Genomic DNA, 54,229 nt, shown 5'->3' with positions numbered 1-54,229 from the left:
GGCGCCGCCGTCGGCCGGACCCACCGCGGCGGCCGGGCCGGCCACCGCGCCGGTGATGAGCAGGGCACCGACCAGCGCGCGGGCCAGTCGCTGGCTCGGCCCGGCGAGCGGCACGTGCGTCGGCAGGCCGACCCCGCGCACCGCGCTCACCAGCTCGACGAGCACGCAGACCGTGAACTGCAACCAGGCCAGCCAGACCACGACCACCAGGATCTGCAGCAGCCGCTCGAACGACAGCACCCGGCTGAGCACCTCGCGGTCGGGCAGCGACGTCGGCAGGTGCGGCGGCCCGTCGTTCAGCCACCACAGCAGCGCCGGCACCCCGACGACGACCAGCAGCAGCGCGAGGCCGGCCAGCACCGCCCGGCCGCGGCTGCGCTCGGGCTGCGGCCGGGCGGCCGCGATCTCGCGCTGGAACCGCTCCGGCCCGATCTCGCGCGGCGTGCCGTCGTCGGCCCCGTCGACCCCGTCGGCGCGGTCCGGTCCCCCGACCTGGAACTGCGTCTGGCTCATGTCTCCCCCTCGGTCCTGCTCAGCCGATGCCGGTGACGGCGCTCGCCGACGCCGTCGCCGTGATGTCGAAGTCGCGGATGCCGATCAGCGACAGCATCTTCGTCTCGACCGTGCTCCTGGATGCGACGTTCACCGTGAGACCGTCGGCCGACACGGTGACGACGGGCTGCGGGTAGCCGAGCCCGGTCAGGTACGTCGTGGCGCGCGCGGTCGCGGTGCCGCGGTTCAGCACCACCGTGCCCCCCACCCGCAGCGCCTCCTCGTCGATGGCGGTCGCTCCCGCGCGCGCCGCCTGCTCGGTGTCGTCGGCCAGCGTCATCTCGTCGTTCACCCGGTTGCCGCCGTCGATCACCAGCCCGCCCAGGGCGAGCAGCGTCACGGTGAGGCCGAGCACGAACACCGTGACCGCCCCGCGGTCGTCCGGCTCGGTGGCTCGGGCCGCCGCGAGCCGCCGCCGCAGCCCGGTCATCCGGTCGTCCTGCGGTAGACGTCGAGCGGCGCCGTGCTCGTCGCGCGCAGGTCGTGGCTGCCACCCAGGCCAGGGATGCCGAGGTCGCCGTAGCTCACCTTGCAGGTCAGCGTGACGCTCACGGTGCGCAGCTCGTCGGGCGCAACCGGGGCCCAGCTGCCGTTCACCGTCGGCTGCGAGCAGCGGGTGCGGGTCGGCGCGGCGTCGCGCACCGCCGCCTGGGCCGCCGCGACCGCCTCGCCCTGGCTGCGCGCGATGGACGCCGCACGCACCGCGTCGCGCGAGGTGGCCTGCAGCTCGCCGCGCACGTTCACGTACCGACCGCAGGCGACGACCACGAGCAGGAACAGCACCAGCACGGGCGTCATGAGCACCAGCTCGACGGACATCGAGCCGCCGTCGGACGACGTGCGCCGACGGGTCACGGGGTGTCCGCCCGAAACCGCTCGACCGGACCGGTCACCGTGTGGTCGATCCCGAAGGTGAACCGCGGGATCACCTGCTCGGCGTTCGCACGGACGACGAACTGCACGTCCTCGCCACCGTTCACCAGACGCGCCGTCGGCGGGCCGTCGAGCGTGCACAGGCCGTGGCCGATGGTGGCCACGATCGTGCGCGCCCGCGCCTCACCCGCCGCGAGCGACGCCGGCGTGCCGCCGCCGACACGGGCGATCCGCGATCCCTCGCGCGCCGCCGCGGCCGCCACCTGGTTGCCCAGGTACGCGAGGCCGAACTGGACGACGAGGAAGGTGATCAGCATCAGCAGCGGCGTGTACAGCACCAGCTCGACGGACGAGACCCCCTCGTCGTCCCGCGCCCGACCCCGTCCCGGCCAGCCGTGCTGCGGGCTCACGAGAACTCCCGTCAGGGGGTGGTGAGGTCGAGCGTGTTCGCCTTCGTGGTGATCTTGTTCTTGATCGTCAGGCCGATCGCGGCGACGATCCCGACCACGATGACGGTGATCAGCACCCACTCGATCGCGGAGGCGCCGGTGTCGTCGGCCGTCCGCAGCCGGGCCGTGCGGTCGCGCAGCATCATGACCATGAAGCCGAGCGGTGTCAGCGGGTTGAAGTTGTCGAGCATCGTGCGTCCCCTCCCAAGGCAGCATCAACGAAACACCCCTGCGTGCCCGACCTCACGAGGCCATGACGTTCGCGACAGCAGGGTACGTCAGAAACACCAGGAAGCCGACACAGAGCAGCAGCTGGGCCACCAGCATCGACTGCGAGTTCGACTCGGCCTGGCTCTCGAGCGCGGCAAGCTCCTTCGTGCGCATGCTGGTGGCGCGCGCAGCCAGCGAGTCGCGCACCTTCGCGCCGTCCTCGGCCACCAGGCCCAGTGCCGCGGCGAGGTCGCGCAGCTCGTCGACGTCGAGCTCGTCGCCGAGCTCGCCGAGCGCGGCCCAGGGCGTCATGCCCAGCAGCCTGGCCCGCTCGAGCGTGTCGCGGATGCGCAGCATCGCCCACATCGAGCTGATCGAGGACGCCGACTGCAGGGCCTCGGGCACACCGCGGCCGCCCGAGAGGTTCATCGCCACCAGGTCGAGGAACGACCCGAGCGCGTGGGCGAAGTCGCGGCGGCGGGCGGTCGCGCGGCTCTGCAGCTGCAGGGTGGGCAACAGCAGCCCCACGACCGCGCCCACCAGCGCCACGACCAGCGGCACCGTGGCGCTGTAGTCGACGACGAACGAGAGCAGACCGACCACCAGCAGCGGCAGCACGAAGCCGGCGGCGCCAGCCAGCACGCTCTGCGCGACGTGCGCCTCGAACGAGCGGCCGACCATCGCCAGGTCGGCCCGCACCCGCGCCAGCCGCACGTCGTGCTCGGTGAGCCATTTGGCCAGCGGCTGCCCGAGCTGGCGCAGCTGCAGGTTCTCGGTCTCGTGACGTCGGTCGGCCACCAGCGTCTGGTCTCGCCGCTGCCGGCGTCGGTCGGCGTCGAGCCGGGCGACCTGGGCGGCGGCGGCGACCGGGCGATCGACGAGCTGCAGCACGAGCAGCAGGATGCCCAGGCCGCAGAGGGCTCCGGCGAGCATCGCCCCGATCACGCGTCACGCCCCTGACCGACGGAGAGGAACCGTTGCGGCGCCTGCAGGTTGGACAGCCGTCGCAGCCAGAAGAAGCCGGCGGCGAACAGCAGCACGATGAGCGCCAGCACCAGCTGACCGACGAAGGTGCCGTACGGGCGCACGTACCCGGGGTTGAACACCCTGAGCCCGATGACGAAGAGCACCGAGACGGCGCTCACGATCTGCACGCTGCGCCGGGTGCTGGCCCGGCCGGAGGCGATGCGTCGGCGCATGTCGAGGTCGGCCCGCACCGAGTCGGCCAGCGAGCCGAGCACCTGACGCAGACCAGGCCCGCGCAGCCGCGAGTTCAGCACCAGCGCGGCGACGATGAGGTCGGCGCTCGGGTCGTCCATGTCGTCGGCGAACCGGCCCAGCGCGGTCGGCAGGGGCGTCCGCACCCGCAGCCGGTCGGCGAGTGCGATGAGCGGCGCCGAGACCGAGGGCGCCGCGGCGTAGGCGGTGGCGGGGATCGCCTGCTCGAGCCCGACGGCGCCGGCGATGGTGTCGCGCAACGACTCCGTCCACGTCGCCAGGCCCTCGAGCCGCTCCATCGCCCGCTTCTCGGCCCGCGCGCCGCCGAACAGCGCCGGCCAGAACAGCACCAGCAGACCCGACCCGATCGCCACCGCGATCCACCGGGTGACCAGGAGCACGACCAGCCCCACGCCGATGGCCGTCAACGTCAGCCGACCGATGCGGGTGGCGACCTCACGGAGGTCGACCTGCTGCGCCTTGGGTTCCGGAGCGGTCGGCGTGAGCGCACGCACCAGGAGCAGCAAGGCCGCACCCACCACGGCCCCGCAGAGGGTGATGAGGACGACGTCGACGGACGGCAGCACCAGCAGGTTCACGAGACCAGCCCCCCGGTGGCCAGGCCGACGGAGTACCCGACGCGCTCGAGGTCCTCGGCGCACGAGATCGGCGCGGCCGGGACCGCGACGCCGTCCGGCCCGGCGGCGAACACCTCGCTCGACAGCACCCGGCCGTCGACGCCGTTGATCTCGCGGATGCTCGACACGAACCGCCGCAGCCGGCCGCCCTGCGCGAAGTCGTTCTGCTTCTCGCAGAAGACGACGAAGTCGATGGCGCCGGCGATCAGCATCATCGTGGCCTCGACCGGCAGCCGCTCGACCGACTGGATGGCGTACGTCGAGATGCGGTTGAACACCTCCATCGAGCTGTTCGCGTGGATCGTCGACAGCGAGCCGTCGTTGCCCTGGCTCATCGCGTTCAGCATGGTGACGATCTCGTCGCCGAGCACCTCGCCGACGATGACCCGGCTCGGGTTCATGCGCAGCGAGCGGCGCACCAGGTCGGCCATCGAGATGTAGCCGAGGCCCTCGGAGTTCGGCAGCCGCTCCTCGAACGCCACGACGTTCGGGTGCAGGTCCTCGAACTCGCCCAGGCCCAGCTCGAGCGCCCGCTCGACGGTGATGATGCGCTCGTGCGACGGGATCTCGTTGGCCAGCGCGCGCAGCAGCGTCGTCTTCCCGGCGTTCGTGGCGCCGGCGATCATGATGTTCTTGCGGGCAGCGACCGCCGCCGACAGGAACGCCGCGATCTCCGGCGTCACCGAGCCGTAGCCCACCAGCTCGTCGAGGAACACCTTGCCGAGCCGCGCGCGGCGGATCGAGATCGACGGCCGCGACACCACGCCCATCACCGCCGACATGCGGCTGCCGTCGGGCAGGCGGATGTCGAGCTGCGGGTTGGCCGAGTCGAACGGGCGCGAGGTCAGGCCGCTGTACGAGCCGAGCACCTGCACCAGCTCGACCAGCTCGTCGTCGGTGTCGGCGATCGGCGCCACCATCTGCTCGCGGCCGTCGGCGTAGGAGACGAACACCCGGTCGCACCCGTTGATGTCGATGTTCTCGACCTCGGGGTCGTCGAGCAGCGGCTGCAGGCGGCCGACGCCGAAGAGCGCGGCGTGCACGCCCTCGGCGATGTCCTCCTCGTCCTCCGGCAGCAGCGGGCTGCGGCCGGCGGTGAGCTCCTCGCGGGCGACCGTCTCGAGCACCCGGCCGATGACGGCGCGGGCGAACTGCCGCTCGTCCTCGGCGGTCATCGGCGGCAGCGCGGCCGCGGCGTCCTCACGGCGCTGCTGGGCGAGGACGTCGGCGACCTCCTCGCGCACGCGGCGCACGAGCGACTGGTCCACCTGGTGGCTCCCTCTGGCTGGTCGGTGTCGGGTGCTGCGTCGTGGAAGGCGGTGCGGGACTAGGCGGCGCGGCGGTCGTGCACGAGGGCCTCGACGGCGGGCACCAGGCCGCGCACCGAGCGCACGAGCAGGCTGCGACCCGCGCGGTGGCTCCAGTTGCCGCCCAGGGCCTCGGCGCCCTTCTCGTCGTGCGCCACGGCGCCGAGCACCGAGACGCCGAGCCGCTCGGCCTCGAGCAGGCGCTGCAGGTCGGCGGCGCTGCGCGAGGCGTTCGGCGGCGCGACGACCACGACACCGGTCGGGACGGCGCCGGCCTCGCCCAGCCGCAGCACCGACGACAGCCCCCGCAGCCGCTCGCGCAGCTGCGCGAACTCGGCCGGGCCGGGGCGGGTCACGAGGAGCACCGCGTCGGCCTTCGCCAGCACCGGCATGGTCGGCGAGCCGGGCACGACGCGACCGCAGTCGGCCACCACGTCGTCCGGCCAGCGCGCGAAGGCGTCGGCGAGCGCGGGCCACACCGGCCCGAGGCCGGTCACCTGCTCGGGCCCGGCGAACCCGGCGACGACGGGCAGCCCGCCGAGCAGCACGTGCGAGTGCGCGTCGAGCCGGGCGCTCGAGCCGGCCCGGCGCACGGCGGCACCGAGCGACAGCACGCTCCGGTCGGGGTCGATCGGGTCGCCCTGCTCGTCGCGGTAGCGCCACAGCAGGTCGCTGCCCGCGGGGTCGACGTCGACCAGCACCGCGGTCGAGGGCCACAGCGCGGCCAGGCCCACCGAGAGGGTGGTGACGCCGGGCGACCCCTTCGCCGAGCAGAGCGCGATCAGCGCCATCAGCTGCCGGTCCCGGTGGTGGCGCCGCGCTCCACGAGCACCAGGGCGATCGCGTCCTGCGCTGCAGCCTGGGCCACGAGGGTCGCGGCGCTCGACGCGACCACGAGGGTCGCGGCCTGGTCGTTCGACGACGACGCCGGCGCACCGGTGAGCCCGCCCCCGCCGGCCTGCTGCTGGGTGGTGCTGCTGACGGTCGCGCGGGCGACGAGCACCTTGCTCGGACCCTGCGCGGGCACCGACAGCACCTGCACGACGTCGCCGGGCTGCAGGCCGCTCACCGGCACCCGCCCGGTCTTCAGCGGGACGCCGAGCGCGACCGTGCCGGTCTGCAGGAAGCCCTGCGTCGAGATCATGCTCGGGTCGAGCAGCTGCCCCTGCCGCACGCCCTCGCTGGCGTACTTGCCCACGAGCTGGCTGGCGTCGCGCGCCGGCAGCGTCTGGATGCCCTCGCTGGCGATGCGCGCCACCGCGAGGTCATCCTCGGTGAGCTGCTTGCCCACCGGGATGTCAGCCCGGGCGACGAGCACCGGCACCCGCGAGTCGACGCGCAGCGCCAGCAGGCCGGCGACGGCGGCGCCGCCGAGGATCAGCAGGACCGCGAGCGCCGCCATGACCGGACGCCGCTGGCGGGGCGGGGCCGGCAGGCGGTCGCCGGACTGCCGCGCGGGACGGGTCGCCCGGGCCTCCCGCTCGCGCTGGCGGTCGACCGGCGCGGTGTCGGGCTGCTTGCTCAGGCTGGTGCTCATCGGTCCTCGCTGGTCGTCCGGGTCGCTGGCGCTGTGCGCACGGCGCGAGGGGACGGTGGGAGCGCACCCCGGCTGGGGAGGCGCGCCGCCGGGTCCCCCCACGGCCGGTCACCTACGGCGGGAGTGTAGACCGTCGCGCCGACGACGAGGCAGGGCCGGACGCGTGCACCCCCCGGACGCCGGGCGACGCGCCGTCCGGCAGCGGTTGACGCTCCCCCGGCTCGGTGGCACGCTCGTGCCGTCACCGAGCCACGCGCCGTCCTCGTCAGAGGGGGCCGGGGTAGTGGTGGGGGGCAGGACCACATCGGGTACCACTAGGGGAGGAACACCATGGCTGGAGCCAACGGTTCGGGCGGCGTGCACGTCGAGCACGAGTCCCTCAGGACGCAGGCGACGAAGCTCGCCGAGACCAAGAACGAGATCGAGCAGGTGCTCGCGCGCTGCCAGGCGCAGATCCAGGAGCTCATCACGAGCGGCTTCGTCACCGACAGCGCGTCGGCCAGCTTCGGCGACGCCCACGACCGGTGGAACACCGCGGCGAAGAACTGCATCGCCGAGCTCGACACGATGGGCACCTACCTGGGCAAGGCCAGCGAGGCGTTCGCCAGCGTCGACTCGCAGTTCACCGTCAAGCTCTGACACCAGCGCTCGACACGGAGCCCCCGGCCACGCGGCCGGGGGCTTCGTCGTCCGGCCGTCGCACACCAGCAGGGGGACCCTCGTGACCACCACCCACCCGCGCCGCGCCGCCACGGCGTCCGCGCTGCTCCTGGCGCTCGGCGCCCTGGCCGCCTGCTCCGGCGGCGACGACGACGCCCCGACGACCGCCACGTCGTCGTCCGCGTCGCCCAGCGCGTCGAGCGCCGCGTCGGCCGGCGCCAGCCCGTCGCCCAGCGGCTCGGCCACTCCGAGCACGCCGGTCGACACGTCGAGCAACGGCGCGTCGCAGGCCGGCGTGAGCGTGCAGGACGCCAGCCAGGTCGTCGCCAGCACCACGAAGCCGTACGTCAGCCCGTACTCGCAGGGCAGCGTGAAGATCGGCCTGCTGCCGCTGCAGAAGCGCGGCAAGCTCATGGTGCTGACCATGGTGCTGACGCCGACCATCGAGCCCGGCGGCCAGCGGCAGACCGCCAGCCTGTTCGACGTGTTCAACCAGCACGTCATCACCCCGACGCTCGTCGACCCCGTGAACCTGAAGCAGTACCGCGTCGTCTCCGGCTACTCCGCCCTGCAGTCGGACCCCACCGGGGTGTCGGCCAGCAGCGGCCAGCCGATGTTCGCGTACGCCGTCTTCGCGGCGCCGCAGGACCCGATCGACGCGATCGACGTGCAGGTCGCCGACAGCCTGCCGCGCTTCACCGACGTGCCGATCCGATGAGCCGCTCCCCCGCCGCCGCGGCGCTCGCCGCCGTCGCCGCGCTGACCGCGGGCCTGTGCACCGCCGCGCCGGCCCGCGCCGCCGACGCCGGGCCCGACCTCCCCGTCGTCAGCGACCTCGCCGTCGCCGAGTCGGTCCGCTCGATCGCGGTCGACCAGGTGTACCCGATCCGCCTCGGCGAGGCCGTGAGCTCGCTGCAGCAGACGGTGCGCGAGGGCCCCGACACCGTGGTGCGGTTGAACTCCGACATCCTCTTCGCGTTCGGCAAGGCGACCATCGCCCCGGCGGCGAAGCAGCGCCTGGGCACCCTGCTCGCCCCGGTGCCGCGCAGGGCCCGGCTGACCGTGGCCGGGTACACCGACTCGATCGGCTCGACGTCGAGCAACCTGCGGTTGTCGCAGCAGCGCGCGAAGGCCGTCGCCGCCGTCGTCCGCGCCGCCCGGCCCGACCTGCGGCTGACCGTGCGCGGCTACGGCGAGGCCGATCCCGTCACCCCGAACACCAGCGGCGGCAAGGACGACCCCGGGGCGCGCGCGAAGAACCGCCGCGTCGAGCTGCAGTACCGCCGCTGAGCGCGGGTCGGACCGGCTAGAGCACCAGGGCGGGCTCCACCCAGGGCACCTGCACGAGCACCGGGTCGCCACCGGTGCCGGCGAGCAGACCGCGGCCCGGGACGACGCGCGGCGAGACCATGCTGCGGGTCAGCCGCACGCCGACCGTCTCGCCCTCGACGATGCTCTGCGGCGACAGCAGCAGCCCCTGCCGGCCGCGCCGCGCCTCGTACATCCAGCCGCTGAGCCCGGAGCCGAGGTCGGTGTTCAGCCCGGCGACGACCACGCCCCACGCCTTGTCGCGCGCCTGCCGCACCAGGGCCTGCATGCCGGGCGCGAGCTCGCCCTCGCGCAGCGTCTCGGCGTCGTCGACCAGCACCAGCGCGCCCTCGGGCAGCGCACGCAGCCGCTCGACCAGGGCGTCCAGCTGGCCGGTGACCCCGACGACCGCGTCGTCGCCGAGCTCGGTCGCGAGCACGGACGGGCGCGGGCAGACCGCCAGCAGCGGCTGCCCCCGGTGCTGCGCGGCGCGGGCGAGCCAGCGCAGCGCGACGGTGCGCCCCGACCGCGGCGGGCCGGACACCATGGCCACCGGTGAGGCCCCCAGGTCGAGGCCGAGCAGGTCGAGCTCGTCGCCGCCGATGCCGAACGGCGCGAACAGCTGCGGCTGCGTCGACAGGTCGGTGCCGTCGAGCGCGTCGGCGGCGTCGACCTGTGCCGGCAGCGCACCGAGCCGGAAGGGCCGCAGCGCACGCGGCAGGTCGCGGTCGCGCTCGGCGACCTCGGCCGCCACCCGTCGCACGGCGGCGCTCTGCCCGGCGCCCGACACGTCGGCGTCGAGCACCGCCACCTGCACCTCGGTGCCCGAGTCGCCCCACAGCGCGCGGCCGTCGGGCACGTGCTCGGGCACCTGCTTGCGGGTCAGCCCGCTGAGCATGTAGTCCTGCTTGTCGGGCAGCCGCATCACGAGCTTGCGGTCGACCAGCGTCGACATCCGGCCCGACAGCAGCGAGCGGTCGCCGGCCAGCACGATGTGCAGCCCGGCCGAGGCGCCCTCGCGCAGCAGCCGCTGCACGTCGTCCTCGAGCCGGCCGTTGTCGACCTCGCCCAGCGAGGAGGAGAAGCCCTCCCAGCGGTCGAGCACGAACAGCAGGTACGGCAGCCGGTCGTCGGGTGCGGACGCCGCCCGCTGCTCCCCGACGTCGGCGAACCCGCCCTGACCGAGCAGCTCCTGCCGGCGCGCCACCTCGTCCGACAGCCGCTGCAGCAGCCGGTCGGCGCGGTCGGGCTGCGTCCGTTGCACGACGGCACCGGTGTGCGGCAGCTCGGCGAGCGGCAGCAGCGCGCCGTTGCCGCAGTCGAGCGCGTAGACGTGCACGTCGCGCGCCGGCACCTGTCGCGCGACCTGCGTCACGAGGGTGCGCAGCATCGTCGAGCGTCCGACCCGGGGGCCGCCCACGACGTAGAGGTGGCTGTCGCGCCCGAGCTGGAACGTCGACGACAGCTGCGCCTGCCGGTCGGGGTGGTCCTCGACCGCCCAGCGGACGGCGGGCGGCCGGCCGTCGCCCACGAGGGCCTCGGCCACGACGGCCTCGGGCAGGTCGGCGGCGACCACCGACTCGGCGAGCGCCGGCAGCCACGGGCTGTGCTGGCGCGGCACCCCGGCCTTCGCGTTCGCCTCGGTGATCGCCTCGACGAGCACCGACAGGTCGGTGTCGCCGTCGTCGGTCTGGGTGCCCTGGGGGCGGGGACGGCCGGGCGCCGGCTGCCCCACGACCGACCACGGCAGCGGCCAGGCCAGCGGCGCGTCGCTCACCTGGACGTCGGTGCTGCCCGGCCGCGCGCCGCCGACCCGCCCGGCCTGGAACGGCATCAGGCTCGCGTGCCCGGTGCGGACGTACCCGCGGCCCGGCGTCGACTGCGAGATGTGCCCGGCGTCCGGGGCGTCGATGACGTCGCGCGACTCGCCCTCGTCGGTGACGCGCAGGGAGATCCGCAGGTTGGTGTTGGCGCGGATGTCGGCCGACACCACGCCGGACGGTCGCTGCGTGGCGAGGATCAGGTGGATGCCGAGCGAGCGGCCGCGCTGGGCGATCGAGACGAGCCCCTCGACGAAGTCGGGCACGTCGCGCACCATGCTCGCGAACTCGTCGATCACCAGCAGCAGGCGCGGCATCGCGGGCAGCGTGGCGTCGCGTGCCTGCATCGCCCAGTAGTCCTCGAGGTCCTTGGCGCCGGGCACCGCCAGCTGCCGCTCGCGCCGGTGCAGCTCGGCGCCGAGCGAGGTGAGGGCGCGGCCGACGAGGTGCTCGTCGAGGTCGGTGACCATGCCGACGGTGTGCGGCAGGTGGTTGCAGTCCTTGAAGGCCGAGCCGCCCTTGTAGTCGACCAGCACGAACGTCAGCTCGTCGGGCCGGTTGGCGATCGCCAGCGACGCCACGATCGTCTGCAGCAGCTCGGACTTGCCGGAGCCGGTGGTGCCGGCGATCAGCGCGTGCGGCCCGTCGCGGCGCAGGTCGAAGCGGAACACGCCGTCGTACCCGAGACCGATCGGCACGTCGGTGGTGCGCCCGTGCTCCCACCGCTCGAGCACCCCCTGCGGCGTCGGCGGCTCGAGACCGACGCAGTCCAGCAGCCGCGCGGACGTCGGGATGGCCGAGTCCTCGGCGTCCGGCGTGGTGTCGCGCAGCGGGGCGAGGGCGCGGGCGACCCGCTCGGCCCACGCCGGCTCGACCAGGTCGGGGCGCACGTCGGGGACGTCGTCGGCGAGCGTGCGCCGCAGGGTGACCCGGCCGTCGACGCAGTCGATCACCCCGCGGCACTCCTCGGGCAGCTGCCGCACCTCGTCGTCGAGGCAGAGCACGTGCACGCCGACGCCGGGCCCGTCGCGCAGCAGCTGCACGACCCCGGGCAGCGCGCGCAGCCGGCGGGCGCCGTCGAGCACCACCACGAGGTCGGGCGCGGGCGGGCGCCAGGTGGCCGCCGAGGCGGTGTTCGGTCGTTCCTCGAGCCGCCGCGCCACCAGCTGGGTGAGCTCGCCGAGCCGCCGGCCGACCGACTCCTGCTCGGTGCCGACCATCGCACCGACCCGCTCGCCGTCGACCCGCGCGTGCGGCAGCCAGCGCACCCAACCCCAGCGGTCCTCGGCGGCGGTGTCGGTGAGCAGCACGAGCTGCACGTCGCGCGGGCTCTGCAGCACCGCGGTCTGGGCGATGAGCCAGCGGGCCAGCGCGTCCCGCGTCTCGGGCAGCCCGGCGAGGCCGAGCACGCCCAGCTGCTTGAGGTCGAGCCCTGCCGGCACCTCGCGCAGCGTCCGCGGGGGTGGTGGCTCGTCGCTGCTGCCGAGCGACGCGGGCTGCTTGACGGTGAGCTGCGAGGGCAGGTCGGCCAGCCCGAGCCGCCACACGAGGTGGTCGGGGTCGGACCGGCGCCGCTCCCAGAGCCGCCGCCCGGGAGCCAGCGCGGTGAGCAGCACCTCGGCGGGGTCGGGGCCGAGCGCCCTGCGGTCGTCGCGCTCGGCGAGCAGCCCGCGCTCGATGCGCCCCTCGACGTCGGCCAGGTCCTGCTCGTACTGCGCCACCTTCTCTTTGTGGTCCCTCGCGCCCGACCGGCGCTGGCTCACGTAGTTGGCGACGGCCATCAGCGGCGTCATGAACGCCATGAACAGGAACCGCGGGTTCACCAGCAGCGCCATCGGGATCGCCATGGCCATCGGCGCAAGCACCATCACCCAGGGCATCGGGCGCTTCGCCAGCGCCCCGGGGTCCTTCGGCAGCGTGAACACGCGCTCGCGCGGTGGCGGCAGCAGCCGCGGCGGGCGGTTCACGTCGACGCCGAGGTCGGCGGCCGACGGCCCGGCGTCCGCGCCCTCGACGCCCGGGTCGACCACCTGCAGCACGGTGTCGCCGGCGACCAGCAGCTCACCGGCCGGCCAGCGGGTCGGCCCGTCGAGCTCGACGCCCTCGAGCCGGGCGGTCAGGCCGGGCGCCGCCGTGACCTCCACGCCGCCCTGCGGCTGCACGACGACCCGCAGCGCGTCCGGCGGCAGCAGCACGTCCGGCAGGCTCAGACCCGGTGCGCCGCAGCCGATCCAGGTCTCGCCGATGCCCACGCGGTGCACCCGCCCGGCGCCGAGACCGCCCACCACGCGCACCTCCGCGACACCCGAGGGCTCACCCGGCGGCACGGCCGGCGCGTGCAGCGACACCACGCTGCCCGGCCGCACGCCGGCGTCGCGCAGGTCGTCCGTCGGGTCGACCGGGCGCCCGTCGACGTAGACGCCGACGCGGGCGGCGAACGACGGGTGCAGCTGCTCGCCGAGCACCCCGAGCCAGGCCGGCACCAGCGCCTCGACGGCATCGGACGGCGCGGCGTCGACCAGCACCGGCACGGAGCGCCCGCTCCGACCGTCCGCCACCGTCACGCTGAAGCGCACGTCACCCTCCCCTGCTCGGTCCCCGGCACAGTATGGACCGCCCCACCGACACGGGTCCGGCGTCCGGCCGAGGTGCGAGCAGCGGTTGCTGCAGCGGCCCGATGATCGACCACTGCTCGCATCTCGGCAGGGGTCGCCCTAGAGTGTCGGGCGGGAGCTCGAGTCGACCGTGGGGGGACCACATGAGGCCAGACGAGCCGCAGCACGCCGAACCGCAGGCGCTCACCGCCGCCCGCGACCGGTTCGACGACCTCGCGGCGCAGTTCGACAACACCAAGCAGCCGCTGCAGCGGCACGAGCGGTCGATCGTCGACGGCGCCGGCCAGTTCAGCGGGGACGTCGGCGACGGGGCGCTGGCGTTCATGCTGTCGTGGCAGACGGTGTTCGACGTCGCGTCCGACTCGGCCGGCCTGATCGCCGGCAACATCGGGGCCTACACCCTCGACCTGGAGGCCGTCGACAAGGACCTGACGGTCACCATCCAGCTCTAGCACCAGCAGCCGGCTCTCGAGGTGGGGGGAACACCATGGGGCACTTCACGATCGACGTCGACGTCGACCAGCTCGCGTCCGCGCAGAGCGGGTTCACGACGCTCGGCCAGCACCTGACCACGCACTCCGAGCAGGTGTCGTCGACGCCCGGCGAGATCGGCACGGCCTGGACCGGTACCGCCGCCACGGCGGTGAAGTCGGAGATGACCGGGCTGGGCGACAAGACCAAGCAGTTCGCGCCGAAGTTCACCGAGGCGGCCGAGGCCATCGGCACGTTCGTCACCGCGGTGCACACGTGCCAGTCGACGATCGACACGCTGAACCGGCAGTGGGACCAGTACAACCAGGACTGCACCGACGCGATCAACCGCGCCAAGACCCAGCACGACACCACGGTCGGCGGGCTGGACGACGGCGACACCGCCGGCAAGCAGACCGCCGACTCCGACCTCGGGGTGGCCCGCGGCAGGGCCGCCGATGCGCTGCGCTACCAGCTGCAGGGCCTGCAGTACGGCTACACCGAGGCGGTCTCGACGCTGCGGACGGCGGCGAAGGCGCTCGGTGACGCGCTCGAGGGCGCCGTCGTGCTCGCCGTCCCCGACGAGACGGTGCGCGACTACAAGGCGGGCGGGGACGTGAGCGGCCTGCTGTCGAGCCTGCGCCGGGCCGGCGTCGACGCGCTCGGCGACGAGCTGCACCTGCCGCACGACAAGCAGTCGCAGGCCGACGGCGCCGACGCGGCCGAGGCGTTCAACGACTTCGCCGACACCGGGCCGCACACCGACGCCGAGCTGCAGGCGATGCTCGACCGGTTCCACATCAGCGACGAGGCGTTCCGTCAGGGGTTCCTCGACGACCTCGACCCGCAGGCGCTGGTGTTCCTGCAGCGCGTCGCCCACATGGGCGCGTCGAGCGAGGGCAACGCGAAGAAGTACGGCGAGGTCATCACCGCCATCTCGCAGATGATGGCGCAGGGCTCGAACGTCGCCACGCAGGGCACGTACCCGGTGCGGCACGACTTCTACGACGACTGGCAGCAGGCCGCCCAGGACATGGACGTGACGGACTCCGGCGAGGCCGAGCTGTTCATCGCCGAGGTGCTGCAGGCCGGGCAGGGCGACCCGGCCACCTGGGACTCCGCGCTCGCGACGCAGATCGCCCGCGACACGATCGCCTTCGAGCGCCGCAAGACCGAGGAGTCGGGTGGCACGTTCACCTGGGGCGACATCCTCCGCGGCGGGTACGACGTCATGCCCACGCAGGCCGCGCGCGACATCACGCCGAACGCGGGCCAGGCCGACGCGCTGCAGCTGGTCTTCGACGCGCTGGGCAAGGACCCCGTCGCCGCCCAGGACACGCTGCTCGACAGCGACGGCGGTGTCGACCACGACCTGCTGCACTACCTGTACGGCGGGCGCAGCGCGGGCGGCAACGCCTACACGTGGGGCGACGCGCTGGGCGGCACGCTCGAGGCGGCGACGTCGTACGTCGGGCCGGGCGGCGAGGGCACGCGCAACTACGACTCGGCCGACATCGTGCAGGACATGGTGCACTGGTACGGCACCCACCCCGATCGCTACCCGATCACGATGGACCAGCACGTCGTCGACATCCTGAGCCATCACATCCAGGCGGTGAACTACGCCGGCAGCGGCGCCGAGGGGCCGGTCAGCGGCAACCACGCGGACGGGCTGCTCGAGTACCAGCGGATCGCGCTGGCGAACCTGGACAAGGGCGATCTGGCGAACCTGCTGAAGAACGTGTTCGGCGAGGACTACTACGCGCAGCACGGCGAGCACGCCGACCCCAGCAAGGGCTTCCCGATGTACCAGCAGCTGTCCGCAGCCCAGCAGGCCGCGTTCCGCCGCGACTTCCTGGAGATCACCGGCGCCGACCCGTTCGACCAGGGCCGGCTCGAGGCGCTGGCGCACCAGCAGGGCTCGGCGCAGAACGACATGGCGCTGAACCTGCGCGACGCGTTGAAGGCCCAGGGCGCCAGCGCCGACCAGGCGGACGCCGACGCGAAGGCGGCCTTCGACTTCGTGCTCGGGCTCGGCATCGACCAGCTGCCGATGGACAAGCTCGGCGGGCCGGCAGGGTCGCTCGGTGGCGCCGCGATCGACGCCATCAAGGACGGCGCGCTGAACGCGATCTTCCCCGACCACGACTACGAGGGGCAGGCGAACAGCGAGGGCCTGTCGGTGCAGGAGTACCTGCGCCGGCTCACCCCGCTGCAGTACGTCGGCCAGCTCGAGGAGGCCGGGATGCTCGACGGGCCGAACAGCCCCGACGCGTGGGCGCAGGCGCACCCCGACGAGGCGTCGTTCATGCGCGACGGGCAGATGGTCGACCTCGCCGACCTCTACGCCCACCGCGCCGACCGGCCCGACCAGTGGAACGACTTCCTGTACTACTACCAGGAGCACGGGCAGTCGGCGCTGAACGACCTCGACCTCACCGAGCAGTTCGAGCTGGGCTTCCTCACCTCCGACGACACGCACTCCGGGAGCGGCGGCTGATGCGGCGGGGCGCGCGCCACGCCCGGGCCGCCGTCGTCGCCACGGCGCTGCTGCTGGGCGCGAGCGCCTGCACGGGTGACTCGCCGTCGCCGTCCGCGACCGACACCTCGTCGACCGCACCCGCGTCCGGGGCGCCGTCCGGCGACGCACCCGCGGACGCCGCGCCCGCCGTCACCGGCCCCGGTGGGCGCTGGACGGCGAGCGGCCCCGGGCGGTCGAGCGGCCCGAATTGCGTGTCGGTCACCCGGCGCGGCGAGTCGGTGCACGTGACGGTGCCCGCCGGGCTCACCCAGCAGGACGAGGGCCCGGTGCCGCTGGCCGCCCTGCGGTACCAGGCGATCGACCGCGGGGCGAGCCTGCGGCAGGTGGCGCTCTACGCCTGGACGCAGGACGACGACAGCGCCACCACGGTGACCCGGCGGATGGCCGTCTGGTTCGACGGCGAGACGCAGACCGGCATCGACGACATCGGCAGCACGACGGTGCAGGCGTCCGACGACGTGGCCGGCGCCAGCAGCCTGTACGCCGTGCAGCAGCAGGTCGCAGGGTCGGGCGGCCTGCCGCACGCGGTCTCCGTCGTCACCCTGCTGAGCGGGGCGGAGCGCTTCGGCGTCGCCACGCTCACCCGCCGCGACGCGGACGGTGAGGCAGCCCGGCACGCGATCGAGCGCTCGTTCGCCCCCGGCCCCTGCCCCTGATCCCTGCCGAGCCGTTGGGGTCAGTCGGCGGCGACGCGCTCGATCACGAGCGGCAGCAGGTCGGGCCGCGACCCCTCGGGTGCGATGAACACGCTCTCCTGCAACGCCTCCAGCGCCCGCTCGAAGCGGTCGGGCTCGTCGGTGTGCAGCGACATGAGCGGGTCGCCGCCGCGCACCGTCGCGCCGGGCTTGGCGTGCAGCTCGACGCCCGCGCCCGCCTGCACCGGCTCGCCCTGCCGCGCGCGACCCGCACCCAGCCGCCAGGCCGCCAGGCCCACGCCGTACGCGTCGAGCGAGGTGCGCACGCCGTCGGCCTCGGCGCGCACCACGTGCGTCTCGCGGGCGGTGGGCAGCGGCGCGTCGGGGTCGCCGCCCTGGGCCTGCAGCATGCGGCGCCAGGCGTCCATGGCCGAGCCGTCGCGCAGCCGGTCAGCGGGGTCGACGCCGGTGACGCCGGCCGCGGCGAGCATCTCGCGGGCCAGCGCCAGCGTGAGCTCGACGACGTCGGGCGGGCCGCCGCCGGCCAGCACCTCGACCGACTCGCGCACCTCCAGCGCGTTCCCGGCCGTCAGCCCGAGCGGCGTCTGCATGTTCGTCAGCAGGGCGACGGTGGTGACGCCCGAGTCGGTGCCGAGCTCGACCATCGTGCGGGCCAGCTCGCGGGCGTCGTCCTCGGTCTTCATGAACGCACCGGAGCCGACCTTCACGTCGAGCACCAGCGCGCCGGTGCCCTCGGCGATCTTCTTGCTCATGATCGAGCTGGCGATGAGCGGGATCGCCTCGACGGTGCCGGTGACGTCCCGCAGCGCGTAGAGCTTCTTGTCGGCCGGGGCCAGCCCCGAGCCCGCGGCGCAGATCACCGCGCCGACGTCGTCGAGCTGACGCAGCATCTCCTCGTTCGACAGCGCCGCCCGCCAGCCGCGCACCGACTCGAGCTTGTCGAGGGTGCCGCCGGTGTGCCCGAGCCCGCGCCCCGACAGCTGCGGGACGGCGACGCCGCAGGCCGCCACGAGCGGGGCGAGCGGCAGGGTGATCTTGTCGCCGACGCCGCCGGTGGAGTGCTTGTCGGCGGTCGGCCGCGACAGCCCGGAGAAGTCCATCCGCTCGCCGGTGCGGATCATCGCGTGCGTCCACCGGGCGATCTCGGCACGGTCCATGCCGTTCAGCAGGATCGCCATCGCCAGCGCCGACATCTGCTCGTCGGCGACGACGCCGCGCGTGTAGGCGTCGACCACCCAGTCGACCTGCGCGTCGCTCAGCCGCCCGCCGTCCCGCTTGGCACGGATCACGTCGACGGCGTCGTGGGGCTCGCTCATCCCCCGATCCTGGCCCACCGCAACGGATCGGCCAAACCCCGTTCGCCCCCGGCGCAACCGCGTGCTGGGGACCGCCGAGATGCGAGTAGCGGTTCACCGAGCAGCGCTCAGGTGAACCGCTACTCGCATCTCGGCAGTGTTCAGGCGGTGAGGTCGTCCGGGCCGAACGCGTCGGGCAGCAGCTCGCGCAGCGGCCGCACACCGGTCGTCGTGTCGATCGCGCAGTCGGGGCCACCGTGCTCCCACAGCAGCTGGCGGCAGCGGCCGCAGGCCATCAGCAGCCGGCCCTGCCCGTCGACGCACGAGACGGCGACCAGCCGGCCGCCGCCGGTGCGCACCAGGTCGCTCACCATGCCGCACTCGGCACACAGCGCGACGCCGTACGCCGCGTTCTCGACGTTGCAGCCGCTCACGACGCGGCCGTCGTCGACGAGGCCGGCGACGCCGACCGGGTAGCGGGAGTACGGCGCGTACGCCCGCCCCATCGCCTCGACGGCGAGCGCACGCAGCGCCTCCCAGTCGACGTCCTGGGCACCGGTGCCGTCGGTCATCAGTGGTCCTCACCGCGTCGGTAGACGACGCCGTCGGCCTTCGGCGGTCGCAGGTTCTGCGACGACACCACCAGCACCACGAGCGTCACGATGTACGGCGTGATGGTGGTGACCTCATTGGGCAGCGCGTCGAGGCCGAAGTAGCCCAGCAGCAGCGCGACGCCGGCCCCGAGGAAGACGGCGCCGGCCACCCGGCGTCCGCGCCACACCCAGTAGGCACCGAGCGCGAGCACCACGACGCCGGCCAGCAGGAACAGCGCCAGCACGGCGAGCGAGTCCTGCGAGCGCAGCCGGATCGCGTCGGCGTACCCGAACAGGGCCGCGCCGCCGAAGAGTCCGCCCGGCCGCCAGTTGCCGAAGATCATCGCGGCGAGACCGATGTAGCCGCGGCCGCCGGTCTGGCCCTCGCGGTACAGCCCGCCGAAGAGCACCAGGAACAACCCGCCCATGCCGGCGAGCGCACCGCTGCTGATCACCGCGGCGTACTTCATCCGCAGCACCGGCACGCCCAGCGACTCGGCGGCCCACGGGTTCTCGCCGGCCGAGCGCAGCCGCAGGCCGAACGCGGTGCGCCACAGCACGAACGCGACCAGCGGGAAGAGCAGCACGCCGATGATCTCGAAGACGTTGACGTCGAGGAGCAGGCCGCGCAGGAGCCCGGCGACGTCCGACAGCAGGACGACGTGGGTGCTCTCCAGCCTGCCGAGCAGGTCGGGGCCGCTGGCCAGCACCGGCACGTCGAACGACGGCACGCCGCCCTTCACGGCGGGCGACTGGGTGGGCCCGCCGCCCTTGACGCCGGCGTAGCTGAGCTCCGACAGGAACCGCGCGGCGCCGCTGGCCAGCAGGTTGATGGCCACCCCGCTGACGATGTGGTCGACGCCGAAGGTGACCGTCGCGACGGCGTGCAGCAGGCCGCCGAGCACGCCACCGGCCAGCGCACCGACGAGCGCGGCCCACGGACCCCACTGGTAGCCGGCGAACCCGGCGCCCCAGGTGCCGAGGATCATCATGCCCTCGAGGCCGATGTTCACCACGCCCGCCCGCTCGCAGACCAGCCCGCCGAGACCGGCCATGGCGATCGGCAGCATCAGGGCGAGCATCGCCCGCGCGGTACCCGAGTTCGTGAGCACCTGCTCCCCCGACACCTGCCGGGTGATCGCCAGCACGACGAGGCCGGCGAGCGCGATCAGCAGGTAGCGGCGCCAGTGCGAGGTGCGAGCGGTCTGCGCGGCGGGGGTGCTGGTCGCGGTGCTCACGCCGACACCCCCTGCGGCTCGGCGGCCGGCTTGACCGCGCGGGCCACCCGGCGGTCCTCGGCGCGCAGCAGCAGCCTGCGGGCGACCTCGTTCACGACGACGACGGAGAGCACGATCACGCCCTGGGTGATGACGACGACGGACGGCGGGATGTCCTGCCGCTGCAGCGACGGCCCGGCGCGGTCGAGGAACGCGAACAGGAGTGCGGCGATGCCGATGCCGAACGGCGAGTTGCGGCCGAGCAGCGCGACCGCGATGCCGCTGAAACCCAGCCCGCTGGTGAACGACTCGCCGAACTTGTAGTCCTCGCCCAGCACCTGCGGCAGCCCGACCAGCCCGGCCAGCGCCCCGGAGAGCAGCATCGCCTGGATGATCATGCGGCGCGCCGGGATGCCGCTCGCCTCGGCCGCGGAGCCGCTGCGACCGGAGGCCCGCAGCGCGAAGCCGAACCGGGTGCGGTTCACCACGAGCGCCACGACCACGCCGACCGCCAGCGCCACGAACAGGAACCCGTTGAGCGGGCGGCTCGGGGTGTCGAGACCGAGCCAGCCGAACGGGTCCTTGATCCCGGGGAACCGCCCCGACTCGGGCAGCTCGCGGGTCGCGGGGTTCGAGTTGGGGCCGATCTTCGGGTCGCGGAACGGCACCCGCAGCAGGTACGCCACCAGACCCACGGCGATGCTGTTCAGCATGATCGTGGTGATGACCTCGTTGACGCCGCGGGTCACCTTCAGGACGGCGGGCACCGCGGCGTAGGCGGCGCCGGCGGCCATCGCCACCACGACGATGAACGCGATGTGCAGCGGCAGCGGCAGGCCGACGGCGGCACCGGCCCACGCGGCGACCACGGCGGCGACGGTGTACTGCCCCTCGACGCCGATGTTGAAGAGGTTCATGCGGAAGCCGATGCTCACCGCGAGGCCGGACAGGAACAGCGGCACCGAGCGGTTGATCCAGCTGCGCGCCTGGTTCGCGGTGGCGCGGTCGGTGGCCCCGAAGTCGAACAGCGCCTTGACGGACTTCACCGGGTCGACGCCGAGCAGCGCCAGCACGATCCCGAGCACCACCAGCGAGACCAGCACCGCGATCACGGCGGGCAGCAGCCCGGTGACCAGCCCGCGACGGACCCGGATCATGCCGCACCTCCCTGAGCCGCCTGGGTGTCGGCGCCGGTCATGTACGCGCCCAGCACCTCCGGCGTGACGTGCGCCGGGTCGAGCTTGGCCACCAGCCGGCCGCGCAGGATCACGTAGAGCGTGTCCGACAGCCCGATGAGCTCGTCGAGGTCGGCCGAGACCAGCATGGTGGCCAGGCCGTCGCGCCGGGCCTGCCGGATGCGGTCCCAGATGGCCGACTGCGCCCCGACGTCCACCCCGCGCGTCGGGTGGGCGGCGACCAGCACGCCCGGACCCGACTCGAGCTCGCGGCCGATGATCAGCTTCTGCTGGTTGCCGCCGGACAGCGCCGAGGCGAGCGTGTCGGGGCCAGGTGCGCGCACGTCGTACTCGCGCATGATGCGGGCGGTGTCGGTGCGCGCGTGCCGCCGGCGCAGCCACCCGAACCGGAAGAAGTCGCGCGACCACTGCTCGCCCAGCACCCGGTTCTCCCACAGCGGTGCGGTGAGCAGCAGGGCCTGCCGGTGCCGGTCCTCGGGCACGAAGGCGATGCCCCGCTCGCGGCGCCGCTGCGTGGGCCACCGGGTGATGTCGTGCTCCACGTCGTCCGCGGTGCGCAGGTGCACCGAACCGGACGTCGGCTGCGCCAGTCCCAGCAGCAGCTCGACCAGCTCGGTCTGCCCGTTGCCCTCGACGCCGGCGAAGCCGACGACCTCGCCGCGGCGGACGTCGAACGCGACGTCGTCGAGCGCCGGCGCCCCCTCGTCGCCCAGCACGGTGACGCCGCGCACCGACAGCCGGACGTCGTCGGTGACGGTGTCGTCGCGGGTGCCCGGCTCGGGCAGCTCGGAGCCGACCATCAGCTCGGCGAGCTGGCGGGCGGTGACCTGGCTCGGGTCGGCGGTGCCGACGGTGGTGCCGCGCCGGATCACCGTGATGGTGTCGGCGACCTTGAGCACCTCGTCGAGCTTGTGCGAGATGAACAGCACCGACAGGCCCTCGGCGCGCAGGCCGGCGAGGTTCTCGAACAGCTCGTCGACCTCCTGCGGCACCAGGACGGCGGTGGGCTCGTCGAGGATCAGCACGCGGGCGCCGCGGTAGAGCACCTTGGCGATCTCGACGCGCTGGCGGTCGGCGACCGACAGGTGCTCGACCAGCGCGTCGGGCCGCAGCCGCAGGCCGTACCGGTCGCTCAGCGCCTGCAGGTCGGCGCGGGCGCTGCGGACGTCGAGCCGGCCACCCTTCGTCGGCTCGCTGCCGAGCACGACGTTCTCGAGCACGGTGAAGTTGTCGGCGAGCATGAAGTGCTGGTGCACCATGCCGATGCCGGCGGCGATGGCCGCAGCCGGCGAGCGGAAGGTCGTCTCGCGGCCGTCGACGAGGATCGTGCCCTCGTCCGGCTGGTGCATGCCGTAGAGCGTCTTCATCAGCGTCGACTTGCCGGCGCCGTTCTCGCCGACGAGCGCGTGCACCTCGCCGGCGCGCACCCGCAGGTCGATGTCGCGGTTCGCCACGACGCCGGGGAACCGCTTGGTGATGCCGCGCAGCTCGATCAGGGCGACGTCGTCGTCGCGGGTCGCGGGGGCTGTCATCGCATCGTCCTCACACGGCGGTGACGGGGCCCGGACGGCGTCGTGCGCCGTCCGGGCCCCGTCAGGTCAGGGGCCGGTCTCGTCAGCTGACGGTCTCGGACACCTTGATCTTGCCGTCGATGATCTGCTGGCGGTAGTCGTCCAGCTTGCTCTTGATGTCGTCGACCTTGCCGCCGCTGGTCGAGTAGCCGACGCCCTCGTCCTTCAGGCCGTAGGCGGTGCCGGAGGCCTTGCCGGTGTCCTTGAAGGACTTGATCGACAGGTAGACCGCGTTGTCGACGCGCTTGATCATCGAGGTGAGGATGATCTTCTGCAGCTTCGGGTCGCCGACCGTCTCGTACTGGTCGGAGTCGACGCCGATGGCCAGGTTGCCGGTCGAGGCGGCCACCGGGAACGAGCCGTTGAACGAGCCGCCGGCCGCGGTGTAGATGATGTCGGCGCCGTTGCCGTACATCGCCTGCGCGGCGACCTTGGCGCCGTCGATGTTGCCGAACCCGGCGCCGTCGTCGCCGGTGGCGAGGCGCTTGTCGTCGACCTTGATGTCGTTCTTGACGGCCTTCGCGCCCTGCACGTAGCCGGCGTAGAACTTCGTGATGAGCGCGCTCTCGTTGCCGCCGATGAAGCCGATGTGGTTCGACTTCGACTTCAGCGCGGCGGCCGCGCCGACGAGGTACGAGCCCTCCTGCTCGGCGAAGCTCTGCACCGCGACGTTCGGCACCTGCGACGGGTCGCCGTCGATGCGCACGAACTGCAGGTCGGGGTACTCCTTGGCGACGGTGTCCATCGCCTCGCCGTAGCTGAAGCCGACGCCCACGATGGGGTTGTAGCCGTCGTCCGCGAGCTGGCGCAGCAGGTCGGCGCGGTCGGAGCCGTCCTCCTTGGGGCTGAGCTCCTCGGTGGTGGCGCCGAACTCGGTCTTGGCCTTGTCGAGGCCCTTCACCGCGAGGTCGTTGAACGTGCCGTCGCCGCGGCCGCCGACGTCGAAGGCCATGCCGACCTTGAGCGCCTTCGCGCTGGTGGCGCTGCTGCTGCTCGACGAGCCGGAGCCGGCGGTGTCGTCGCTGCTGCTGCCGCACGCGCTGAGCGCGAGGGCGGCGGCGGCGGCCACCGCGAGGGTCGTGGTCACCCGACGCAAGGGGTGTCTCCTTCGGTCATGGGGCACCGAGGCTCGGCGCTCTTGGGAACCCGGCGAGACTACCTCCGCGGCGACCGCCCACCGCACCGTCCGCGGTGCAGGTTGACCGGATCGTTACGCGCAGCAGACCGGACGATCGACGGCGCTGGGACGCCTGTGACGCAAGGTGCGCGGCGCACCTGCACGCAGGCGGGTGATCCTGCTCGCCGGGCGCGCGGACGGTGCTAGACGACGCCGGTGTGCGGCTGGTCGGCGACCTGCAGCGCCTCGACGGCGACCCGGGCCAGCAGCTCGGCGCCGATCGGCACTGCCCGGTCGTCGACCCGCAGGTCGCCCTGGTGCAGGTCGTTCGTCGGGCCGCCCGGCGTCCGGGTGCCGAGGCGGGCCATCGCGCCCGGCGTCCGCTCGAGGTACCAGGCGAAGTCCTCGCCGCCGAGGCTCTGCTCGGTGGTGACGACGCCCGAGGCACCGACGACGCCGGTGGCGGCGCGGGCGAACGACCTGGCGGGACCGGCGGAGTTCACGACGGGCGGGACGCCGCGCACGTACTCGACCTCGGCCTGCACGCCGTACGGCGCGACGACGGCCGCGACCAGGTCGGTGACGAAGCCGCGCGCCAACTCCCACGCCCGCACGTCGAGGATGCGCAGCGTGCCGCCGGCCTCGCCCAGCGACGGCACGACGTTCTTGGCCGACCCGGCGCGCACGTACCCCCACACGAGACTGGCGCCGGCGCGCGGGTCGAGCCGGCGCGACAGGGCGGCGGGCACGTCGGTGACCACCTTGGCGAGCGCGAAGGTGAGGTCCTGCGTCAGGTGCGGCCGGGACGTGTGCCCGCCCTTGCCCCGCAGCCGCACCAGCACCTGGTCGCACGCCGACGTGATCGGCCCCTTGCGCAGCCCCACCTGCCCGACGTCGATCGACGGGTCGCAGTGCAGCGCGTAGATGCTCTCGATGCCGTCGGCCACCCCCGCGTCGAGCAGGTCGCGCGCGCCGCCGGGCATGACCTCCTCGGCGGGCTGGAACAGCAGCCGCACCCGGCCGGGCAGCGGGCTGCGCGCGTGCTGCTCGCGCAGCGCCAGGCCGGCCCCGAGCAGCGCCACGGTGTGGACGTCGTGCCCGCAGGCGTGGGCCAGGCCGTCGACGGTCGACCGCCACGGGTCGGCGGTCAGGTCGTCCATCCGCAGCGCGTCCATGTCGGCCCGCAGCCCCACGGTGCGCACGTCGCTCTCGCGGTCACCGGCGTCGCGCCCCACCTCGGCCACCAGCCCGGTGCCCGGCAGCCGCTGCACCGCGACGTCGGCCTTCTCGAGCCGCGCCGCCACCAGGTCGGTCGTGCGGTGCTCCTCGCGCGCCGGCTCCGGGTGCGCGTGCACGTCGCGCCGGACGTCGACGAGCTCGTCGCGCAGCTGCGCGACGATCTCGGTCAGCTCGGACGCCACGCTTCCCGACCCTACCGACCCCACCGCCGACGTGGCGGGTCGGGACGGCTCGGACGTCAGCGGCCGGCCGTCGCGATCGACTGGACCTCGGCCACCGGCAGGTCGAACGCCGGACCCTCGATCTGGTTGGGGTCGCCGATGTCCTCCCAGTTCGGCTGGCCCGTGCCGCGCCACTGCGCGGTCCACGTCGTCGACGCGTCCACCGGGTAGCCGTTCGCGTAGCCGACCGACGCCTTGTCGAAGCGGATGGTGCAGCCGGCCCGCGGGTCGCGTCCACTGGCCCACTCGTAGGTCGAGTGGGCGGTGTCGCAGTGCTGCAGCTCGTCACCCGCCTGCAGGTCGAGGCCGCCGCTGGTCGCCGCCACCTCGGCGTAGACGCCACCAGGGACCTCGGCGCGCACGGTCAGGACGCCGTCGTCGCCGCCCGCCGCCAGCTTGTTGCGCACCCAGAACCAGGTGTCGACGCCGACCAGCGAGCCGCCGTCCAGGTCGGCGGCATCCGGGTTGTGATCGACGATCGGCGCGGGGATGTCCATGAGCTCGAGGGCCTTCTCGGCGATGGCCCGGGGGTCGACCAAGGGCGGCGGCGGGTTGCCCTCCGGCCAGAACGCCACGGTCACCGACAGCCCGGTGCAGTCGGCGGTGCGGTGCCACCAGTCCGTCGGGGTCGTCGTGGAGACGAAGCCCTCCATCGGGCAGCCCTCGTCGGTGCGGCAGTGCGCCTGGTAGAACTGCAGCTTCGCGCCGCCCTTCGCAGCAGCGATCGCCTTGTCGTACAGGCTCTCGTCGCCGTACATGAGGCGACCGAAGGAGAACGACCCGTTGATGGTGGGCATCGTCTCCTCCCACCACTTCTTCACCGCCTCGGGGTCGGTGCCGTCGCCGGCTCCCTGGAACGGCGACCACCAGCAGGTGGGTGGGACAGCAGAGCTGACCCCGCCGCCGGACCTCATCCCCACCTCGCCGCTGACGAAGGTGATGTTCACGGCCTTGGCGCCGTAGGTGTCACCGTCCTGACTGCCGTCGCCCCATCCCGCCTGGGCCGGGAGCGCGCCGACCAGCACCACGATCGCCGCCCCGAGCACCCCGAGCACGGTCTTGAGCACACCACGTCGCACGATCCGGCTCCCCACCCGCTGCGTCAGCATCTGGACCCACCCCCCCGATGACACGGGAAGGGTAGCGAACGAGCCCGGCGACGCCCACCCGTGCAGCGTCAGGCGCAGGCCTTGTCGTCCACCCGCACGCCGCTGATCTTCCAGTAGGGGCCCTGCTTCACGGCGGCGCCGTAGAGCCCGATCGCCCCTGAGGGCGCCTCGACCGGCTTGCCGCTGGCGTCGACGTCGTAGGAGGTGCCGACGAGGCAGCTGCGCACCTGGCCCTCGGCCCCGTTCACCGCGACCTTGCTCACGTCGAGCCGCCCGGTGCCGATGCTGTGCCGGTTCTTCTTCTGCAGCTGCGCCACGTAGTTCTGCACGTCCCGTCGAGCCGAGGAGACCGCGACCCGCCCGAGGGCGTCGCCGTCGATCCGGGCGCGGTAGTACGCCACGACCCGGACGTCCCAGTACGCCTGCCAGGCGGACGCGACCGCCTTCTCCTGAGCGGTCCTGGCCGCCACCTCGCCGCGACGGAGCTGCGGGACGGGGTTCGTCGGGGTGCCGCTCGGCGTCGCGGTCGCCGTCGGGCTCGGGCTCGCGCTGGTCGTGGCCGACGGCGTCGCTCCCAGCGTCGGCAGGTTGCTGACGGCCTCCTCGTCACCCCCGCTGCAGGCGCTCAGCACCAGGGCGCCGCCCAGCAGCGCAGCCGTCGCCAGTGTCCGCGGACTCCCCCGTCGCATGGCCGCCACCCTAACCGGCGTCCCGCAGCGCGGGCAGAACCGCCGCCCGACCCCCGCGCCCGGCGTGACCGGGCACTTCTGCCCGCGCGTCGGGACAGCGCAGGCGGGTCAGAAGGCGTCGCGGGGCACGTAGGTGCCCCAGACGGCGCGCAGGGCGTGGCAGACCTCGCCGACGGTGGCGCGCAGGCGCAGCGCCTCCTTCATCGGATAGAGGACGTTGTCGGTGCCGCGGGCGGCGTCCTGCAGGGCGGCGAGGGCGGCGTCGACGGCGGGCTGGTCGCGCTCGGCGCGCAGCACCCGCAGGCGCTCGCGCTGCTCGGCCTCGATGGCGGGGTCGACGCGCAGCGGCTCGTAGGGCTCGTCGTCGTCGATCGTGAACCGGTTGAGGCCGACGACGACGCGCTCGCCGCCGTCGATCTGCTGGGCGATGCGGTAGGCCGAGCGCTCGATCTCGGCCTTCTGGAAGCCCTCCTCGATCGCCGCGACGGCACCGCCGCGGTCCTCGACGGCCTGCATGAGCTCGCGGATCGCCACCTCGAGGTCGTCGGTCATCGACTCGACGACGTACGAGCCGGCGAACGGGTCGACGGTCTTCGTCACGTCGGTCTCGTAGGCGATGACCTGCTGGGTGCGCAGGGCCAGCCGGGCGGCCTTCTGCGTCGGCAGGGCGATCGCCTCGTCGTAGCTGTTGGTGTGCAGCGACTGGGTGCCGCCGAGCACCGCGCCGAGCCCCTGCAGCGCGACGCGCACGAGGTTCACCTCGGGCTGCTGGGCGGTGAGCTGCACGCCGGCGGTCTGGGTGTGGAACCGCAGCATGAGCGACTTCGGGTCCTGGGCGCCGAACTCGTCGCGCACCACCTGCGCCCAGATGCGCCGGGCCGCCCGGAACTTCGCGACCTCCTCCAGCAGCGTGGTGCGCGCCACGAAGAAGAACGACAGCCGCGGCGCGACGTCGTCGACGGCGAGCCCGGCGTCGAGCGCGGCCCGCAGGTACGCCCGGGCGTTGGCGAGGGTGAAGGCGATCTCCTGCGCGGGCGTCGCGCCGGCCTCGGCCATGTGGTAGCCGCTGATCGAGATGGTGTTCCAGCGCGGCAGCTCGGTGCGGCAGTAGGCGAAGGTGTCGGCGACCAGGCGCAGCGACTCGCGCGGCGGGTAGATGTAGGTGCCGCGGGCGATGTACTCCTTCAGCACGTCGTTCTGGATCGTGCCGGTCAGCCGGCTCGCCTCGACGCCCTGGGCCTCGGCGGCCAGCTGGTAGAGCAGCAGCAGCACCGAGCCGGGCGCGTTGATGGTCATGGACGTCGACACCTCGCCGAGCGGCAGCCCGCCGAACAGCACCTCCATGTCGTCGATCGAGTCGATCGCGACCCCGACCTTGCCGACCTCGCCGCTCGCGATCGGCTCGTCGCTGTCGTAGCCCATCTGCGTCGGCAGGTCGAAGGCGACGCTCAGGCCGCCGGTGCCGGCCGCGACCAGCTGGTGGTAGCGCTCGTTCGACTCCTTCGCGGTGCCGAACCCGGCGTACTGCCGCATCGTCCAGGGCCGGCCGGTGTACATCGAGGGGTAGACGCCTCGCGTGTACGGGTAGCGGCCCGGCTCCCCCAGCCGATCCGCCGGGTCCCACGCGTCGAGCGCGTCCGGCCCGTACACCGTCTCGACAGGGAGCCCGGACTCGGTGCTGCGGGCGGGGTCGTCGGCAGGTGCGCGCCCCGGGACGGCGTCGTCGTCGGCCATGCCCGGACTGTATCCGCGGCGGCGGGCCGGGTCGGACCGGGTCAGACCAGGTCGCCGCGGCCCTGGTGCTTCAGCTCCTCGACGAGGTGCTTGACCTCCTGCGCCCGCGCGCGAGGGGCGACGAGCAGCGCGTCGGGGGTGTCGACCACGACGAGGTCGTCGACGCCGAGCAGGGCCACGAGCCGGCCGGACGACGGCACGACGATGCCGGTCGCGTCGCGGCTGAGCACCAGCCCGGTCTCGCCGAGCACCTGCAGGCCGCCCTCGCCGGCCGGCAGCACCGCGGCGAGCGAGTGGAAGTCGCCGACGTCGTCCCACCCGAACCGGCCCGGGACGACGGCGACCCGGCCGGCTGCGGCGGCGGGCTCGGCGACGGCGTAGTCGAACGCGATCTTCGGCAGCCGGGGCCACACCTGCTCCATGACCGTCGTGCGGTCGGGGGTGTCCCACGCGGCGCCGAGCCGGCGCAGCTGCCGGCCGAGCGCGGGCTGGTACTCGTCGAGCATGTCGAGCACGACCGCGGCGCGGGCCACGAACATGCCGGCGTTCCAGCGGTACTCGCCGCTCGCGACGTACTTGGCGGCGGTCTCGGCGTCGGGCTTCTCGCTGAACTCCTCCACGACCAGCGCGGACGGCGCGCCCTCGACGCTCAGCGCCGAGCCGGCCCGCACGTACCCGAAGCCGGTGGCCGGGTGGGTGGGTTCGATGCCGACCGTCACCAGCCGGCCGGTCTGCGCGGCCGCGACCGCCTCGTGCACCGCCTCGGCGAACACCGCGTCGTCCCCGATCACGTGGTCGGCCGCGAACGAGCCGAGCACGGCCTCCGGGTCGCGGGCGTGCAGCACCGCGGCGGCCAGCCCGATCGCGGCGGCGGACTCGCGCGGTGCGGGCTCGACCAGCAGGTCGCGCACCGACAGCCCCGGCAGCTGCTCGGCGACCGCGGCCTGGTGGGCGACGCCGGTGACGACGCAGACACCCTCGGCCAGCGGCGACAGCCGGTCCCAGGTGCCCTGCAGCAGCGAGCGGCCGGTGCCGGTGAGGTCGTGCAGGAACTTCGGCTGCCCCGAGCGTGACAGCGGCCACAGCCGGGTGCCGGCACCGCCCGCCGGGACCACGGCGTGGAAGCCGGACAGGGGGGCGGGGGCAGCGGGGGCCGTCATCCGTCGACGGTACCGGCGTGCAGAGCCCCCGGGGACCGCTCGACGGGCTGGTTGCACGCTGTTGCCCTGATCTTGACGAGTTCGTCACATGGCGCGGTTCCGGTACCTGATGACGCGGCGCCCGTCACTAGAGTGACCACGTCGTGGACGACGTCGTCCGCCTGGCCGCGACGCGCACCGGGCGGCCAGTGACGTCGCCCCCCGCCCGATGGTGAGAGGCAGTGATCGTGCCGCAGGCACCCGCAGGCACCCTGTACCGGGGCCGCGAGGGGATGTGGTCGTGGGTCGCGCACCGCGTGACCGGCGTCCTCATCTTCTTCTTCCTGTTCGCCCACGTCCTCGACACCGCGCTCGTGCGCGTCTCGCCGCAGGCGTACAACGACGTGATCGGCACCTACAAGAACCCCGTCGTGGGGCTCGGCGAGGCCGGTCTGGTCGCCGCGGTGATCTTTCACGCGTTCAACGGGGTCCGGCTGATCCTGGTCGACTTCTGGTCGCAGGGCCCGCGCTACCAGCGGCAGATGCTGTGGGCCGTCGTCGGCCTCTGGGTGGTCGTCTTCGCCCCGTTCGCCGTCCGCCACCTCATGCATGTCTTCTCGTAGGGGCTGCTCGTGACCACCATCGACGCACCGCGCACGCCCTACCGCCGCGACCGGTCGACCCGCAGCAACTTCGAGCTCTACTCGTGGCTGTTCATGCGCGGTTCCGGCGTCGTGCTCATCGCCCTCGTGTTCGGCCACCTGTTCGTGAACCTGGTGGCGGGCGAGGGCATCAAGGGCGTCGACTTCGCCTTCGTGGCCGGCAAGTGGGCCAGCCCGTTCTGGCAGGTCTGGGACCTGCTGATGCTGTGGCTCGCCGAGCTGCACGGCATGAACGGCGTCCGCACGATCATCAACGACTACGCCGAGAAGGACCGCACCCGCATCGTGCTCAAGACGCTGCTGGTGCTCAGCGGCGCCCTGGTGCTGGTGCTCGGCACGCTGGTCATCTTCACGTTCGACCCGTGCCCGGTCGGCGAGCCGGCCGACCTCCTGCCGTCGTTCTGCGCCCGCTGATCCGCTGAGGAGCTGACATGCAGACCCACACCTACGACGTCGTCATCGTCGGGGCCGGCGGCGCGGGCATGCGCGCGGCGCTCGAGTCCGGCCAGCGCGCTCGCACGGCCGTGCTGACGAAGCTGTACCCCACCCGGTCGCACACCGGCGCGGCGCAGGGCGGCATGTGCGCCGCCCTCGCCAACGTCGAGGAGGACAACTGGGAGTGGCACACCTTCGACACCGTCAAGGGCGGCGACTACCTCGTCGACCAGGACGCCGCCGAGGTCATGTGCAAGGAGGCGATCGACGCCGTCCTCGACCTCGAGAAGATGGGTCTGCCCTTCAACCGCACGCCCGAGGGGCGCATCGACCAGCGCCGGTTCGGCGGGCACACCCGCAACCACGGCGAGGCCGCCGTCCGCCGCTCGTGCTTCGCGGCCGACCGCACCGGTCACATGATCCTGCAGACGCTGTACCAGAACTGCATCAAGCACGAGGTCGAGTTCTTCAACGAGTACTACGTGCTCGACCTGCTGATGACCGGCGAGGGCGCCGAGCGGCGCACCGCCGGCGTCGTGGCCTACGAGCTGGCCAGCGGCGAGCTGCACGTGTTCCGCGCCAAGTCGGTCGTGCTGGCCACCGGCGGCGCCGGCAAGGTGTTCAAGACGACGTCGAACGCGCACACCCTGACCGGCGACGGCATGGGCATCGCGTTCCGCCGCGGCCTGCCGCTGGAGGACATGGAGTTCTTCCAGTTCCACCCGACGGGCCTGGCCGGGCTCGGCATCCTGCTGTCAGAGGCCGCCCGCGGCGAGGGCGCGATCCTGCGCAACAGCGAGGGCGAGCGCTTCATGGAGCGCTACGCCCCCACCATCAAGGACCTCGCGCCGCGCGACATCGTCGCCCGCTCGATGGCCAACGAGGTGCGCGAGGGCCGCGGCTGCGGCCCGAACAAGGACTACGTGCTGCTCGACCTGACCCACCTCGAGCCGGCGCACATCGACGCCAAGCTGCCCGACATCACCGAGTTCGCCCGCACCTACCTCGGCGTCGAGCCCTACACCGAGCCGGTGCCGGTCTACCCGACCGCGCACTACGCGATGGGCGGCGTGCCGACCAACGTGCAGGCCGAGGTGCTGAGCGACAACACCACCGTCGTGCCGGGGCTGTACGCCGCCGGCGAGGTCGCCTGCGTGTCGGTGCACGGCTCGAACCGGCTGGGCACCAACAGCCTGCTCGACATCAACGTGTTCGGCCGCCGGGCGGGCATCGCGGCCGCCGAGTTCGCCCGCACCGCACCGCTGGTCGACCTGCCCGAGGCGCCCGAGGCCGACACCGTCGCCCTGCTGCAGCGCATGCTCGACCGGCCGGACGGCGAGCGCGTGGCCGCCGTCCGCAAGGAGCTGCAGGAGACGATGGACCGCAACGCCCAGGTGTTCCGCACCGAGGCGTCGCTGAAGCAGGCCCTCGGCGACATCCAGGCGCTGCAGGAGCGCTACCTCACGGTCTCGGTGCAGGACAAGGGCAAGCGGTTCAACACCGACCTGCTCGAGGCCGTCGAGCTCGGCTTCCTGCTCGACCTCGCCGAGGTGATCGTGCTCGGCGCGCTGGAGCGCAAGGAGTCGCGCGGCGGGCACTTCCGCGAGGACTACCCGAACCGCGACGACGTGAACTACATGCGCCACACCATGGCCTACCGCGACTTCGCCGACGGCCAGCCGCTCGCCGTCCGGATGGACTTCAAGCCGGTGGTGCAGACCCGCTACGAGCCGATGGAGCGCAAGTACTGATGTCGCAGGAGAACCTGTCGTCCGACGGCGCGCCCAGCAACCCGCCGATCGACCCCGAGACCTCGCGCGGCCCCGACGGCAACCCGCTCCAGGCCCGCGAGCCCGCCGAGCCGACCGGCTCGCCCCGCGACGAGTCCGTCGGCAGCGGGACGGCGAGGACGTCGGAGCCCGCGCCGGCCGCGCAGCCCAGCGCCGACGAGGAGCGCCGCGCCGAGCAGCAGGTCAAGCAGGCCGAGCAGGGCGAGGGCGGCCCGGCCGACATCCCCAGCTTCGACGTCACGCTGCGGATCCGGCGCTACGACCCCGACCGCGACACCGAGGCGCACTGGGAGGACTACACCGTCTCGGTGCACTCCACCGACCGCATCCTCGACGCGCTGCACACGATCAAGTGGGAGCAGGACGGCTCGCTCACCTTCCGCCGCTCGTGCGCGCACGGCGTCTGCGGCTCGGACGCCATGCGCATCAACGGCAAGAACCGGCTGGCCTGCAAGACGCTGCTGAAGGACCTGAACCCCGACAAGCCCATCCTGGTCGAGCCGATCAAGGGGCTGGCGGTCGAGAAGGACCTCGTCGTCGACATGGACCCGTTCTTCGCGGCCTACCGCGAGGTCATGCCGTTCCTCATCACCAAGGGCAACGAGCCGAGCCGCGAGCGGCTGCAGACGCAGGAGCAGCGCGAGCGCTTCGACGACACCACCAAGTGCATCCTGTGCGCGGCCTGCACCACGTCGTGCCCGGTGTTCTGGGCCGACGGCCAGTACTTCGGCCCGGCGTCGATCGTGAACGCGCACCGCTTCATCTTCGACAGCCGCGACGAGGGCGGCGACCTGCGCCTCGAGGTGCTGAACGACAAGGAGGGCGTGTGGCGGTGCCGCACCACCTTCAACTGCACCGAGGCCTGCCCGCGCGGCATCCAGGTCACGAAGGCGATCCAGGAGGTCAAGCGCGCGCTCCTCACCCGCAAGGTGTGAGGCGCGCACTCGCGGCGTCGCTGACCGGGGCGCTCGCCGCGCTGCTGGCCGGCGTCGCCCCCGCCGTCGCGGCGCCCGCGGTCACGACGACCCCGCAGCCGACGCCGTCCGCGCCGGCGGTCCCCGTGCCAGGTGGCGCGGCCCTCGCCCGCGGCGGCGTCGTGACCGACCTGCCGGCCGGCGTCCCCGCACCGCCGGGGCTGGCGGCTGCCTCGTGGCTGGTGGCCGACCTCGGCACCGGTGACGTGCTCGCCGCGAAGGGGGCGCACGCGCAGCACCTGCCGGCCAGCACGCTGAAGTCGCTCACCGCGCTCACCCTGCTGCCGCAGCTCGACCCCTCGACGGTCGTGCAGGTGCAGCCGTCGGACGTCGTCGACGGCAGCCTCGTCGGCATCGCCCCGGGCTCGTCGTACACGGTGCAGCAGCTGTTCGAGGGCATGATGCTGGCGTCCGGCAACGACGCGGCCACCGCGCTGGCCCGTGCGGCGGGCGGCGTCGACCTCACGGCCGCCCGGATGCAGGCCGAGGCGACCGAGCTGGGCGCCCGCGACACGGTGGTGCGCAACCCCAGCGGGCTCGACGCGAAGGGGCAGGTGACCAGCGCGTACGACCTCGCGCTCGTCGCCCGCGCGGGCATGCGGCTGCCCGCGTTCCGGTCGCTGGTCGCCACCCGGCACGTCGACTTCCCCGGCAAGAAGGCCAAGCGCGGCAAGCGGCGTCCGACGTACCAGATCCAGAACCACAACCGGCTGCTCGCCAACTACGACGGCGCGATCGGCGTGAAGAACGGCTACACCGAGGCCGCGCGCTGGACCGTCGTCGGCGCCGCCACCCGCGGCGGCCGCACGTACGTCGTCACCGCCCTGCGCCGCACCGACGGCAGCTGGCGGCCCCAGGCGAAGCTGCTCGACTGGGCGTTCGCCCACGGCCGGCAGGCGCGGCCGGTCGGACGGCTCGTCGACCGCGGCGAGGTGGTCACGACGCCGGCCACGCTCTCGGCCACCCGCGTCGCCACCGCCACCCGCGCACCGGCCGCCGCCGTCTCGGCACCCACGACGTCGGTCGGCCGGGCCGGGCACACCGCCGCGGTGGTCATGGCCGTCGCCGGGGTCGTCGCCGTCGTCCTGTTCGCCCTGGCCCTGCTCAGCGCCCGGGCCCGCCGCCGTCAGCTGCGCGCCGCCGGCCGCCGCCTCCCCTGACCCCTTTCCGCGCCTCAGCCCGCTTTCCGCGCGTCATCCCGGTTCCGGACGCCGGAAAGCGGGTTGACGCGCGGAAGCAGTCGGGCGCAGGGTGCCGGCCATGCGGATCGTGCAGGCCACGACGAGCGCCGAGGTGGACGCCGCGGCCGACCTGTTCGACGCACCGCCGCTGCCCGACGCGACGGCCCGGTTCCTCGCCGACCCGGGCCACCACCTGCTGCTCGCGCACGACGGCGACCAGCCCGTCGGGTTCGTCAGCGGCGTCGAGATGGTCCACCCCGACAAGGGCACCGAGCTGCTGGTCTCCGAGCTCGGGGTGGCCGAGTCGCACCACCGGCGGGGCATCGGGACGGCGCTCGTCGAGGCGATCGTGCAGCTGGCCGCCGAGCGCGGCTGCCACGGCGTGTGGGTGGCCGTCGACCCCGAGAACGACGCCGCGCTCGCGACGTACCGCCGCGCGGGTGCCGACCGCAGCAGTTGCGCGACGATCCTGGACTGGGACCTGCCCCGCTGACCCGTGCGCGCCTCAGCCCGCACGCGCGCCCCCGACGAGCGGGCTGACGTGCGCAAACCGGGCTGACGCGCGGAAGGGGGGTCAGTCGTCGTCGTGGTGCCGACCGCGGCCGAGCACGGTGCGGACGCCGCCCCCGACGGCCCGCGCGGCGACGAGCGCGGTGGCGCCGAGCACGGCACCGGCGGCGATGCTGACCCGGTCGGTCGAGCGCTGCCCGAAGCTGGGCAGGGTCTGCTCGCGCGGGCCGAGCGGCAGGGCGTGCTGCGGTGCGGCGGCGCCGACGGCGAGGTGCCCGCGCTCGTCCGCCGTGGTGGCGGCCCACGCGGCGGCGAGCAGCATCACGCGGCTGACCAGGTTGATGAGCACCAGCAGGCCGACGATCACGGCGAACCCGGCGAGCAGCGGCTTGTTGGCGGCCGAGGCCAGCAGCCGGCCGGACAGCAGCTTCAGCACGCCGAGGCCGATCGCGCCGACCACCGCACCCTGCACGACGTCGGCCCGGGGCAGCGGCAGACCGCTCATGATGCGCAGCACCACCACCATGAGCAGGGCGTCGGCGAGGAACACCACGACGAACGAGACGATCGTGAGCACGACCGTGCCGAACGTCGAGCCCTCGAGGCCGACCTGCCGCAGCAGCCACGAGCCGGCCGACTGGGTCACGAGCGACAGCGCACCCGAGACGCCGAACGCGAGGCCGACGGTCGCCAGCATCACCAGGTCGCGCAGCTTGCCCTTGACCGGGTTGATCTGCATCGGCGGCTGCCCGAACACCGCGCGCACGCCCTCGCGCAGGGCGTCGACCCACCCGGTGCCCGACAGCAGCAGCGTGACGAAGCCGACGATGCCGGTGACCGTCAGCACGTCGATCGCCGGCGGGGACGTCGGGTCGATGAGGCCGTCGGGATGGGACGCGTCGACGACGATGCCGGGCAGCAGGTCGGACAGCTGGTCGGTCACCGACGTCAGCAGGTCGTTCTTGCCGCGGACGACGAGGCCGACGATCGCGAAGCCGAGCGCGAGCGCCGGGATGATCGAGAAGAAGCCGAGGTAGGTGACACCGCCGGCCAGCACGTTGCCGCGCGAGCCGTTGTAGCGGTCCCACGAGCGCCAGGCGTGGCTGGCGGTGACGCGGCCCCACAGGTCGCCGAGCGACATCAGCGCACCCCGTCGACGGCGGCGCTCTCGGCCCGCGCGCCGAACCCGAAGGCCCGGTCGGTGCGCCAGACGCCGTCGTCGCCGTGCTCGTAGAGGTGGAACGCGTCGACGGTGAAGCGGCACTCGAAGCCGGCGAGCGCCTCGAACGCGGTGTCGAGGGCGTCGTCGGGCAGGTGGTGCGCCACCGTCACGTGCGGGTGGTAGTAGAAGGCGAGGTCGCGCTCGAGCGGGCCGCGGCGCACCGCGCGCTCGAGCAGCTCGCACTCGCCGATGCCCTCGACGAGCTGCACGAACACCACCGGCGACACCGGCCGGAACGTCGCGGTGCCGCGCAGGTGGATGTCGAAGGGGCGCATGGTGCTCGCCACCTGCTCGAGGTGCTGCGCGACGTCGTCGACGAGCTCGTCGGCGACCGGGGTCGGCGGCAGCAGCGTCACGTGCGTGGGGATGCTGGCGGCCAGCGGGTCGCCGAACGAGGCGCGGTGCTCGCGCAGCCGCTCGCCCCACGGCTCGGGGACGGGGACGGCGACGCCGATGGTGCGGTGGCCGGCCGGCGACGTCGTCGTCGCGTCGGGGATCACCGCCGTGCACCCGCCGGGAGGAAGCCGACCCGGTCGTACACGCGCTCGAGCGTGCGCTGGGCCACCGTGCGGGCCTTGTCGGCACCGGTGGCGAGGACGTCGTCGAGCGCGGCCGGGTCGGCGAGCCAGCCGAGCGCCCGCTCGCGGAACGGCGTCAGCGTCTGCTCGACGAGCCCGGCGAGGTCGCCCTTCAGGTCGCCGTACCCCTTGCCCGCGTAGGTCTGCTCGAGCTCGGCGACCGGCGTGCCGCTCAGCGCGGAGTGGATGGAGAGCAGGTTCGACACCCCGGGCTTGGCCTCGACGTCGTACCGGATCTCGCGCTCGGTGTCGGTCACGGCCGAGCGGATCTTCTTCGCCGTCACCTTTGGCTCGTCGAGCAGGTCGATGACGCCGGCGAGCGACGCGGCCGACTTGCTCATCTTGGCCGCCGGGTTCTGCAGGTCCTGGATCTTCGCCGTCTCCTTGACGATGTGCGGCTCCGGCACGGTGAACGTGCGGCCGAACCGCGCGTTGAAGCGCTGCGCCAGGTCGCGGGTGAGCTCGAGGTGCTGGCGCTGGTCCTCACCGACCGGCACCTGGTCGGCCTGGTAGAGCAGGATGTCGGCGGCCATCAGCACCGGGTAGGTGAACAGCCCCACGGTGGTGCGGTCGGATCCCTCGCGGCTGGACTTGTCCTTGAACTGGGTCATCCGCGCGGCCTCGCCGTAGCCGGTGAGGCAGCCCAGCACCCACGCCAGCTCGGCGTGCTGCGGCACGTGGCTCTGCACGAACAGCGTGGACGTCGCGGGGTCGACGCCGCCGGCGAGGTACTGCGCGGCGGTGCGCCGGGTGCGCTCGCGCAGCAGCTTCGGGTCGACGTCGACGGTGATGGCGTGCAGGTCGACGACGCAGTAGAACGCGTCGTGCGTCTGCTGCAGCGCGACCCACTGCACCAGCGCCCCGAGGTAGTTGCCCAGGTGCAGCGAGTCGCTGGTGGGCTGCATCCCCGACAGCACGCGCGGCGGTCGGCCGGCGGGCGCGGTCGGCTCTGGGCGTGCTGACGCCTGCTCGGTGGGTGTCGCGGGCATGCGCGGCATTCTGTCAGGCCCGGCGGGCGCCCGTGCGCGGAGGCGTGCGGGTCAGCCGTTCGGGGTCGACTCGGTCACGTGCAGCAGCAGACCGGTCGCAGGCGGCAGCACCGGCACGGCCAGCCCGGTCACCGCGAGGACGGCGCCCGGCAGCACGACGCCGTCGGCGTGCGCGGTCCACGGCGGCGGGGTGTGCTGCAGCCCGTCGAGCAGCCCGGGGTCGTCCAGCTCGTGCCGCACGCGCACCCGGTAGGCGCGGTCGGGGTCGAGCCCGGGCAGCGTGATCGGCGCGTCCACGGTGACCGGCGCGGTCGCCGTCCGCACCCACGCGTAGACCCCCTCGGAGCGGTCGTGCGCGACGACGCCGTGCAGCAGCGCCCCGGGGTCGGGCAGGTCGGTGCGCACCGTGCGACCGCCGTGCAGCAGCGGGCGCATCTCCTTGTAGAGCGCCGTCCACGCCCGCAGCCGGTCGAGCTCGTCGGCCGAGCACCGCGTGACGTCCCACTCGAACCCGGCGTGCGCGAACAGCGAGGTGAGCAACCGGGTGCTGAGGTGCACGGAGCGCTCGGTGGTGTGCGCCTGCTCCGGACCAACGTGGCTGCCGATCAGCTCGGGCGGCAGGATCAGCCCGGTCCAGCGCTGGATCCCCTGCCGCTCGATCGCGTCGTTGGTGTCGGACGCCCACACCCGGTCGGTGTGCTCGAGCACGCCGAGGTCGATGCGGGCTCCGCCCGACGCGCACGACTCGATCTCGAGCCCGGGGTGCCGCTCGCGCAGCGCCGCGAGCAGCCGGTAGACCGCCGTGGTCTGGGCGTGGACGCCGGGCCGGTACCGCCCGTCGGGCCCCGGGTGCGCGGCCTCGTGCAGGTCGCGGTTCATGTCCCACTTGAGGAAGTCGATGCCGAGCTCGCTCACCAGCGCCGACAGCCGCTCGAGCAGGTGGGCGGAGGCCTCCGGGCGCGCGACGTCGAGCACGTGCTGGTTGCGCCAGACCAGGGGCAGCCGGTCCGGCGCGCTGAGCAGCCAGTCGGGGTGCGCGCGCACCAGGTCGCTGTCGAGGTTCACCATCTCCGGCTCGACCCAGAGGCCGACCTGCATGCCGAGGTCGCGCACCCGGTCGAACAGCGGGTTCAGCCCGTCGGGCCACATCTCGGGCGAGACGGTCCAGTCGCCGAGCCCGCTGGTGTCGTCGCGCCGCGAGCCGAACCACCCGTCGTCCAGCACGAAGCGCTCGACGCCGACGGACGCCGCGACCCGGGCCAGCTCGGTGAGCCGGTCGAGGTCGTGGTCGAAGTACACGGCCTCCCAGGTGTTCAGCACCACCGGCCGCGGGCTGCTCGGGTGGCCGGGCCGCGCGCGCAGCAGGTCGTGCACCCGCGCGCTCACGCCGTCGAGGCCCTCGTCCGACCAGACCAGCACCGTCCAGGGCGCGGTGTACGACTCCCCCTCGGCCAGCTGCACCTCGCCGGCGCGCAGCAGCTCGCCGCCGCCGAGCAGGGTGTGCCCCTCGGGCACCCGGTCGACCACGTGCACCTGGTCGCCGCTCCACGCGACGTGCGCGCCCCACACCTGGCCGGTGCGCCAGCCGAACCCCGCGGTGCCGGCCACCAGCATCGTCGTCGCGTCGTGCCCGGTGCGGCCGCGGCGGTTCTCCCGCGCGTGCTGCCCGTGCAGCAGCGGCCCGCGCTGGGGCGTGCGCTCGCGGGTCCACCGGCCGGTGCAGTCGAGCACCTCGGTCGCCAGCATCGGCACCGGCAGCATCGCCAGGGCGCCCTGCGGCGAGAAGCCGGCCGCCGACGTCGCCGTCACCACGTGCCGCAGCCGGACGACGCCGCTCGGCTCGAGCCGCAGCTGCTGGGTGACGCGCACGCCGACCTCGTCGTCCGCCAGCTCGACGTCGACGTCGGTGCCACCGTCCTCGCGGGCGGTGCGGGTGAACCCGGTGCGCCGCAGGCGCAGCGGCTGGTTGCCGCCGGGCGCCGCGCCGGTCAGCGCCGGACGCCCCGACCACCCGTCGGCCTCCGACGGCAGCAGGCTCGGCCGCATCGGCAGGTCGAGCTGGCTGCGCCCGACCGGCCGCACCAGCGCCTCCGCCATCCCGCGCAGCGCGACGTCGTCGAGATCGCCGGGGTCGGCACCCCAGTGCAGGACGACGGGTGCGCCGTCGAGGCTGGTGTCGAGCAGCAGGGCGGTGCCCGCCGCTCGCAGCAGGTGCAGGTCGGCGCTCAGGTCGGGCACGTCATCCCTTCGTGGCCCCGAGGGTGAGGCCGCTCACGAACTGCTTCTGCAGCACGAAGAACACGATCAGCGTCGGCAGCGCGGCCATCACCGAGCCGGCCGACAGCAGGTTGTAGTCGGTGAAGAACTGGCCGCGCAGGTTCTGCAGCGACGACGTCACGGGGTACTTGTCGCCCTCGCTCATGAAGGCGACCGCCCAGAAGAAGTCGTTGTAGATCCAGGTGACCTCGAGCGTGGCCAGGGCGGCCAGCGGCGGGCGGCACAGCGGCATGATGATCTGCCAGTACTGGCGCAGCACCCCCGCGCCGTCGACGATCGCGGCCTCGGTCAGCTCGGTGGGCAGCGTCTTCATGTAGTTGCTCAGCACGAAGGCGCAGAAGCCGGTCTGGAACGCGATGTGCGTGATGATGACGGACCAGTAGCTGTTGTAGAGCGTGCCCGACTCGCTGAACCAGAACGGCACCTCGATCGAGTTGTACAGCTTGAACAGCGGCACCAGCAGCGCCTGCTGCGGCAGCAGGTTCGCCGCCGTGAACAGGCCGAGCAGCACGATGTTCAGCTTGAACGAGTAGCGCGAGACGACGAACGCCACGGCGGACGCCAGGATCAGCGTCACCAGCACCGAGGGCACCGTGATGATCACGGAGTTCCAGAAGTGCCGGCCGAAGTCGCCCTGCTTCCAGGCGTTCGCGTAGTTCTTCAGCGTGAAGCCGCCGAACGACACGTACCCGTGCTGGGACGTGTAGTTGTAATCGCGGAGCGAGTTGAAGACGGCCCAGGCGAGCGGGAACACCCACGACAGGCTCATCACGATCAGGAAGACGTGCAGCAGCGTGCGCTTGGCGGTGCGCGGCCGGTGCTGCTGAGCCACCTCGGCGGTGCGCGTGCGACCGCGCCCCCGGTGGCCGACCGCCTGCGTCGCGGTGCTCACTTGTCCTCCTTCATCACGGCCGGGAGGTAGAAGATGATGAACACCACCGAGATCAGCAGCATGATCGTCGCCAGCGCGGACCCGAACGGGATGCGCTGCCCCTCACCCACGATGTTGCTGAACACCAGCGTGCCGATCAGCTCGAGGCCGTTGCGGCCCTTGTTGATGACCCACACCAGGTCGAACGCGCGCAGCGACTCGATGACGGTCACCACGATGACCACGATGTTGATCGGGCGCATCACCGGGAACACCACGCGGAAGAACGTCTTGGTCTGCGACGCGCCGTCCATCGCGGCGGCCTCGCGCAGCGCGGGGTCGACCCCCTTCAGGCCCGCCAGGTACAGCAGCATGATGTAGCCGGTGTGCTTCCAGGCGGCCGCGAACAGCACCGCCCACAGGTTGACGCTCGAGTCGCCGTACCAGTCGATCGCGTTCTCGCCGGTCTTGCCCAGCACCGCGTTCAGCAGGCCCTGGTCGCGGCTGTAGATGAGCTGCCAGATGAAGCCGGTGAGGGCGAGCGACAGCACGACGGGCATGAAGAACGCCGTCTGGTAGAGCCGCCCGCCGCGCAGCTCGCGGTCGAGCAGCACGGCCATGAAGATGCCCAGCACCGTGGGCACGAGGAACGTGAACCCGAGCCACACCAGGTTGTGCACCAGGGCCGGCTTGAACGGCGGGTAGTTCGTGACGACGTCCGTGTAGTTCTTGAACCCGACGCCCTTGGCCTCGCGCAGCGGCGTGAAGCCGTCCCAGTTGGTGAACGACACCAGCACCGTCATGACGGCCGGCACCCAGACCAGCCCGATGACGATGATCGCGGGCACGCCCGCCATGACGGTCAGCGCGATCTTGTCGCGGGTGCTGAGGCGGTGCACCTTGCGACCCCGACGGGGAGGCTTGCTCCCCGTCGGGGTCGCGGGCGCGGCCGGGGCCGTGGTGCTCATGTCAGCTGTCGCTCGCGTAGATCGACTTCTTCTGCTTCTCGATGCTGTTCGTCAGCCCGTCGACGTCGTTCGGGTTCTTGATGAACTGCTGGATCGCCGGGATCATCACGTTGCTGGCGAAGTCGGGCCGGGCGTCGCGGTCCATGAACTGCGCGATCTCCTTGGCGCTGCCCACGAACTCGACGGCCTTCTTCTGCAGCGCCGAGTAGCCGCTGGTGTCGGCCCCGCTGTTCACCGCGATGACCGTCGGGTCCGCCTTCACCGAGACGTTCTCGGCGGCCGGGGTCGCGAGGTACTTCAGCAGCGCCTTGGCGCCCGCCTCGTTCTTCGGCCGCTTCGACATCATGTACCCGTCGATCGGCGCCTCGATCGCGCCGGTGCCGATCGACGGGTCGATCTCCGGGAAGGTGAAGAAGTCCAGGTCGTCGCGCTCGCCCTCCGGGAACTGCTGGCCGACGAACATGCCGAGCACGTAGATGCCCGACTCCTTCTTCTGCAGCGACTGGGCCGCCTCCTGCCAGGTGCGGCCGAGCGAGTCGCTCTGGTGCAGGGGCAGCAGACCCCGCCAGGTGTCGAACACCTTCTTGACCTGCGGGCTGTTCCAGGCCTCCTTGCCGGCCATCAGGTCGACGTGGAACTGGTAGCCGTTGATGCGCAGGTTCAGCTGGTCGAACGTGCCCATCGCGGGCCAGCCGTCCTTGTCGCCGAACGCGATCGGCGTCAGACCGTCCTTCTTCATCTGGGCGCCCAGCGCGGTGAGGTCGTCGAGCGTCTTCGGCACCTCGTAGCCGTTCTTCTTCCACAGGCTCGGCCGGTAGTACATCGCCCACGGGTAGTTGGTGAACGGCACGAAGTACTGCTTGCCGTCGTCGCCTGTCGAGGCCGCCTTCAGCGCGTCGCTGAAGCCGGAGGTGCCCTGCCAGACGTCGCTGATGTCGCCGGCCAGGTTCTTCGAGGCGAAGAACCGCATGCGGAAGCCGGAGAACCAGGTGAAGACGTCGTCCGGGCTGCCCTGCAGGTAGCTGTTGATCTGCTCCTGGAAGGTGTTGTGGTCGACGGTGTTGATCTTCACCGTCGTGCCCGGCGTCGCCTTCTGGAAGTTCTGCATCACCTCGGCCGCGGCGGCCTTCGGCACGGCGTCGGAGCTGTTCGAGCCGAAGGTGATGGTGCCGCTCACCTTGCCACCGCCACCGCCACCGCCGCCGCTGCTGTCGCTGCCGCCGCAGGCGGCGAGGGTCGCCGCGGCCGACAGGCCCAGCGCGCCGCGGAACAGACCGCGGCGGGAGACCGAGGTCGCGCGGACCGAGTCCGGCACCAGACCTGCCAGGTACTCCGCCTGGTTGCGTGGACGGGACATCTCGCCTCCGGGACTGCTCGTCGTTGAGCTGATGAGTTCGGCCGACAGAATCGAACACGAACCATCAGGATGTGTCGCACACCATGCAGCGGCCGGATGCTGCTCGTCAAGCACCTGACCCACCTGTGAGCGGGTTGTGCCAACAGATGCAGGTCACGATAGGGACACGGTGACTGTCCCGGACCGAAGGGCCGATCGGACGGCGCGCCGTAGGTTTGTGTTCGTTTCCGTTGCCTTTTCGCCCGATCGACGCCAAGGTTGCCGTCGAGCCCGAGGACGTGCCGACGTGAGGGAGGTGCCCGTGCTCGCCAGGCAGCGCCAGGAGCGCATCCTCGAGGAGGTGCGCGCCCACGGCGGCGTGCGGGTGGCCGACCTGGTCGACCTGCTCGACGTCTCCGACATGACCGTGCGACGCGACATCGCCGCGCTCGACCGCCGCGGCCTGGTCGCCCGGGTGCACGGCGGCGCGACCTCGATCGGCAACCGCAGCGGCGTCGAGCCGCCCGCATCGGCGAAGGCCGCGCTGGCCCGCGCCGAGAAGGAGTCGATCGCGCGCGCGGTGGCGGCGCTCGTCGAGCCCGGGGAGTCGGTCGCGATCTCGGCCGGCACCACCACCCTGGCCGTCGCCCGAGAGCTGCTCGCCGTCGAGGACCTCACCGTGGTCACGAACTCGGTGCCGGTGGCCGACCTCATGCACGACCCGGCCCGCCACGACCGCACGGTGATCCTCGTGGGCGGGCAGCGGACGCCGTCCGACGCGCTGGTGGGGCCGGTGGCCGTCGCGGCGCTGCGCAGCCTGCACGTCGACACCCTCGTGCTGGGCTGCCACGGCATCGCGCCCGACGTCGGGCTCACGACGCCGAACGTCGAGGAGGCCGAGACCGACCGGGCGCTGCTGCAGTCGGCCCGCCGGCTCGTGGTGGCCGCCGACCACACCAAGTGGGGCGTCGTCGGGCTGGCCGGCTTCGCGGCGCTGGAGGAGATCGACGTGCTGGTGACCGACCGCGGCCTGGCCCGCAGCGCGCAGCGGGTGCTGTCGCGCAGCGTCGGGCGGCTCGTGGTCGCCGACGACGACGAGCTGGTGCCGGCCGCACCCGACCCCGACCCCCGCGACGACGTCGCCGCACCCGTGGAGGAGGTGGGATGACCACCGAGCACCGGGTCCGCCGCAGCGTCGGCACGCTGACCGACGGCCGCGAGATCATCTACTTCGACGACACCGAGCCGTACCTGTCGGGCGAGGCGACGCGCGTCGTCCCCGACCGGCGTCCGCTCGGACCGGCCGGCGCCGCCGGCGAGCGCCGGTACGACCCGCTGGCCGGCGAGTGGGTGGTGATCGCCGCGCACCGCATGGACCGCACCTTCCTGCCACCCGCCGACGAGTGCCCCCTGTGCCCCACCGGCCGCGGCAGCGTGCCGAGCGAGGTGCCGGCCGACGGGTACGACGTCGTGGTGTTCGAGAACCGCTTCCCGTCGCTGAGCACGCGCACGCTCGACGGCATCCCGAGCACCGTCGACGACGAGCCGCTGGTCCCCCGCGCCCCGGCGTTCGGCCGCTGCGAGGTCGTGTGCTTCACCGACGACCACGGCGGCACGTTCGCCGACCTCACCACGGACCGGGCACGCACCGTCGTCGAGGCCTGGGCCGACCGCACCCGCGAGCTGTCGGCCCTCGACGGCGTCGAGTCGGTGTTCCCCTTCGAGAACCGCGGCAAGGAGATCGGCGTCACGCTGGCGCACCCACACGGCCAGATCTACGCCTACCCGTTCGTGCCGCCGCGCACCGAGCAGCTGCTGCGGCTGGCCCGCGAGCACCGCGAGCGCACCGGCGGCGACCTCATGGGCGACGTGCTGGCCGCCGAGCGGCGCAGCGGCCGCCGGGTGCTGGTCGACGGCGAGCACTGGACGGCGTACGTGCCGGCCGCCGCGCGCTGGCCGGTCGAGGTGCACCTGACCCCGCACCGCGCCGTCCCCGACCTCGCCGCGCTGGAGGAGGACGAGCGGGCCGAGCTGGCCGCCGTCTACCTCGACGTGCTGCGCCGGCTCGACCGGTTCCACGTCACCGACGACGGCTCGGTGCGGCTGCCGTACATCGCCGGGTGGCACCAGGCCCCGGTGCACGCCGGCCGCGACCTCGTGCGGCTGCAGCTGCAGATCACCTCGGTGCTGCGGGCGCCGGGCAAGCTGAAGTACCTGGCCGGCAGCGAGTCGGGCATGGGCGCGTTCATCAACGACACCACGCCCGAGCGGATCGCCGACCGGCTGCGCGAGGTGGCCGGGTGAGCGGCCTGACCTGGCACGCGTGCGACGACGAGCACGAGCGGGCAGCCCGCCTGCAGACGGCCTTCCGCGATGCCTACGGCGTCGCGCCCGAGGGCGTGTGGGCCGCGCCGGGCCGGGTGAACCTGGTCGGCGAGCACGTCGACTACGTGGGCGGACTGTGCCTGCCGTTCGCCCTGCCGCACACCACGCTCGTGGCCGCCGGCGGCGTCGACGGAGCCGACGGCACGCCCCCGCAGCTCGAGGCCCGCTCGGTGCAGCGCGCCGGCGACGACGTCCGCGTCGCGCTGTCGGACGTCGCGGCGGGCACCCCCGGCGGGTGGGGCGCCTACGTGGCCGGCGCCGCCGCGGTGCTGGCCGAGCGGCGCCCCGAGGCGCTGTCGTCCGCGCGCCTGCTGCTCGACAGCCAGGTGCCGGTCGGCGCCGGCCTGTCGTCGTCGGCGGCGCTGTCGTGCGGCTCGGCCGTCGCGCTGGACGCGTTGTGGCGCACCGGGTTGCTCGACGCCGAGGGCGGACGCACCGAGCTGGCGGCCGTCGGGGTGCGGGCCGAGAACGAGGTCGCGCAGGCCCCCACCGGTGGCATGGACCAGGCCGCGGCGATGCGCTGCACGGCCGGCCACGCGCTGCTGCTCGACACCCGCGACGGTTCGGTGCGGCAGGTGCCGTTCGCGCCGGGTGACGACGGGCTCGCGCTGCTGGTGATCGACACCCGCGCGCACCACGAGCTGAACGACGGTCAGTACGGCGAGCGCCGGTCCGCCTGCGAGCGCGCCGCCGAGGTGCTGGGCGTGCCGAGCCTGCGGGACGTCGTCGACTCGCTCGACGACGGCCCGGACGGCGACCTCGACGCCGTGCTGGCCCGGCTCGACGACGCCGACCTGCACCCCGTCGTCCGGCACGTCGTCACCGAGATCCAGCGGGTGTCGGACGTCGTGGCGCTGCTCGACGCCGGGCGGGTGCGCGAGATCGGGCCGCTGCTCGACGCGTCGCACGCCTCGCTGCGCGACGACTACCGCGTGTCGTGCGACGAGCTCGACGTGGCCTGCGAGGCCGCGCTCACGGCGGGTGCGCTCGGTGCCCGGATGACCGGTGGCGGCTTCGGCGGCTCGGCGATCGCGCTGGTCGAGGCGGACGCCGTCGACGCGGTGGCGGGCGCCGTGCACGAGGCGTTCGGCCGCGCCGGGTTCGAGGCACCGGCGTTCCTGCTGGCCGAGCCCTCCCCCGCCGCCCACCGGGTGCTCTAGGCAGCGAGCGCCCGCGGCGGCACACTGACGCCGTGCCGTACGACGTGCGGGCCGCCTCCGGGTCGTTGCGCGAACCCGGCCTGCCCGTGCTGCCGCACCGCTGGACCGACGGCGGGGTGTCGGTGCGCACCGACTTCACCGGCGCGCACCTGCTGCACCTGTCGGTGGCCGGCTGCGTGCTGAACGACGTGCACCGCGAGGCGCCCGGGCTCGGCGTCGTGGTCGACGGGGTGCGGGTGACGGCGTCCGGCGACCTCGACCCGACGACGTGGGCCTCGACGGGCATCACCTACCTGGTCGACGTCGACGGCCCGAGCGGCCCCGAGCAGGTCGCCGCGCTGCTGACGCGGGTCGACGCGGTCGCCGAGATCCCGCGGGCCCTGCGGGTCGGGACCGTGGTGCAGCGGGCCGGCGCGGCGGACTGACCGTGGCGCACCCCCGGATGTTCACCGACGACGACCCGCACCTCGACGTCGTCCGCCGGGTCTGCCTGGCGCTGCCCGAGGCCGCGGAGGTCGAGGCGTGGGGCCGGCCGACGTTCCGGGCCGGCTCGCGCGGGAAGATCTTCGCGGTCTTCAGCGGCGTCGACGAGCACCCGTGGTCGCTGATCCTGCGCGCCGACCCCGACGAGCGGCCGGCGCTGCTGCAGGACCCCCGCTGCTTCCTGGCGCCCCACTACCGCACCGCCCCCTGGCTCTCGCTCGACCTCGACGCCGCGCCCCTCGACGAGACCGAGCTGCGCGAGCTGGTCGAGACGTCGTACCGCTCGGTGGCCCTGCAGCGGCAGCTGCGGCAGCTGGGCTAGCGGCTCGCGAGCACGACCGCGAGCGCCAGCACCGCGGGCACGGTCTGCACCAGCAGGATGCGCCGGCTCACGGTCAGCGCGCCGACCAGCCCCGCGACCGCGACGCAGGCCAGGAAGAACGTCTCGACCTGCCGCTGCAGGTCACCGGACGCGAGCAGCCCCCACACCAGCCCGGCGACGAGGAACCCGTTGTAGAGCCCCTGGTTCAGCGCGAGCGTGGCGGTGCTCTCGGCGAACTCGGGCGTGGTGCCGAACGCGGCGCGCCCGCGCGGGGTGCGCCAGAGCACCATCTCGAGCAGCACGACGTAGACGTGGATCAGCGCGACCAGCGCGACCAGGACCTGCCCGAGGGTGTGCACGGCCGGGAACCTACAGCGCGGGCGGGCGCACCGTCAGAGGTCGTAGTCGACGACGACGGCGGCGTGGTCGCTCCACCGCTCGGCGTACGTCGCGGCGCGTCCGACCTCGGCGCGGCGGGCCAGCGCGGCCAGCGGGCGGGTCGCGAGCTGGTGGTCGATCCGCCAGCCGGTGTCGTCGTCGAACGCCCGGCCGCGCCACGACCACCAGGTGTACGGGCCGGGCCGGTCGCCGGCGAGCGCGCGGGGCACGTCGACCCATCCGCCGCGCGGCCCGAGCCACCGGTCGAGCACCGCCCGCTCGGACGGCAGGAACCCGCTGCTGCGCAGGTTGCCGCGCCAGCTGCGCAGATCGGCCTCGCGGTGGGCGACGTTCAGGTCGCCGGTGACCAGCGCCAGCGCGGCCGGGTCGCGGCGCAGCTCGGTCATCCGGCGCGACATCGCCCGCAGGAAGCGCTCCTTCTCGTCCTGCCGGGGCGTGCCCGCCTCGCCGGTGGGGACGTACACCGAGACCACCGTCACCGTGCGACCGCGGACGTCGAGGTCGGCCTCTGCCCAGCGCCCGGCGTCCGCCGTCCGACGCGTGAGGCCGGTGCGGACGGCGAGCGGCGCGGCGCGGGTGACGACGGCGACGCCGGCCCGGCCCCGGGTGCGGCTCTCGGTGTGCACGACGTACCAGCGGGCGAAGCCGCCGGCGTCGAGCACCTCGCGCAGCTGCGCGTCGTCGGCCCGCACCTCCTGCAGGCACAGGACGTCGGGCTGCTGCGCGCTGAGCCAGGCGAGACCGCCGCGACGGGAGGCGGCGCGGACGCCGTTCACGTTGGCGGTGACGACGCGGAGCACCCGCAGATGGTGTCGTACGGCGGTGCCGGGCACCTCGCCGGGAGCAGCGCTCGACCTGGCGGCGGGGGGTGGGTGGTCCGTCGCGGCCCCCCGAGACCGGCTGAGCCGGCAGAGCGCGTGGACCCGTTCGTGGTGCGGGTGGTGGGGTCAGGCGGGCTTGATGAAGACGGTGACGGCGGTGTAGCGGCCCTTCGACCAGACGGTCGCGACGCCGACGCGGGTGACCTTCTTGTCGAGCAGGTTGGCCTTGTGGCCGGGCGAGTGCATCCAGAGCGAGACCATCTTCGCCGAGCTGACGTTGCCGCGGGCGATGTTCTCGGACGCGCGGACGGCGTGGCACTTGGCGAGGATGCGGCCGAGGTCCTGGTGCTGGATGCTGCGGTTGCTGATCTTGCGCGCCCACGCCTCGGCGTAGTGGTTGGCGCACTTGTCGGTCTTGAGCTTCTTGCGCTCGTGGTCGGATCGGGCGGCGTTCATGGCCTTCTGCACCTTGGCCTCGTAGCGGTTCTGCGCGGCTGCACTGGGTGCGGCCTCCGCGGAGGCCGCCGTGGTGACCGGCACCACGGCCGTCGCGGCGAGCGCGACGACGGCGGCCCAGCGGCCAGGTGTCGAGAGTCGGGAGAGCATCGGCGCACCGTAGTGGCCTTTGTCGCGAATGCGCCAGTCTCGTGTCACGGGCTGCTGTCGGCTGAACACGACAGGCAACGTACTTGCCGACTCAAGCCGTGTGAAGACCCTGTGACGAGCGATCCCCCGGCCGGCGCAGCGGGGCTGCGCCGACCGGGGGACGTCGGACGACGGGGTGCGGGCGTCAGGCCTGCGCGGCCGACAGGTTCTCGTCGAGGGCGCCGAGGAACTCCTCGGTGGTGAGCCACGACTGGTCGGGGCCGACCAGCTGGGCGAGGTCCTTGGTCATCTTGCCGCTCTCGACCGTCTCGATGCAGACCCGCTCGAGCGTCTCGGCGAACGCCGTCACCTCGGGGGTCGAGTCGAGCTTGCCGCGGTGCTTCAGCCCACCGGTCCAGGCGAAGATCGACGCGATCGGGTTGGTCGACGTCGGCTTGCCGGCCTGGTGCTGGCGGTAGTGGCGGGTGACCGTGCCGTGCGCCGCCTCGGCCTCGACGGTGCGGCCGTCGGGGGTCATCAGCACCGACGTCATGAGGCCGAGCGAGCCGAAGCCCTGGGCCACGGTGTCGGACTGCACGTCGCCGTCGTAGTTCTTGCAGGCCCAGACGTAGCCGCCCTCCCACTTCATCGCGGCGGCGACCATGTCGTCGATGAGACGGTGCTCGTAGGTCAGGCCGGCGGCGTCGAAGTCGGTCTTGAACTCGGCCTCGAAGATGCGCTCGAAGGTGTCCTTGAACTGGCCGTCGTAGGCCTTGAGGATCGTGTTCTTCGTCGACAGGTAGACCGGGTAGCCGCGCTGCAGGCCGTAGCTGAACGACGCGCGGGCGAAGTCCTCGATCGACTTGTTGAAGTTGTACATGCCCATCGCGACGCCACCGTCGGGGCCGTAGTTCGCGACCACGTGCTCGATCGGCGCCGAGCCGTCCTCGGGCGTGAACGTGACGGTGAGCCGGCCGGCGCCGGGCACCTTGAAGTTCGTCGCCTTGTACTGGTCGCCGTGGGCGTGCCGGCCGATGATGATCGGCTTCGTCCACCCCGGCACCAGCCGCGGGACGTTGCTGATGATGATCGGCTCGCGGAAGACGACGCCGCCCAGGATGTTGCGGATCGTGCCGTTCGGCGAGACCCACATCTTCTTCAGGCCGAACTCCTCGACGCGGGCCTCGTCGGGGGTGATGGTCGCGCACTTGACCCCGACGCCGTGCTCCTTGATGGCGTTCGCGGCGTCGACCGTCACCTGGTCGTCGGTGGCGTCGCGGTGCTTGACGCCGAGGTCGTAGTAGCGCAGGTCGACGTCGAGGTAGGGGTGGATCAGCCGGTCCTTGATGAACTGCCAGATGATCCGGGTCATCTCGTCGCCGTCGAGCTCGACGACCGGGCCAGCGACCTTGATCTTCGCCATGTGCTTCCAGCTCCTCTTCCACGACGACGGGTGACGTCTTGACGTCAAGATATCGGGCCACCCGGGACGAGGCCAGCCGCGCGCCGGGCTAGGGTCGTCGAGCACCCACCGCCCGTCGTCGAAGGAGCCGTCGTGAGCACCACCCCCGTCAAGGTCGCCGTCACCGGCGCGGCCGGCCAGATCGGCTACAGCCTGCTGTTCCGCATCGCCAGCGGCGCGCTGCTCGGCCCCGACGTACCCGTCGAGCTGCGCCTGCTCGAGATCACGCCGGCGCTGCCGACCCTCGAGGGCGTCGTGATGGAGCTCGACGACTGCGCGTTCCCGCTGCTGTCGAAGGTCGTCACCGGCGACGACGCCGCCACGGTGTTCGACGGCGTGAACGTGGCGCTGCTCGTCGGCGCCCGGCCGCGCAGCAAGGGCATGGAGCGCGGTGACCTGCTGGAGGCGAACGGCGCGATCTTCACCGCGCAGGGCCGCGCGCTGAACGACGTCGCGGCCGACGACGTCAAGGTGCTCGTCACCGGCAACCCGGCCAACACCAACGCCCTCATCGCGCAGCGCAACGCCCCCGACGTGCCGGCCGAGCGGTTCAGCGCGCTGACCCGCCTCGACCACAACCGGGCCATCGCGCAGCTCGCCGCCAAGACCGGCGCCGCCGTCACCGACGTGCAGCACATGACGATCTGGGGCAACCACTCCGCGACGCAGTACCCCGACCTGTTCCACGCCACCGTGCGCGGGCAGAACGCGGCCGAGCTGGTCGGCGACCAGGCGTGGCTCGAGGGCGACTTCATCCCGACCGTGCAGAAGCGCGGCGCGGCGATCATCGAGGCCCGCGGCTCGTCGTCCGCCGCGTCGGCCGCGTCGGCCACCGTCGACGCCGCCCGCGACTGGGTGCGCGGCACGCCCGAGGGCGACTGGACGTCGATGGCCGTGGTGTCGGACGGCTCCTACGGCGTGCCCGAGGGCCTCATCTCGTCGTTCCCGGTGACGGTCTCGGACGGCGCCTGGAACATCGTGCAGGGGCTGGAGATCGACGCGTTCTCGCGCGGGCGCATCGACGCCAGCACGGCCGAGCTGGCCGAGGAGCGCGACGCCGTGCAGCAGCTGGGCCTCATCGGCTGACCCGCTGACGCACCGACCGACCGCGAGCCGCTGGGCGCGGCCGCCCCGCTCAGGCGGGGTCGGCCGCGCCCAGCTGTGCGATGACGCCGTCGAGGTACTGGTGACGCACGGGCGCGTCGTCGTGCAGCTGGTCGGCCGTCACCAGGAAGCGGCCCGGCGGCAGGCGCTCGGCGTCGGCGACCGCGTCGCGGTAGCGCCGGGCCGCCTCACCGGCCGCGAGCGGCAGGCGCAGGTGCAGCGTCATCGTGCGCAGCCCGGCCGCCTCGGCCTCGATGGCCTGCGTGCGCACCTGGCCCATGCCGTCGGAGAACTCGTCGGCCGCCGCGATCAGCCGCCGGGCGAGGTGCACCTCCTCGCGGTCGGCCGGCACCTGCCCGCCGTTGGTGAAGCCGATGAGGGCCAGCTGCAGCTCGCGCAGCAGGTCCTCCATGTGCACCTTCGCGGCCACCAGCTCGGGCACCGGAAGGCCCTCGACCGTCACGCCGAACCGCTCGTCGCCACCGGCGTCGAGGTCGACGTCACCCGTCCACAGCTGCACCAGCTGCTCGGCACCGACCTCGGCCGGGTCGACCTCACCGCCCAGCTCGCACCAGACGAACTTGCCCCCCGCGGGCAGGTGCTCGACGCCCCAGCGCGAGGCGAGCGCCTGCACCATCATCAGGCCGCGGCCGCTCATCGCGGTGTCGGCGAGCGTGCCGGGCCGCAGCAGGGCCGACGAGCCGTCCTGCACCTCGAGCCGCACGACGCCGTCGCGACGCAGCAGCCGCACCTCGAAGTCGGTGCGGGCGTGCAGCACCACGTTCGTCACCAGCTCGGTGGCCGCCAGCTCGACGTCGAGCGAGGGCACGAGCGACGCGACGTCGGCGGTCTGCTCGGCCACGAACCGGCGCACGGCCGAGCCGACCCGCGGCTCGCAGGCGAACCGGCGCGACGCCACGAGGTGGGTCTCGGAGCGGTCGGCACCGAGGTCGCTTCGGGACGCACAGGGCATGCCGACGAGTATGCATCCCGACCGGGCACAGGGAGCATGTGGGAGGCAGTGGATCCTGTGCCGCAGAGCGAATGACACCGGTGACCTCGCACGATGCGGTGCCGGCTTGAGTTCCGGGGCCGCATCGACCACCGTCACGGTCGTGCCGACCGCCGCAGACGACGCTCCGCCGACCCCCGCCGGCGACGACCCGGCCGTGCGGTCCGCGGTGCGCCAGGGCGTCTCCGTCGGGGTCGCCACCGGCCTGTACGGCGTCAGCCTGGGCGCGCTCGCCGTCGCCAGCGGACTGTCGGTCTGGCAGGCCTGCGCGACGTCGCTGCTCGTCTTCAGCGGCGGCTCGCAGTTCGCGCTGGTCGGCGTGCTGGGCGGGGGCGGCAGCGCAGGGGCGGCGATCGCGGCGTCCAGCCTGCTGGGGGTGCGCAACGGGCTGTACGGCCTGCAGGTCGCCCCCACGCTCGGCGCCCGGGGGCTGCGCCGGCTGGCCGCGGCCCAGCTCACCATCGACGAGTCGACCGCCGTCTCGATCGCGCAGCCGACGGACGCCGCGCGCCGCCGCGGCTTCTGGGTGACCGGCGTCGCGGTGTTCGTCTGCTGGAACGCCACCACGCTGGCCGGCGCCCTGCTCGGCGACGCGCTCGGCGACCCCCGCCGGTACGGGCTGGACGCCGCCGCGGCGGGCGCGTTCCTGGCGCTGCTGTGGCCGCGGCTGCGCACCCGCCGTCCGGCCGTCGTGGCGCTGGTCGGCGCGGTCGTCGCGGCGGCGCTG

The 54,229-nt window shown here is 73.4% G+C and carries 52 protein-coding genes and 1 pseudogene; 19 read left to right on the top strand and 34 right to left on the bottom strand.

Features of this window, described 5'->3' with window-relative positions:
- The 10 genes and pseudogenes from ACYVI6_RS06340 to ACYVI6_RS06295 form a co-directional block, all read right to left on the bottom strand.
- Positions 1-513, bottom strand: a pseudogene (locus ACYVI6_RS06340) (hypothetical protein); the annotation flags it as partial.
- 19 nt (positions 514-532) lie between these two features.
- Positions 533-982, bottom strand: coding sequence for a pilus assembly protein TadG-related protein (locus ACYVI6_RS06335; protein WP_460445554.1), 450 nt, complete (start codon positions 980-982; stop codon positions 533-535).
- Positions 979-1,407, bottom strand: coding sequence for a TadE/TadG family type IV pilus assembly protein (locus tag ACYVI6_RS06330; protein ID WP_460445553.1), 429 nt, complete (start codon positions 1,405-1,407; stop codon positions 979-981). Before ACYVI6_RS06330 ends, ACYVI6_RS06335 begins: the two co-directional genes overlap by 4 nt.
- Complete coding sequence (locus ACYVI6_RS06325; RefSeq protein ID WP_460445552.1) at positions 1,404-1,835, bottom strand: TadE family protein; 432 nt, start codon at positions 1,833-1,835, stop codon at positions 1,404-1,406. Before ACYVI6_RS06325 ends, ACYVI6_RS06330 begins: the two co-directional genes overlap by 4 nt.
- A gap of 11 nt (positions 1,836-1,846) precedes the next feature.
- Positions 1,847-2,065, bottom strand: coding sequence for a hypothetical protein (locus ACYVI6_RS06320; protein ID WP_284289944.1), 219 nt, complete (start codon positions 2,063-2,065; stop codon positions 1,847-1,849).
- A 52-nt stretch (positions 2,066-2,117) separates the two neighbouring features.
- Positions 2,118-3,029, bottom strand: coding sequence for a type II secretion system F family protein (locus ACYVI6_RS06315; protein ID WP_460445551.1), 912 nt, complete (start codon positions 3,027-3,029; stop codon positions 2,118-2,120).
- Complete coding sequence (locus ACYVI6_RS06310; protein WP_460445550.1) at positions 3,026-3,901, bottom strand: type II secretion system F family protein; 876 nt, start codon at positions 3,899-3,901, stop codon at positions 3,026-3,028. Before ACYVI6_RS06310 ends, ACYVI6_RS06315 begins: the two co-directional genes overlap by 4 nt.
- Positions 3,898-5,208, bottom strand: coding sequence for a CpaF family protein (locus tag ACYVI6_RS06305; RefSeq protein WP_460445549.1), 1,311 nt, complete (start codon positions 5,206-5,208; stop codon positions 3,898-3,900). Before ACYVI6_RS06305 ends, ACYVI6_RS06310 begins: the two co-directional genes overlap by 4 nt.
- A 59-nt stretch (positions 5,209-5,267) precedes the next feature.
- Entirely contained in the window at positions 5,268-6,038 is a 771-nt protein-coding gene (locus ACYVI6_RS06300; protein ID WP_460445548.1) for a hypothetical protein, read from the bottom strand.
- Positions 6,038-6,784, bottom strand: coding sequence for an SAF domain-containing protein (locus ACYVI6_RS06295; RefSeq protein WP_460445547.1), 747 nt, complete (start codon positions 6,782-6,784; stop codon positions 6,038-6,040). Before ACYVI6_RS06295 ends, ACYVI6_RS06300 begins: the two co-directional genes overlap by 1 nt.
- Positions 6,785-7,114: 330 nt before the next feature.
- Between ACYVI6_RS06295 and ACYVI6_RS06290 the strand changes: the two genes are divergently transcribed.
- From ACYVI6_RS06290 to ACYVI6_RS06280, 3 genes are all read left to right on the top strand, one after another.
- Positions 7,115-7,423 carry a WXG100 family type VII secretion target gene (locus ACYVI6_RS06290; protein WP_460445546.1) on the top strand — a complete coding sequence of 103 codons (309 nt, stop codon included), beginning with the start codon at positions 7,115-7,117 and terminating at the stop codon, positions 7,421-7,423.
- Between the two features lie 82 nt (positions 7,424-7,505).
- Positions 7,506-8,162, top strand: a complete 657-nt coding sequence (locus tag ACYVI6_RS06285; RefSeq protein WP_460445545.1) for a hypothetical protein — start codon at positions 7,506-7,508, stop codon at positions 8,160-8,162.
- On the top strand, positions 8,159-8,734 hold the full coding sequence (locus ACYVI6_RS06280; protein WP_460445544.1) for an OmpA family protein: 576 nt from the start codon (positions 8,159-8,161) through the stop codon (positions 8,732-8,734). Before ACYVI6_RS06285 ends, ACYVI6_RS06280 begins: the two co-directional genes overlap by 4 nt.
- Before the next feature lie 16 nt (positions 8,735-8,750).
- Here ACYVI6_RS06280 and ACYVI6_RS06275 read toward each other — a convergent pair whose 3' ends face one another.
- Entirely contained in the window at positions 8,751-13,148 is a 4,398-nt protein-coding gene (locus tag ACYVI6_RS06275; RefSeq protein ID WP_460445543.1) for an FtsK/SpoIIIE domain-containing protein, read from the bottom strand.
- Positions 13,149-13,330: 182 nt separating this feature from the next.
- On the opposite strand from ACYVI6_RS06275, the gene ACYVI6_RS06270 reads away from it, so the two are divergent.
- The 3 genes from ACYVI6_RS06270 to ACYVI6_RS06260 are packed head-to-tail and all read left to right on the top strand — an operon-like array spanning position 13,331 to position 16,856.
- The gene (locus ACYVI6_RS06270; RefSeq protein WP_460445542.1) at positions 13,331-13,639 is read left to right on the top strand and encodes a hypothetical protein; all 309 of its coding nucleotides are present in this window, start codon (positions 13,331-13,333) and stop codon (positions 13,637-13,639) included.
- Positions 13,640-13,674: 35 nt separating this feature from the next.
- Entirely contained in the window at positions 13,675-16,158 is a 2,484-nt protein-coding gene (locus ACYVI6_RS06265; RefSeq protein ID WP_460445541.1) for a hypothetical protein, read from the top strand.
- Positions 16,158-16,856, top strand: a complete 699-nt coding sequence (locus ACYVI6_RS06260; RefSeq protein WP_460445540.1) for a hypothetical protein — start codon at positions 16,158-16,160, stop codon at positions 16,854-16,856. The genes ACYVI6_RS06265 and ACYVI6_RS06260 overlap by 1 nt, the downstream gene beginning before the upstream one ends.
- A gap of 20 nt (positions 16,857-16,876) precedes the next feature.
- Here the strand turns inward: ACYVI6_RS06260 and ACYVI6_RS06255 are convergent, their stop codons facing one another.
- The 11 genes from ACYVI6_RS06255 to ACYVI6_RS06205 form a co-directional block, all read right to left on the bottom strand.
- Positions 16,877-18,172 (bottom strand): thymidine phosphorylase, encoded by a 1,296-nt coding sequence (locus ACYVI6_RS06255; protein ID WP_460445539.1) that lies wholly within the window; start codon positions 18,170-18,172, stop codon positions 16,877-16,879.
- A 140-nt stretch (positions 18,173-18,312) separates the two neighbouring features.
- Positions 18,313-18,723: a cytidine deaminase gene (locus ACYVI6_RS06250; protein ID WP_460445538.1), complete on the bottom strand. Its 411-nt coding sequence runs from the start codon at positions 18,721-18,723 to the stop codon at positions 18,313-18,315.
- Entirely contained in the window at positions 18,723-19,982 is a 1,260-nt protein-coding gene (locus ACYVI6_RS06245; protein WP_460445537.1) for an ABC transporter permease, read from the bottom strand. Before ACYVI6_RS06245 ends, ACYVI6_RS06250 begins: the two co-directional genes overlap by 1 nt.
- Positions 19,979-21,118 (bottom strand): ABC transporter permease, encoded by a 1,140-nt coding sequence (locus ACYVI6_RS06240; protein ID WP_460445536.1) that lies wholly within the window; start codon positions 21,116-21,118, stop codon positions 19,979-19,981. Before ACYVI6_RS06240 ends, ACYVI6_RS06245 begins: the two co-directional genes overlap by 4 nt.
- Positions 21,115-22,689 carry an ABC transporter ATP-binding protein gene (locus ACYVI6_RS06235; protein ID WP_460445535.1) on the bottom strand — a complete coding sequence of 525 codons (1,575 nt, stop codon included), beginning with the start codon at positions 22,687-22,689 and terminating at the stop codon, positions 21,115-21,117. Before ACYVI6_RS06235 ends, ACYVI6_RS06240 begins: the two co-directional genes overlap by 4 nt.
- 82 nt (positions 22,690-22,771) lie before the next feature.
- Positions 22,772-23,815, bottom strand: coding sequence for a BMP family lipoprotein (locus ACYVI6_RS06230; protein WP_460445534.1), 1,044 nt, complete (start codon positions 23,813-23,815; stop codon positions 22,772-22,774).
- Between the two features lie 233 nt (positions 23,816-24,048).
- Positions 24,049-25,266, bottom strand: a complete 1,218-nt coding sequence (locus tag ACYVI6_RS06225) for an amidohydrolase (protein ID WP_460445533.1) — start codon at positions 25,264-25,266, stop codon at positions 24,049-24,051.
- Between the two features lie 56 nt (positions 25,267-25,322).
- Positions 25,323-26,384 carry a hypothetical protein gene (locus ACYVI6_RS06220; protein WP_460445532.1) on the bottom strand — a complete coding sequence of 354 codons (1,062 nt, stop codon included), beginning with the start codon at positions 26,382-26,384 and terminating at the stop codon, positions 25,323-25,325.
- A 98-nt stretch (positions 26,385-26,482) separates the two neighbouring features.
- The gene (locus ACYVI6_RS06215) at positions 26,483-27,103 is read right to left on the bottom strand and encodes a hypothetical protein (protein WP_460445531.1); all 621 of its coding nucleotides are present in this window, start codon (positions 27,101-27,103) and stop codon (positions 26,483-26,485) included.
- Between the two features lie 108 nt (positions 27,104-27,211).
- Complete coding sequence (locus ACYVI6_RS06210; RefSeq protein WP_460445530.1) at positions 27,212-28,837, bottom strand: acyl-CoA mutase large subunit family protein; 1,626 nt, start codon at positions 28,835-28,837, stop codon at positions 27,212-27,214.
- A 41-nt stretch (positions 28,838-28,878) separates the two neighbouring features.
- Complete coding sequence (locus tag ACYVI6_RS06205; protein WP_460445529.1) at positions 28,879-29,997, bottom strand: mannose-1-phosphate guanylyltransferase; 1,119 nt, start codon at positions 29,995-29,997, stop codon at positions 28,879-28,881.
- Positions 29,998-30,224: 227 nt separating this feature from the next.
- Here ACYVI6_RS06205 and sdhC point away from each other — a divergent pair, with 227 nt between their 5' ends.
- The 6 genes from sdhC to ACYVI6_RS06175 all read left to right on the top strand — a co-directional run bounded on the left by sdhC (position 30,225) and on the right by ACYVI6_RS06175 (position 35,511).
- Positions 30,225-30,599, top strand: a complete 375-nt coding sequence (gene sdhC, locus ACYVI6_RS06200; RefSeq protein WP_284289910.1) for a succinate dehydrogenase, cytochrome b556 subunit — start codon at positions 30,225-30,227, stop codon at positions 30,597-30,599.
- A gap of 3 nt (positions 30,600-30,602) precedes the next feature.
- Positions 30,603-31,052 carry a succinate dehydrogenase hydrophobic membrane anchor subunit gene (locus ACYVI6_RS06195; protein ID WP_460445557.1) on the top strand — a complete coding sequence of 150 codons (450 nt, stop codon included), beginning with the start codon at positions 30,603-30,605 and terminating at the stop codon, positions 31,050-31,052.
- 17 nt (positions 31,053-31,069) lie between these two features.
- Positions 31,070-32,824, top strand: coding sequence for a succinate dehydrogenase flavoprotein subunit (gene sdhA, locus ACYVI6_RS06190; RefSeq protein WP_460445528.1), 1,755 nt, complete (start codon positions 31,070-31,072; stop codon positions 32,822-32,824).
- 260 nt (positions 32,825-33,084) lie between these two features.
- Entirely contained in the window at positions 33,085-33,798 is a 714-nt protein-coding gene (locus ACYVI6_RS06185; RefSeq protein ID WP_460445556.1) for a succinate dehydrogenase iron-sulfur subunit, read from the top strand.
- Positions 33,795-34,997, top strand: a complete 1,203-nt coding sequence (locus ACYVI6_RS06180) for a D-alanyl-D-alanine carboxypeptidase family protein (protein WP_460445527.1) — start codon at positions 33,795-33,797, stop codon at positions 34,995-34,997. The genes ACYVI6_RS06185 and ACYVI6_RS06180 overlap by 4 nt, the downstream gene beginning before the upstream one ends.
- A gap of 100 nt (positions 34,998-35,097) precedes the next feature.
- Positions 35,098-35,511 carry a GNAT family N-acetyltransferase gene (locus ACYVI6_RS06175; RefSeq protein WP_460445526.1) on the top strand — a complete coding sequence of 138 codons (414 nt, stop codon included), beginning with the start codon at positions 35,098-35,100 and terminating at the stop codon, positions 35,509-35,511.
- 81 nt (positions 35,512-35,592) lie between these two features.
- Here ACYVI6_RS06175 and ACYVI6_RS06170 read toward each other — a convergent pair whose 3' ends face one another.
- Genes ACYVI6_RS06170 through ACYVI6_RS06140 form a run of 7 tightly spaced genes read right to left on the bottom strand, consistent with a single transcriptional unit; the run spans position 35,593 to position 43,790 of the window.
- The gene (locus ACYVI6_RS06170) at positions 35,593-36,669 is read right to left on the bottom strand and encodes a YihY/virulence factor BrkB family protein (protein ID WP_460445525.1); all 1,077 of its coding nucleotides are present in this window, start codon (positions 36,667-36,669) and stop codon (positions 35,593-35,595) included.
- Positions 36,669-37,250, bottom strand: coding sequence for a 2'-5' RNA ligase family protein (locus tag ACYVI6_RS06165; RefSeq protein WP_460445524.1), 582 nt, complete (start codon positions 37,248-37,250; stop codon positions 36,669-36,671). The genes ACYVI6_RS06170 and ACYVI6_RS06165 overlap by 1 nt, the downstream gene beginning before the upstream one ends.
- Positions 37,247-38,317 carry a tryptophan--tRNA ligase gene (trpS, locus tag ACYVI6_RS06160; RefSeq protein ID WP_460445523.1) on the bottom strand — a complete coding sequence of 357 codons (1,071 nt, stop codon included), beginning with the start codon at positions 38,315-38,317 and terminating at the stop codon, positions 37,247-37,249. The genes ACYVI6_RS06165 and trpS overlap by 4 nt, the downstream gene beginning before the upstream one ends.
- Positions 38,318-38,368: 51 nt before the next feature.
- The gene (locus ACYVI6_RS06155) at positions 38,369-40,555 is read right to left on the bottom strand and encodes an alpha-galactosidase (RefSeq protein WP_460445522.1); all 2,187 of its coding nucleotides are present in this window, start codon (positions 40,553-40,555) and stop codon (positions 38,369-38,371) included.
- Position 40,556: 1 nt separating this feature from the next.
- Positions 40,557-41,486: a carbohydrate ABC transporter permease gene (locus tag ACYVI6_RS06150; protein WP_460445521.1), complete on the bottom strand. Its 930-nt coding sequence runs from the start codon at positions 41,484-41,486 to the stop codon at positions 40,557-40,559.
- On the bottom strand, positions 41,483-42,433 hold the full coding sequence (locus tag ACYVI6_RS06145) for a carbohydrate ABC transporter permease (protein ID WP_460445520.1): 951 nt from the start codon (positions 42,431-42,433) through the stop codon (positions 41,483-41,485). Before ACYVI6_RS06145 ends, ACYVI6_RS06150 begins: the two co-directional genes overlap by 4 nt.
- Before the next feature lies 1 nt (position 42,434).
- On the bottom strand, positions 42,435-43,790 hold the full coding sequence (locus tag ACYVI6_RS06140) for an ABC transporter substrate-binding protein (protein ID WP_460445519.1): 1,356 nt from the start codon (positions 43,788-43,790) through the stop codon (positions 42,435-42,437).
- Positions 43,791-44,085: 295 nt separating this feature from the next.
- Here ACYVI6_RS06140 and ACYVI6_RS06135 point away from each other — a divergent pair, with 295 nt between their 5' ends.
- From ACYVI6_RS06135 to ACYVI6_RS06115, 5 genes are read left to right on the top strand one after another with little or no spacing between them, the layout of a single operon-like run.
- Positions 44,086-44,937, top strand: coding sequence for a DeoR/GlpR family DNA-binding transcription regulator (locus ACYVI6_RS06135; RefSeq protein ID WP_460445555.1), 852 nt, complete (start codon positions 44,086-44,088; stop codon positions 44,935-44,937).
- The gene (galT, locus tag ACYVI6_RS06130; RefSeq protein ID WP_460445518.1) at positions 44,934-46,073 is read left to right on the top strand and encodes a galactose-1-phosphate uridylyltransferase; all 1,140 of its coding nucleotides are present in this window, start codon (positions 44,934-44,936) and stop codon (positions 46,071-46,073) included. Before ACYVI6_RS06135 ends, galT begins: the two co-directional genes overlap by 4 nt.
- Positions 46,070-47,314 (top strand): galactokinase, encoded by a 1,245-nt coding sequence (gene galK / locus ACYVI6_RS06125; RefSeq protein WP_460445517.1) that lies wholly within the window; start codon positions 46,070-46,072, stop codon positions 47,312-47,314. Before galT ends, galK begins: the two co-directional genes overlap by 4 nt.
- 32 nt (positions 47,315-47,346) lie before the next feature.
- Positions 47,347-47,739, top strand: a complete 393-nt coding sequence (locus ACYVI6_RS06120; protein WP_284289889.1) for an OsmC family protein — start codon at positions 47,347-47,349, stop codon at positions 47,737-47,739.
- A 2-nt stretch (positions 47,740-47,741) separates the two neighbouring features.
- Positions 47,742-48,119, top strand: coding sequence for an MmcQ/YjbR family DNA-binding protein (locus tag ACYVI6_RS06115; RefSeq protein WP_460445516.1), 378 nt, complete (start codon positions 47,742-47,744; stop codon positions 48,117-48,119).
- Here ACYVI6_RS06115 and ACYVI6_RS06110 read toward each other — a convergent pair.
- The 4 genes from ACYVI6_RS06110 to ACYVI6_RS06095 all read right to left on the bottom strand — a co-directional run bounded on the left by ACYVI6_RS06110 (position 48,116) and on the right by ACYVI6_RS06095 (position 51,347).
- Positions 48,116-48,478 carry a DUF1304 domain-containing protein gene (locus tag ACYVI6_RS06110; protein WP_284289888.1) on the bottom strand — a complete coding sequence of 121 codons (363 nt, stop codon included), beginning with the start codon at positions 48,476-48,478 and terminating at the stop codon, positions 48,116-48,118. The genes ACYVI6_RS06115 and ACYVI6_RS06110 overlap by 4 nt on opposite strands.
- A gap of 33 nt (positions 48,479-48,511) precedes the next feature.
- A complete protein-coding gene (locus ACYVI6_RS06105) occupies positions 48,512-49,318 on the bottom strand; it encodes an exodeoxyribonuclease III (RefSeq protein WP_460445515.1) in 807 nt (268 codons plus the stop codon).
- A gap of 147 nt (positions 49,319-49,465) precedes the next feature.
- Positions 49,466-49,945, bottom strand: a complete 480-nt coding sequence (locus ACYVI6_RS06100; RefSeq protein ID WP_460445514.1) for a CAP domain-containing protein — start codon at positions 49,943-49,945, stop codon at positions 49,466-49,468.
- Between the two features lie 184 nt (positions 49,946-50,129).
- The gene (locus tag ACYVI6_RS06095) at positions 50,130-51,347 is read right to left on the bottom strand and encodes an NADP-dependent isocitrate dehydrogenase (protein WP_460445513.1); all 1,218 of its coding nucleotides are present in this window, start codon (positions 51,345-51,347) and stop codon (positions 50,130-50,132) included.
- Positions 51,348-51,479: 132 nt separating this feature from the next.
- On the opposite strand from ACYVI6_RS06095, the gene ACYVI6_RS06090 reads away from it, so the two are divergent.
- Entirely contained in the window at positions 51,480-52,472 is a 993-nt protein-coding gene (locus ACYVI6_RS06090; protein ID WP_460445512.1) for a malate dehydrogenase, read from the top strand.
- A 49-nt stretch (positions 52,473-52,521) separates the two neighbouring features.
- On the opposite strand, the gene ACYVI6_RS06085 is transcribed toward ACYVI6_RS06090, so the two are convergent.
- A complete protein-coding gene (locus ACYVI6_RS06085) occupies positions 52,522-53,463 on the bottom strand; it encodes an ATP-binding protein (protein WP_460445511.1) in 942 nt (313 codons plus the stop codon).
- A gap of 142 nt (positions 53,464-53,605) precedes the next feature.
- Between ACYVI6_RS06085 and ACYVI6_RS06080 the strand changes: the two genes are divergently transcribed.
- A partial coding sequence (locus ACYVI6_RS06080) for an AzlC family ABC transporter permease (protein ID WP_460445510.1) occupies positions 53,606-54,229 on the top strand: 624 nt, incomplete at its 3' end.

The sequence above is a fragment of the Angustibacter aerolatus genome (assembly GCF_054776675.1).
This window is presented reverse-complemented; position numbering and strand designations above follow the sequence as displayed.

Excerpts from the sequence above, each read along its gene's own strand:
- galT (WP_460445518.1), top strand. The coding sequence starts at position 44,934 with ATGACCACCGAGCACCGGGTCCGCCGCAGCGTCGGCACGCTGACCGAC.
- ACYVI6_RS06335 (WP_460445554.1), bottom strand. The coding sequence starts at position 982 with ATGACCGGGCTGCGGCGGCGGCTCGCGGCGGCCCGAGCCACCGAGCCG.
- ACYVI6_RS06085 (WP_460445511.1), bottom strand. The coding sequence starts at position 53,463 with ATGCCCTGTGCGTCCCGAAGCGACCTCGGTGCCGACCGCTCCGAGACC.
- sdhA (WP_460445528.1), top strand. The coding sequence starts at position 31,070 with ATGCAGACCCACACCTACGACGTCGTCATCGTCGGGGCCGGCGGCGCG.
- ACYVI6_RS06320 (WP_284289944.1), bottom strand. The coding sequence starts at position 2,065 with ATGCTCGACAACTTCAACCCGCTGACACCGCTCGGCTTCATGGTCATG.
- ACYVI6_RS06145 (WP_460445520.1), bottom strand. The coding sequence starts at position 42,433 with ATGAGCACCACGGCCCCGGCCGCGCCCGCGACCCCGACGGGGAGCAAG.
- ACYVI6_RS06140 (WP_460445519.1), bottom strand. The coding sequence starts at position 43,790 with ATGTCCCGTCCACGCAACCAGGCGGAGTACCTGGCAGGTCTGGTGCCG.
- ACYVI6_RS06265 (WP_460445541.1), top strand. The coding sequence starts at position 13,675 with ATGGGGCACTTCACGATCGACGTCGACGTCGACCAGCTCGCGTCCGCG.
- ACYVI6_RS06100 (WP_460445514.1), bottom strand. The coding sequence starts at position 49,945 with ATGCTCTCCCGACTCTCGACACCTGGCCGCTGGGCCGCCGTCGTCGCG.
- ACYVI6_RS06170 (WP_460445525.1), bottom strand. The coding sequence starts at position 36,669 with ATGTCGCTCGGCGACCTGTGGGGCCGCGTCACCGCCAGCCACGCCTGG.
- ACYVI6_RS06235 (WP_460445535.1), bottom strand. The coding sequence starts at position 22,689 with ATGACAGCCCCCGCGACCCGCGACGACGACGTCGCCCTGATCGAGCTG.
- ACYVI6_RS06250 (WP_460445538.1), bottom strand. The coding sequence starts at position 18,723 with ATGACCGACGGCACCGGTGCCCAGGACGTCGACTGGGAGGCGCTGCGT.
- ACYVI6_RS06290 (WP_460445546.1), top strand. The coding sequence starts at position 7,115 with ATGGCTGGAGCCAACGGTTCGGGCGGCGTGCACGTCGAGCACGAGTCC.
- ACYVI6_RS06255 (WP_460445539.1), bottom strand. The coding sequence starts at position 18,172 with ATGAGCGAGCCCCACGACGCCGTCGACGTGATCCGTGCCAAGCGGGAC.
- ACYVI6_RS06215 (WP_460445531.1), bottom strand. The coding sequence starts at position 27,103 with ATGCGACGGGGGAGTCCGCGGACACTGGCGACGGCTGCGCTGCTGGGC.
- ACYVI6_RS06260 (WP_460445540.1), top strand. The coding sequence starts at position 16,158 with ATGCGGCGGGGCGCGCGCCACGCCCGGGCCGCCGTCGTCGCCACGGCG.
- ACYVI6_RS06205 (WP_460445529.1), bottom strand. The coding sequence starts at position 29,997 with ATGACGGCCCCCGCTGCCCCCGCCCCCCTGTCCGGCTTCCACGCCGTG.
- ACYVI6_RS06240 (WP_460445536.1), bottom strand. The coding sequence starts at position 21,118 with ATGATCCGGGTCCGTCGCGGGCTGGTCACCGGGCTGCTGCCCGCCGTG.
- ACYVI6_RS06175 (WP_460445526.1), top strand. The coding sequence starts at position 35,098 with ATGCGGATCGTGCAGGCCACGACGAGCGCCGAGGTGGACGCCGCGGCC.
- ACYVI6_RS06300 (WP_460445548.1), bottom strand. The coding sequence starts at position 6,038 with ATGGCGCTGATCGCGCTCTGCTCGGCGAAGGGGTCGCCCGGCGTCACC.
- ACYVI6_RS06270 (WP_460445542.1), top strand. The coding sequence starts at position 13,331 with ATGAGGCCAGACGAGCCGCAGCACGCCGAACCGCAGGCGCTCACCGCC.
- ACYVI6_RS06210 (WP_460445530.1), bottom strand. The coding sequence starts at position 28,837 with ATGGCCGACGACGACGCCGTCCCGGGGCGCGCACCTGCCGACGACCCC.
- ACYVI6_RS06295 (WP_460445547.1), bottom strand. The coding sequence starts at position 6,784 with ATGAGCACCAGCCTGAGCAAGCAGCCCGACACCGCGCCGGTCGACCGC.
- trpS (WP_460445523.1), bottom strand. The coding sequence starts at position 38,317 with ATGCCCGCGACACCCACCGAGCAGGCGTCAGCACGCCCAGAGCCGACC.
- ACYVI6_RS06280 (WP_460445544.1), top strand. The coding sequence starts at position 8,159 with ATGAGCCGCTCCCCCGCCGCCGCGGCGCTCGCCGCCGTCGCCGCGCTG.
- ACYVI6_RS06095 (WP_460445513.1), bottom strand. The coding sequence starts at position 51,347 with ATGGCGAAGATCAAGGTCGCTGGCCCGGTCGTCGAGCTCGACGGCGAC.